The sequence below is a fragment of the Streptomyces sp. NPDC044002 genome (assembly GCF_056434525.1).
In genome coordinates, this window is record NZ_JBWKEZ010000049.1 from 1 (window position 1) to 44657 (window position 44657).

A 44657-nucleotide genomic window follows, 5' to 3' on the forward strand; every position below is an offset into this window, starting at 1 on the left:
GCGAAAGACCGAGTACGTCCAGTACGAGGTCTTCCGCCCGGCACGCCGAGAGCACGCACCTGGGGGCACCTCCCAGCGGTAGCTGGGGGAGCCGCAGGGCCCGCCCTCCGGGCGGACGGCGCCACTTTGCGGACACCCCCTAGCCCCTATAGCCCCCGCTCGATCATGGCGATCACGTCCTGGCCCGCGTCGTGGGCCTGCTCCGGGGTGATGCCGCGCAGGGGGCCGTCGATGATCAGGGAGGCCAGGCCGTGCACCGCCGACCAGGCGAGGAACTCCGCGCCCGGGCGGCGGGCCTCGGGGAGGACGCCGGTCTCCACGAGCCCGTCCAGCGAGGCACCGAGCAGCTCGAACGGCGTGAGCCCGCCCGCCCCGGCGGCGGTGGCGTCGGCCGCGTACGTCATGTCGGCCGGCACGTGGAAGGCGGTCCGGAACCAGCCCGGCTCGGTCACGGCGAAGCGGATGTAGCCCGTCCCCACCGCCCGGAAGCGGGCGCGGGCGGCTTCGGCCGGGTCCTGGGCGGCGGGCAGGCCGTCGATCTCCGCCTCCATCGCCAGGGCCACCCGGGCCATCGCTGCCTGCGAGACCCCGTGCACGAGCGCCCCCCGGTCGGCGAAGTGCCGGTAGGCGGCGTTGGGTGACACCCCGGCCCGGCGGGTGACCTCGCGGAGCGAGACGGCGTCCGGTCCGCCCTCGCGCGCCAGCTCCAGGGCGGCTTCGAGCAGCGCGCTGCGCAGGTTCCCGTGGCGGTAGGTGCTGCGCTTGGGCGGGGGCGGCGGTTCGGTTTCCGACGGCATGGGACTCGATTCCTCGCTAAATGTGGACGGCGTGAACTTCCAGGTATAGCCTACGAGGGAGATGTGGACGCCGTCCACATGGCTTCAGGGGGAGCAGACCGTGCAGAAGGCCATTTCCCGCGACGGGACCGCCATCGCCTACGACCGCACCGGCGAGGGTCCCGCCCTCGTCCTCGTGGGCGGCGCCTACCAGGTCCGCGAGGACCCGAGGTGGGCCGTGCTCGCCCGGCTCCTCGGCGAGCGCTTCACCGTCGTGACGTACGACCGCCGCGGCCGGGGCGACAGCGGCGACACCGCCCCCTACGCGGTGGAACGGGAGGTCGAGGACCTGGCCGCCGTCATCGCCGAACTCGGCGGACCCGTCCGCGTGATGGGTATGTCCTCGGGCGCCGTCCTGGCCCTGGAGGCCGCCGCCCACGGCGTCCCGATGGAGGAACTCGCCCTGTACGAGCCCCCCTTCGTCATCGACGACAGCCGCCCCCCGGTCCCCGCCGACTACGTGGAGCAGCTGGACACCGCCATCGCCGAGGACCGGCGCGACGACGCCGTCACCCTCATGCTGACCGCCGCCGTCCTCGTCCCGGCCGAGTTCGTCGGCCAGATGCGGGCGAGCGGCATCTGGAGCCACTTCGCGGCGCTGGCCCACACCCTCCCGTACGACGCCCGGGTCATGGGCGACACCATGTCCGGCAACCCCCTGCCGACCGACCGCTGGGCGGCCGTACGGATCCCCGTGCTCGCCATCGGCGGCGGCGCGAGCGACCCCTGGCTCCAGTCCGGCGCCCGCGCCCTCGCCGGCCTGCTGCCGACGGGCCTCCACCGCACCCTGGACGGCCAGACCCACGACGTGGACCCGGCCGTCCTGGCCCCCGCCCTGGCGGAGTTCTTCGGCGGCGACCGGCCGTCAGCCTGACAGCTGACGCCGGGGCCCGGGCAGCAGCTCGGTGGTGATCATGGCTGCGACGGCGGCCAGGATCACCACCGGCGTCATCCCCGGGATGCCGACCAGCAGGATCGCCATCACCGCGCTGCTGACCGGCAGCCGCAGCACGCTCGCCCCCGCCGCGGCCAGCCCCGCCGCCACCGCGGGCACCACTCCCAGTCCCGGCAGCGGCGCCGCCAGCACCCCGGCCGCCGCCCCGAGGAACAGCGCGGGGAAGATCGGGCCGCCGCGCATGCTGCCGAGGCAGAGCGCGTACGCGACGGTCTTGCACAGCAGCACGGCCACCAGCGCACCCACCCCCCAGGCGCGCGGATCACCGGCCAGCGAGGCCATCAGGGCCTGCCCGGACGAGGCCACGTCCGCCGGGGAACGGTCCGTGACCAGCGCGTACGCGGCCGCGCAGACCCCGGCGCCGAGCGCGCACAGCGCCGTACGGGCGACCGGGCCCTTCGCCACGAACACCGCCACCACCTGGCCCACCCCCACCGCCTCGCGCAGGACGGCCGCCAGCACCACGGCCAGCAGCAGCGCCCAGCCCACGTCGGCCGCGTCCAGCCGGGGCACGGGCCCGGGGAGTTCGACGGTCAGCCCGCCGGTCTGCAGGCCGGTCCAGCGCCCGAACCCGGTGAACACCAGGGCACCCACCCCGCTCGACAGCAGCGCGGGCAGCATGACGGCGACCAGCTGCGGCCCGCCCACACCCACCACCTCGATCAGCAGCACGGCCGCGATCAGCGGGCTCCCGAAGATGGCGGCGATGGCCGCGGCCGCCCCCGCCACCCCCAGCAGCGCCGTGGCCTGCGGGGTGGCCGGCCCGCGCGCGAGGTCCCTCAGCAGCAGGGCGAACCCGCCGCCCAGGGCGATCAGCGGCGCCTCCGGGCCCAGCACCGCACCGAACGGCAGGCTCGCCGCCGCCGCGAGCACCACACCCGGCAGCACCTTGGTGGACGCCCCGCCCATGGCCAGCCCGGCGGCGGGGACGTGCCCGCCGGCCCCGGGCATCCGGGCCACGACCAGGCCCACGAGGAGGCCGCCGGCCAGCAGCAGCGGCAGCGGCCACCACCACGGCGGCCCGTCCCAGCCGAGCGCTTCCGGCAGGCTCTCCCACAACAGCCGCTGCAACTCGTGCAGCCCCGCGAGGAACCAGAAGCAGACCAGGGACACCGGGATCCCGACCAGTGCGCAGAGCAGCAGGATCCTGCGGTACGAAGGCGTCTTCAGCAGCCCCCGCAACACCACCGGCTCAGCCGGCCGGCCCGGTTCCGCAGCCGTCATGGATCGCTCCTTCTTCCAGGCCGTCGGGACAGCCCGGTCTCCACGGCTCCGAAGAGCACTTTGACGACGAGCCCCACCACGATCAGATCGGCCGCCATCTGCACGGTGACCAGCGCCCGCCCGGTCCCGTCGGAGGGCGCGATGTCACCGAAGCCCACGGTCGCGAACACCGTCATCGCGAAGTACAGGGCGTCGGTCCGGCTCAGCGGCTCGGAGAACGACCCTGGCCGGTCACGCGAGAGCAGGAAGTACGTCGCCGAGAACAGCACCAGGAACAGCGGCACCGCGGTGCCCATGGCCTCCAGGGCCCGCAGCCTCGGCCGGGCCGAACGGGCGATGGCCTTGACCTGCCAGACGATCAGGCACCCGAAGAGCAGCAGCCCCCCGGCCAGCGCCGCGACGGCCGCGGCCCCGAAGCCGTAGTCCAGCGGGGCCACGTAGTACAGGCAGGTCACCAGCACCCCGGACCCGACCGCACGCAGCAGGTGCCCCAGCACCACCACGCGCCCGGAGCCGCCGCCCATGACCGCTCCTCACCGCAGCCTGTCCCTCCCCGCATTCCAGCACCCCCACCCCCACCCCGCACCCCACGCACACCCACCCGGATCGGCGGAGAAACGGCAGGGGCCCGATCCGGTTCCTCGGATCAGGCCCCTGACCTGGAGAAGGCGGCGGACGCTACTTCGCGCCGAGCGCGTACCAGTACGACTCCTGCACGATCCGCCAGGCGATCTCCAGCTCCGCCGAGTTCCGGGGCCCGTAGACGAGCGTCACGTCTTGGACGGGGTGGTGCACGCCCCAGCCCGCTTCGATGACCTCGGCCTCGATGTCCTTCGGCAGGGTGACGTGGAGCGAGCCGTCGTGGTGGGGGTGGATGTGGGCGAACTCCCGGCCCCCCTGGAACGCTTCGGCCGGACCCGTGCCGATGCCCTCGGGCAGGAAGAGCGAGCGGGCGTGCGGGACCGAGACGAGCGTGGGGGCCATGTAGACGAAGGGCAGCGCACGCATCCGCCCCCACAGCTCCTCCTGAACCATGATCGGGGAGATCTGGGAGCCCTGGCCGTGCGGGGCCGGACCGAAGACGCGCGGGGCCGCGCCGGGGCGCGGGGGCAGGGAAAGCACGATGGTGTTCCTTTCCGGCCGACGGAGAGCCGGCCGCGGCGTGAGCGCTCCAAGGAGCTGCGAAGCTGCTGCCTCCACCGTCCACGCATCCGCTCAGGCCCCGCTGGCGAGCCGGTCGAGCACGCATGACGGTGCGCAAACGGCTTGGGGCCCGTCCTGCGGGCTGGTCGGGCGGGCAGCAGCCGCTCCGCCGCTGCGTCAGTGAGGCGTCAGCGTGACGGGTGAGAATCACGCGTCCGGCACTGCTCATCTGACTGTGGCCGACCGAACGGCCGAGTACCCAACGCCGAGGAGACTGCGTTGTCCGCAACTGTGCGAAAAACAGGCTCTCCCTCCACCGGTGCGGAACGCGCCGCGGCCCCTGGGGCCGGGCAAGGCGCCCGACGGATTCCGAGTCTGGGATTACGGGAGAAGCTGACCGCGCTGCCCGAGATGCGACGTGACCAGGTGGCGTTTCTCAGCAAGGCCATCGACAAGTACGGCGATGTGTTCCAAATGCGGTTGCTCGGCAACCCCATGGTGATGATCAACCACCCCGAACACGTCCACCGCGTGCTGGTTACGAACAGGGAGAACTACGACAAGGAGAACTTCCTGTACCGGACGGTCCGTCCGGTGCTGCGCAACGGCCTGATCGGCGCGATCGGGGGTGAATCCTGGCACCGCCAACGGCGGCTGATGCAGCCGTCGTTCCACCGCCCGAAGATCTCCGTCTTCGCCGACACCATGACGGAGGAAACCACCGCCATGCTCCGCCGGTGGGAGCAGCGCTACCAGAACGGCGAGGTGGCGGCCGTGGTGCCGGACGTCGGCCACCTCGCGCTGCGCATCGTGACGAGGAACCTCTTCGGCGCCGATGTCGGTCCCACCACGGAGGCCATCGAGAGCGACTTCACCGATGCCAACAACATCATGGGGGAGTACTTCCGCTTCCCGTTCCCGCCGCTGCACTGGCCCACGCCCAGCCACCGCCGACTGCACAAGCTGATCGCGAACCTGGACGCGTTCGTCGGCGCGATGATCGAGCAGCGCAACACCCGGAGCGACGGCAGCCCCACCCTGCTGAGCATCCTGGCCGATGCGGTGGATGAGGACACCGGTCACCAGATGGACGCCGTCCAGCTCCAGCAGGAGGTGGTCAACATCATGGTCGGCGGCTATGAGACCACCACCGGCGCCGCGTCCTTCATGCTCTACCTGCTCGCCAAGCACCCGGACATCCAGGAGCGGATGCACGCCGAACTGGTGGAGGTCCTGGACGGGCGGGTCCCCGACTTCGACGACGTCGGCAAACTGAAGTACACGCGCATGGTCGTCGACGAAACGTTGCGGCTGCGTGGCCCGGCATGGCAGACCATGCGGCGCGCCGTGGGGCCCGACGAGGTCGGCGGCTTCCGGATCGATGCTGACGCCGGTATCTACATCAACTTCTTCACCCTCCACCGCCACCGGGAATTCTGGCCCGATCCGGAACGGTTCGACCCGGAACGGTTCGCTCCGGAGGCTGTGGCCGAACGGCCGAGGAACACCTACATTCCGTTCGGAGCGGGACTGAGGGTCTGTATCGGCAAACACTTCGCGCTGACAGAACTCATCGTGATCGCCGCCATGATCGTCCAGCGCTACCGGCTGGGCCTGCCGGACGGGCACCCCCCGGTCGGCCTGGACCAGCTGGTGACCCTGCGCCCCAAGCACGAGGTGCTGCTGCGGCTGGAGCGCCGATGAGCGCCGGGACCGAGGAACACCCGCAGACATGGCTCTCCGAGGCGTTCGAGGTCTTCCCGCCCCAGCTCAATCCGCACGCGGACGCCGCCATCGCGCATCTGGACCGGTGGACCGAGCAGTACGGCCTCGTGGGCACGGCCGCCGCCCGGGAGCGGTTCGCACGCGCCGACTTCGGCTGGTTCGCCGCCGTCACCTACCCCACCGCCGACGAAGACGGGCTGTGCCTGATCGCCGACTGGTTCGGCTGGCTCTTCCTGCTCGACGACCAGCTCGACGACGGTCTGCTCGGCAAGGACCCCGCCCGCACCGGCGACCTGATGACCCAGATCTTCGATGTCCTCGGCGGAGACGCCGGTGCGTTGCCCGAGGGCGCCCCGGCCCTCGTCACCTCGCTCGCCGACCTGTGGCGGCGCAGCACCGCGACCTCCGTCTGGCGGGAGCGCTTCGTCGAGCACGTGATCGCCGGCGGCCTCGCGGCCCGCTGGGAGGCGGACAACCGGGTCCGTGGCACGGTCCCCGACGTCGCGTCGTACGTGGAGAACCGGAGGCACACCGGCGCCATCTACGTCTGCATGGACCTGGTCGAAGTCGTCGAACGACTTGACGTGCCGGACCCGGTGTACCGGAGCGAGTCGTTCCAAAGGGCCCTGCGCAGCGCCTGCGACGTGGTGTGCTGGACCAACGACCTGTACTCGCTGGACAAGGAGACCGCACTCGGCGAGTACCACAACCTCGTCACCGTCATCCAGCACGCGGACGGGCTGACCGCCGGCCAGGCGGCCGACCGGGTAGGGGACCGCATCGCCCGGGAGATCGAGGCGTTCGCCGGGTACGAGGCCGAGGCACTGCGAGCCTGGCCCGAACACGGCGGTACGCTGCGGACGTACTTCGCGGGAATGCGGTCCTGGATGCGCGGCAACCTGGACTGGTCGGCGAGCACCAGGCGTTACCGGGACGCCCACGGCACACCGGCCGACCCGGCCGGCTACCTCGAAGAGGTACTGATCGGCACGGCCGACGGCGGACCGGAGCGCAGCCGATGACGACAGCCGAGGCCCCGGCTCCGCTTCCCGGCCCGGACCTCGCCCACCCCGGCATCGCGCAGGCCCAGGAACTGCTGCCACCGCTCTTGCGGGACTGGATCGCCCGGCTCGGCAGCGAGCTCGGCCGGATCTGCGGGTATCAGCTCGGTCTGTGCGATGCGCAGGGCAATCCGGCCCAGGGCCACGGCGGAAAACTGATTCGACCGGCGTTCACCCTGCTCTGTTCCGCCGCGACGGGCGGCACGGCCGCCGAGGCACTGCCCGCCGCGGCCGCCATCGAGCTGCTGCACAACGCCTCGCTCATCCACGACGACATCATGGACGGCGACCGCTCGCGACGGCACCGCCCGACCGCTTGGGTCCGCTTCGGGGTGCCGCGGGCGCTGCTCGCCGGTGACGCGCTGATCGCCCTGGGGTTCGAGGTGCTCGCGGACCAACGCCAGCCGACGACCGCGACGGCGGTGGCGGACCTGGCCGGGACGCTGCGCCGACTGGCCATCGGCCAGGACGGCGACCTCCGCTTCGAGCGTGAACGGGAGCGGGAGATCAGCATCGAAGAGTGCCTGGCCATGCTCGGCGGAAAGACCGGGGCGCTGCTCGGCTGCGCCTGCCGTCTGGGCGCCCGCCATGCGGCGGCCCCGCCCGGCTGGGCGGACGCATTCGACCGGTTCGGCAGCCATCTCGGAATCGCCTTTCAGATCGTGGACGACGTACTGGGCATCTGGGGCGACCCCGCGGTGACCGGCAAGCCGGTCGGCTCCGACATACGCGCCCGCAAGAAGAGCGCGCCGGTGGTCGCGGCGCTGAGGGCGGGCACGCCCGCGTCCGCCCACCTGTCCCGCTGGTACGCCTCGACCGACCACCTGACGGACGACCAGGTCGGCGCGGTGACCACGCTCGTCGAAGAGGCCGGAGGCCGGTACTGGGCGCTGGCTGAGGCCGACCGCCAGCTGGCCGCCGCCTGGGACATCCTCGACCGGCTCGACCTCGACCCCGCCGCACGCCGCGGCCTCGTCGACCTCACCACCACGCTGACGACCCGCCGGCACTGACCTTCGCCGGGCCGGCCGGACACCACCGGACGGCCCGGCGTTCGGCCGCGCCGGGACCGGGCAGCGGCGAGAAGCTGTCACCGCCGTGTCAGCGCGTGGTGACAAGGTCCCGGCATGACCGAGACAGCGAAGAGCGGACACGCGCCGGCCGCGACCGAGGTGCCCGCGACGAACCTCCCCCAGCAGTGGGCGGCGGCCGTCGACCGGGACGCGCCTCCCCTCGCCGGCGACGAGCGGACGATACTGACCGGATTCCTGGACTGGCACCGCACGACCTTCGAGCTCAAGTGCTCCGGCGTCCCCGCCGAGCGGCTCTCCGACCGGGGCGTCCCGCCGTCCGAGCTGAGCCTGCACGGCCTGCTGCGCCACCTGGCCGAAGTGGAACGCTTCTGGTTCCGGATGCAGTTCGCCGGCGAGGAAATCCCCTTCCTCTACTACGAGACCGACAATCCCGGGCAGGACTTCCGCGCCCTGGACGGCGACGTCGAGGCGGCCTCGGGGGTCTGGCGGGCGGAGTGTGCCCGCTCCCGGGAGATCGTGGCTGCCGCCCCGTCCTTGGAGGAGACCCGCATCCACGTGCTCACCGGGGAGCCCGTGTCGCTGCGCGGGATCCTCGTCCACATGATCGCCGAGTACGCCCGCCACAACGGCCACACCGACCTGCTCCGCGAACGCATCGACGGCGCAGCGGGTTACTAGGGCGTGGGTGGACGCGGGCGGGCGTGCGGAGCACCCGGCACCGTTCCGGCAGTCCGGTCACGGTACGTCAGCGACCTGTCAGTGCGCCTCGACAGCATGGCGACGTTGGATGCCGGACAACACATTCCTCCGTAGGTTGGCGGTCACGTGTCGAAGACTTTGGGCCGCTCGATCGCGGCCGGAATGGCAGGCGAGAGGGCTTCGGGGGAGGACGGGGAAGGTTCGGCCGTAGTCGTTCCGCGGTGGACCACGCTCGGGACCGGCTCCGGGACACCGGTGACGGCGGAGCTCGTCCTGCCGCCCCGGCTGACCGATGACCTGCGCGCGGTGGCCGAGGACGGCGCGGCCCCGTTGGACGCCGTGTTCCTGGCGGCACACCTGCGCGTGGTGTCGGCGCTCACCTCTCAGCAGGGTTCGCACACCGGGTACGTGCCCGTCGGCGGCGACCCGGCCGCCCCTCGTACGGTGGGCGCGGCCGGGGTGCTCGACGGGAGCTGGCGTGACCTCGTCGCCCGGGTGGCGCGGCCGGGCAGATGGCCGGAAGGTCCGGGTACCGCGGCCGGGACGCCGCATGACTGCGTGCTGGACCTGTCCGCCGCAGGCTCGGCACAGCACCAGGACGCCTCGCCGCTGTGGGTGGGCATCGACGTTCGTGCGGGCCGCGTCACGATCCGTGCCCGGTCCCGTTCGGACGTGATGACCGGCGAACACCTGACCAGGATCACCGGCTACCACGGTCGGGCCCTGGAACTGCTCGCGGCCGATCAGGACGCCCCGGCGGGCGACGGGGAGCTGCTCTCCGAGGACGAGCGGCGCTTTCAGCTGGAAGGGCTAGCGGGTCAGCAGGAGCCCGGGGACGGGCGGCTGTGCATCGAGCGGTTCGAGGACCGGGTGAGGCGGCACCCGGACGCGGTCGCCGCGTCGCACCGGGGCCGGTCGTGGACCTACGGCAGGCTCAACGCATGCGCCAACCGGATCGCCCACGCGCTGTTGTCGGACGGGCTCACTCCTGAGGACGTGGTGGCCGTCGTCATGGAGCGCGGTCTCGAGTGGGCGGCGGCCACGCTCGGTGTGCTCAAGGCGGGCGGGTGCTTTCTGCCCGTGCAGCCGGACTTCCCGGCGGCCAGGATCTCCGCCCAGCTCGACGCGGCCGACTGCCGCTTCGTCCTCGGTGCCGGTGAGCAGCCGGACACCGCCGCGTCCCGCGTGGACGCGCGCCGGACGCTGGACGCCGCCGCGCTGTGCCGGGGGGACGCGACGGATGACGCCGTCGGCAACCCGGGCCTGGCCCTGGCATCCGGTCAGCTCGCCTACATCTACTTCACCTCGGGTTCCACCGGCACTCCCAAGGGCGTCATGTGCGAGCACGCGGGACTGCTGAACCACCTGCTGATGAAGGTGGAGGACCTGGAGATCGGCGCTGGGGCAGTGGTGGCGCAGACAGCCGCGCAGTCCCTGGACATCTCGTTGTGGCAGCTGGTCGCGCCGCTGCTGACAGGCGGCAGCACGCGCATCGTGGACACCGAGGTGCTCCTGGACGTGGACCGCTTCGTGGCCGAAGTGACCGCATCCCGGGTCACTGTCGCGCAACTCGTCCCCTCCTACTTCGACGCGCTGGTCGCCGCGCTGGAGCGGCACCCCCGCGACCTGGGTGCGCTGCGCGTCCTCTCGGTTACGGGCGAAGAGCTCAAACTGGATCCGGTGCGGAGATGGTTCGCGTGCCAGCCGCACATCAGGCTGGTCAACGCCTACGGTGCGACCGAGCTCTGTGACGACACCATGCACGAGATCCTGGACCGGGCCCCTGACCGCGGGTTCGTCACCCTCGGACGGATGCGGCGCAACATTCGAGGCTACGTCCTGGACGAGCGGGGCCGACTGGCCCCGCTCGGCGCCACCGGAGAGATCGCCTTCTCCGGCGTGGCCGTGGGACGCGGCTACGTCAGCGACCCCGAACGGACCCGGGAGGCCTTCGTGCCCGATCCGTTCCGGCCGGGCCAGCGGATGTACCGGACCGGTGATTTCGGGCGCTGGCTGCCCGGGAACCGGTTGCAGTTCCTCGGCCGCCGCGACCAGCAGGTCAAGATCCGCGGCTTCCGCATCGAGACCGGGGAGATCGAGAACCGGCTCCTGGCCGTGGACGGGGTGAAGGACGCGGCGGTCGTCGCCACGGCGGGCAACGGCCGGAACAAGGTCCTGGCCGCCTTCCTCGTCGGCACCGGGCGGGTGGCCGATCGCAGCATGCGCAACGTCCTGGCCGGCCATCTTCCGGACTACATGATCCCGACGTACTGCCATTGGCTGGAAGCGCTGCCGCTCACCGAGAGCGGCAAGGTGGACCGGAAGGCGCTCACCGAGCTGGCCGGCACGCTCGGACACGCCGACGGGCCCAGTACGGCTCCCACGACCCTCACGGAACAGCGCCTGGCAGTGGCCTGGGCCGAGGCGCTGAACGCACCGCTGCAGTGCATCGGGCGGGCGGACGACTTCTTCGCGCTCGGTGGCACCTCGCTCTCGGCGGCCTGGCTCGTGGTCAAGCTGGACCGGCTCGTCTCGCTGGCCCAGATCATCGCCCACCCCGTGCTGTCCGACCTGGCCGCCGCCGTCGATGCCGGTCAGGGCGCCGCATCGGACACCGGCAGCACCCTGCTCCGGCCGCTGGCGGCAGCGCCGGCCCGCCGCGGTGCACCTGCGGGTGTGCTGCTCTGCTTCCCCGGTGCCGGCGGCAACGCGGTCAACTTCCTCGCGCTCGCCCGGGAACTGGCCTCCGCCGGAATCGACGTACACGGTGTCGAGCTGCCCGGCCACGACTTCGTGCCCGGCCCGCAAGACCTGGTGGAGGTGGGGGAGGTGGCGCGCCGGGTCGAGCACGAGCTGCGACGGCTGGTCGCCGCACCGATCCTGCTGTGGGGGCAGGACGAGGGGGCGGCCCACGCCCTCGCCCTGGCCCGGCGGCTCCAGGACGGCCCGTTCGCGCCGCGCCGGGTCTTCGTCGGCGGCTCCGCACCGGGAGGGCTCGCCGGACTGCGGGAACGAATGGAACGGGCCCACGCGATGAGCGACCAGGAGGTCACCGCGACGCTGCTCCGCGAGGGCGCCTATGTGGAGTTCGACGGCCTCAAGCCGGAGCGCGCCCGGCTGCTGGGCCCTGCCTACCGGCATGACATCCGCTCGGCGGGGGACTTCCTGCTCGCCGCCCGGCAGAGGCCGACGGCCCACCGGATCGCGGTGGGCATCGACGTCGTCGTCACCGCGGACGGTCCGGACACCCCGGACGGTACCCGGGGCGACCGCGCCGGGGACTGGCGGCTCTTCTCCGACGACGTGGTGCTGCGCGAACTCCCCGTCTCCGGAACGCACTTCCTTCGCACTCGGGCGGCCGCCGCCGCCGAGATCGTGGTCGCCGCTCTGTTGCGACCCGCTCCTTCGCACCCGTGAGGAAACGATGCTCAACGATGATGTGCCGGAGCCCCGCTCCGGCGATGCAGGCGGGCTGACCGGACGGATCGCGTCCGGCCCGGACCCGCTGCTGCGCGCCGAGGTGCTCGAACCGCAGCTCCGCTTCGAGATCGAGGCCCTGCTGCCCGGGTACGTCCAGCTGGAGAAGGTACTGCTGCTGGAGTACCGGAGGCTCGGGCTGCTCGACGGTGCCCAGGTGGGCGCCATCGCCACGCTGCTCGACCAGGTCACCCCCGCCGCCATCGCCGAGGAGGCGAGGGAGAGCATGAGCGACATCGCCTTCACCCTGGAGCGCTACGTCTCCCGGCGGCTGGCCGAGGTACCGCCCGCCTGGCACGTGGACCGCAGCCGCAACGACCTGCAGGCCACGGCCCAGCTGATGTACGGCCGCGCCCGGCTTCTGGACAGTGCCGAGGCTCTGCTGGCCTTCGGCCGCACCGCCCACCGGCTGGCCGCCCGCAGCACCGACTCGGCGATGCCCGGCTACACCCATATGCAACCGGCCCAGGTGATCAGCCCCGGGTTCTACTTCGCCGGAGTGTGCGACCAGGTGCTGCACACCCTGGAGCGGATGGAAGCGGTGTACCGGACCGCCGGTGCCTCGCCGATGGGCGCGGGGGCGATGGCGGGACAGGAACTCTCCTGGGACCGCGCGCGGATGGCCGGCCTGCTGGGCTTCCCCCACGTCCGCACCCACGCCCTGCGGGCAGTGGCGCAGCGCGACTGGGCACTGGAGGCGTGCGCGGAATTCTCGATGCTGGGCGTCGCGCTCAGCCGGTTCGTCACCGACCTGATGACCTGGGGCGGCGCCGGGTACGGCTTCATCGACCTGCCGGACCACTGGTCCGGCATCTCCTCGGCCATGCCGCAGAAGAAGAACTTCCCCGTGCTGGAACGCATTCGGGCCCGCACGGCACACCTGAGCGCGGCCTACACCGACATCGCCACCGCCCAGCGGAACACCCCCTACAGCAACTCCGTAGAGGTGTCCAAGGAGGCGAACGCCGGGGTTCCCGCGGCCTTCGACACCCTGGCCTCGGTGCTGAGGCTGTTCGGTGCGGTGCTGGAGAACCTCCGCTTCCGGGAGGACCGGATGCGCGACGCCTGCTCCGCCGAGTACCTGGGCGGGTTCACCCTCGCCAATCTGCTGACGCTGCGGGCCGGTGTGCCCTGGCGCACGGCCCAGGTCGTCGCCGGCCGCTACATCGTGCGTGCCGTCGAACGCGGACTGTCGCCCGCCGAGCCGGACGGCCCGCTGCTGGAGGCGCTGCTGGCCGAGGAGGGCCACCGGACGGGTGACGCCGTCGCGTTGCTCACCGAGGCGATGGGCTTGCCGGGCGGGCTCACCGCCAAACGCTCGGACGGCTCGGCCCATCCGGACGCCGTGCGGGCCCTGCTCGCCGAACAGGGGTACGCGTTCGACGAGGTGGCGGAGCGCTGGCAGACCCGGCGTACGGGCATGGCCGAGGCGGCGGCGGGCGTCGACCGGCTGCTGGCCGGGCCGGAAGGGCGGCAGTAGTGGCGAGGGTTCCCGAAGGGGCGCTGCGGCAGCCCGGTACGGAGCGCCGCGTCGCCCCGTACGCGGCGGTGACCGGGGTGAGCACCGCGTCCGGCACGTTCGGCGAGCTGCTCCAGGGCGTGCTGCCCGAGGAGGACAGCGACTTCCTGGTCACGCTGCCGATCGCCCGCTGGGCCCGGGCCACCTTCCACGGCACGCCCGGCACGGACGGGGTGGAGGTGTACCCCGCGCACAAGCGCAAGGCGCTCCGCCTCGCCGAGATGATCACGGGTTCCTCGGCGACGCCGATGGGAGGCGTACTGACGGTCGAGAGCACCCTGCCCGAGGGCAAGGGCCTGGCCAGTTCGTCCGCCGACCTGGTGGCCACGGCACGTGCCGTCGCCAACGCGCTGGGGGAGCCGATGCCGCCGCGGCGGATCGAAACGCTGCTCGCGCGGATCGAGCCCACCGATGGGGTCCTCTATCCGGGCATCGTGGCCTTCTACCACCGGCGGGTGGCGCTGCACTCCAAGCTGGGCGCGCTGCCGCCGATGACCGTGGTGGGCGTCGACGAGGGCGGAGAGATCGACACCGTCGCCTTCAACCGCATCCCCAAGCCGTTCTCCGCCGCGGACCGCGTGGAGTACGCCCGGCTGCTGGAGCGGATGACGGACGCGGTGGCCCGCGCCGACCTCGCCGAGGTGGGCGCGGTGGCCACCCGCAGCGCCCTGATGAACCAAGTGCTGCGCCCGAAGCGGATGTTGTCGCCCGTGATCGAAATATGCCGACAGGTCGGCGGGCTCGGCGTGGTGGTCGGTCACAGCGGTACGAGCCTGGGTGTGCTGCTGGACACCGCCGATCCCGCCTACCCGCAGCGGGTGGTGGACGCCGCGAGCGCGTGCTCCGAACTCGCCGGAAACGTGACGGTCTACCGGACCTTGAGCTTCGACCGATGACGTCCGGTGCAGGGCCGGCCGGGCGCAGGCACGGGAAGAGAGAGCCCACATGCTGAGCCAGAACGTGATCGACGCCATCGGCCACACGCCGCTGGTACGCCTCCGGCTGGGAGCCGAGCGGGGCGTTGCGGTCTACGCAAAACTGGAGATGAACAACCTGTTCGCGATGAAGGACAGGGTGGCCAAACAGATCATCACCGAAGCGCGCAGCACCGGCGCTCTGGCCGAGGGCGCGCCCATAGTGGAGAGCTCCTCGGGCACGATGGCCCTCGGGGTCGCCCTGGTGGGTACCGCGCTCGGCCACCCGGTGCACATCGTCACCGACCCGCGGATCGACCGGACGACGCTGGCCAAGCTGGAGGCGCTGGGCTGCGAGGTACACGTGGTGTCCGCCATGGACGCCCAGGGATGGCAGGGCGCCCGGCTGACCCGGCTGCGGGAGATCATGGCGCAGCACCCCGGGGCGTTCTGGCCCCGGCAGTACGAGAACCCGCAGAACCCCGCCGCCTACCGGCACCTGGCCGCTGAAATCCTCGCCGACCTGGACACCGTGGACGTGGTGGTCGGAGCGGTGGGCAGCGGCGGGTCGCTGTGCGGTACCTCGCGGGTGCTGCGGGAGTCGGTGCCGGATCTGTACGTGGTCGGAGTGGACTGCGTCGGCAGCGTGCTGTTCGGCCAGCCCGACCGGCCCAAGCGGTTGCAGAGCGGCCTGGGCAACAGCCTGCACCCGAAGAACCTCGACCACGCCCTGATCGACGAGGTGCACTGGCTCAACGACCGCGAGGCGTTCGCCGCGACCCGGGACCTGGCCCGTGAGGAGAAGCTGTTCGCCGGCAACACATCCGGGTCGGTGTACCGGGTGCTGGGCGCCATGGCCGACCGGGCCACCCCGGGGACGACCCTCGTAGGCATCTTCCCGGACCGCGGCGACCGCTACGCGGACACGGTGCACAGCGATGCGCACTGGGCCGAGCAGAACGTGGACCGGCTGCCGCTCGCCACGGTGCCGCGCCAGGTGCTCGACGGCACCGAGGTGCACAGTTGGTCCTTCCGCCGCAACCGCGCCGACGCCCCGCGCCCGGCGTTCGTCTTCGTGGAGTCCAACACCACGGGGACCGGCATGTCCGCACTGCGGATCGCGGCGGAGGCCGGCTACGAGCCGGTGCTCGCGACGGGGGACTCCGCTCGGTACGCGGGCCTGGAGGAGACCGGCGCCACGCTCGTGGACTGCGACACCAACGACACCGATGCGCTGATCCGGGCGGTGACCAAGGCGTTCGAGCCCGGGTGCATCGCCGGGGTGTCCACCACCAGCGAGTTCTATCTGGTGGCAGCCGCCGCGCTGGCCACCGCGGTGGGCCTGCCCGCGCAGAGCGAGGCGGCGATAGCCGGCTGCCGGGACAAGGGAGAGCTGCGCCGGACCCTTGCGCGGGCCGGCGTGGGCCAGCCGGGATTCGAGGTGGTGCGGGACGGTGCGGCCGCCGCCGCGGCTGCGGCTCGGCTCGGCACGCCCTGTGTGGTCAAGCCCGTCGACGACTCCGGTTCCACGCGGGTCCGGCGCTGCGACTCCCCGGAACAGGCGGCCGCCCTCGCCGAGGAGATCGTGGCGGTACGGACCAACGGGCGCGGCCAGGCCACGGCCGGCCGGGCACTGGTCGAGGAGTACCTCGACGCCCCGGAGTACAGCGTGGAGACATTCGGACTCGACGGCGACCACCGGCTGATCGGCATCACGGAGAAGACGGTGACCGGCGCACCGAACTTCGTGGAGTCCCGGCACATCGTGCCCGCCGATCTGCCGGACGACGTCGTGCGGGAGATGGGGCGGACCGTGGTGGCCGCGCTGACCGCCACCGGCCTCGGCCGCGGCCCGGCGCACACCGAGGTCAGGTTCACGGGGTCCGGGAGCGCGGTCATCGAGATCAACCCGCGGCTCGCGGGCGGCCTGATCCCCGAGCTCTACCGTCTCGCCACCGGGGTGGACCTGCTCACGGCCCAGGTGCGCCACGCCACCGGGGCGGACCCGGTACTGCCCGGGGGCTTCGCGCGGTACGCGGGCATCCAGTTCCTCCTGCCCCCCGAGGCGGGGGTGCTGGAGCGCGTCACCGGTGTGGAACGGGCCCGCGCCGTCGCGGGGGTCGAGCGGGTGACGGTCACCGCCACCGCCGGCCGCCCGGTCGCGCCGCCGACGGATGCCTACGGGCGGATCGGACACATCATCGCGGTCGGGGAGAGCCGGGCAGCGGTCGCCGAGGCTCTGGACCGTGCCGCTGCGCTGATCGCCTTCGAGCTGCGCGCCGGCTGAGGGCCGCACGGCCGGCGGAGCTCCCGCACGCCGCACCCTGGGACTCTCCTCATCCGTGCGACCTCCGCATGCGCACCCCGGGACCGCGGGTGCGCATGCGGAAGCGCGATCTGGCTGGAGGCTTCCCACCAGGACGCGGCCCAGCAGACCACTTCCTTCTTCGACCGGCTCCCCGCCGCCAGCTGAGCTGGTCTTACGCGCATCACGGCGACCCCGCCCCCGGATCGACGGGGCGGGGTCCCTTCCTTTCCGGGTGGCCGGATCTCGACCACCCGGGACGTCGAACGGCGGCGGTTGCCGGAAGGCCCGATTGACGCTAGGACCTTCACCTGTAATGTATTGCTGACAGGTCAAAGCTGGGGATGACGCGAGTAAGGGGTTGTAGTCAGTGAAGAAGCAGTCGGTCACCGTCAAGGTGGCGAGCTGGAGCGCGGCTCACCCCTGGCGGGCCATCGTGGGATGGTTCGTCTTCGTCGTGCTGTGCCTCGGCGCGTCAGCCGCCGTCGGTACCAACAGCGCCACCACCGAGGACTACCGGGTGGGCAAGGCCGGACGGGCTGAGGCGCTGGCCGCCGAAGGCGGCCTCCAGCGCCGGCCGGTCGAGCAGGTCGTCATCGACTCCCCGTCCGGCTCGCTGGACCTGGCGGCGGCCCGGGCGGCCGCCGCCGACGTCACCGCCCGGATGGGGAACCTCGCCGAGGTCGACCGGGTCGAGGAGCCGGTCGTCTCGAAGGACGGCAAGGTCCTCATGGTCCAGGTGGTCATGAAGGGTGAGGAGCTCGGCGCCCGCAAGCACGTCGACCCGCTGGTCGCGCAGACCGCCGAAGTCCAGAAGAACCACCCCGGGGTACGGGTGCAGGAGACCGGCGGCCCGTCCATGAGCAAGGGCCTCGACCAGCAGCGCGGTGACGACCTCGCCTTCTCGGAGATGCTCACCCTGCCGGTCACGGTCATCACTCTGATGATCGCCTTCGGGTCGGTGATCGCGGCCGGTGTTCCCGTCCTGCTGGCGCTGTCCTCGATCGCCGCGGCGATGGGCCTGTCGGCCCTGGCGTCGCACGTCCTGCCGGACGCCGGTGTCGGCAACAACATCATCCTGCTGATCGGCATGGCCGTCGGCGTCGACTACTCGCTCTTCTACCTCAAGCGGGACCGCGAGGAGCGGGCCCGCGCGGGTGGCAAACTCGCTTCGCAGGCCATCGTCGAACTCGCCGCGGCGACCGCCGGCCGGGCCATCGTCGTCTCGGGCCTCGCGGTGATCGTCTCGACCGCGACCCTCTACCTGGCCACCGACGTCATCTTCTCCTCGCTGGCCACCGGCACCATCATCGTCGTGCTCGTCGCCATGGCGAGCTCCCTGACCGTGCTCCCCGCCCTGCTCGCCAAGCTGGGGGCGCGCTCGGAGCGCCGTGCGGCCCACCGCGTCCAGGAGGGCAAGCGCAACCGCGACCACGGCGGGACCAGCAAGGTCTGGCAGACGCTGCTGCGGCCCGCGACTCGGCGTCCGGGGGTCACCCTGCTGGTCTCCACGCTCGTCATGCTGGCCCTGTCCGCACCCGCCCTCGGCCTGAAGCTGAGCGTGCTGGGCAAGGACACCTTCTCCCGCAAGATCCCCGCTGTGCAGACCTATGACCGGCTGACCGCCGCCTTCCCGGACATGCTGGTACAGCACCAGGTCGTGGTGCGGGCGGAGGCGTCCAGCGCACCGCAGGTGGCACAGGCGCTGGAGGGCCTGCGCCGGCGGGCCCAGGCCGACCCGATGTTCGCCAAGGACGCGGACTTCAAGCCGCGCGCCTCCGCCGACGGCCGGATCAGCAGCCTGACGCTGTCCGTCCCGTTCAAGCCGAGCTCCTCCCAGGCGCTCGACTCGCTCGACCGCATCCGTGACGACTACCTGCCCGCCACGGTCGGCAAGGTCGCCGGCGCCGAGGCCTATGTCACCGGTGACATAGCCCGTGATGTCGACTACCTCGACCACCAGAACTCGAAGCTCCCGCTCATCGTCGGCTTCCTGCTGCTGGTGACCTTCGCGGTGACGGTCGTGACCTTCCGCTCGGTGGTGATCGGCCTGATCGGCATCGCGCTGAACCTGCTCTCCGCGGCGGCCGCGTTCGGTCTGCTGGTCGTGGTCTTCCAGGGCGACTGGGCGCAGAACATGCTGGACTTCCACTCCACCGGTGCGATCGGGGCCCGGGTACCGCTGTTCCTGTTCGTCATCCTCTTCGGACTGTCGATGGACTACCAGGTCTTCGTGGTCAGCCGGATCCGGGAGGCGGCCCTGCGGGGACTGGACACCCGCAAGGCGGTGCTGGAAGGCATCGGCAGCTCCGCGGGCGTGGTGACCAGCGCCGCGATCGTCATGGTCACCGTCTTCTCCAGCTTCATCTTCCTCAGCCTCGTCGAGATGAAGCAGATGGGCTTCAGCCTCGCCGTCGCGGTCCTGCTGGACGCCTTCATCGTGCGCATCATGATCCTGCCCTCAGCCCTGATCCTGCTGGGCAACCGGAGCTGGTGGCCGTCCCGCGGCATGCGGCGGGCCCAGTCGCAGCCGGCCGGTGCCGCGGTGCGCGACCTCCGCCAGGCCCAGGCGACCGGGCGGTTCTGAACCCCACGGCTGCCGATCCCGGCAGCTTGCGAACGGCCTTCCACCCCCGGGAAGGCCGGCCTGCTGGGCCGCTCACCGCGAGCGGCCCAGCAGGCGTTGTGTCGCGGCCGGCACCGCCCGTACCGCCTGTACCACCGGGCCATACCGGTCCGGTTATGGCCGAGTCGGCCAGATGATATTTCCCAGCGATCCTCAAGCGGGTCAGGATTTGAGTGAGACATACACGGGGGTACGAAACGGTGGAAATCCACATACTCGGTTCACTTTCCTTGACCCAGGGGCCCCAGCAGTGGGGCGTGGCGTCGAAACGGGTAAGCGCGGTGCTCGCACTGCTCGCTCTCTCTCCCGGGCAGCCCGTTCCGTTCGACCAGCTCGTCGACGAGCTGTGGAGCGACGGACGCATAGCCAACGCCAAGAACGCACTGCAGGCGACTGTCACCCGGCTGCGGAAACTGCTGGTCTCCGTCACGGGAAGACAGGGGAGCGACCTGATCCAAACGGTCGGCGGGGGCTATGTCCTCCACGTTCCGAAGGAGTCGGTGGACGCCCACCGCTTCCTGGCGCTGGCCGACCGCGGCGCGGCGCTCGTGGGCGCGGACGCGCCGCGAGCGGTGGAGGTGCTGGAGCAGGGCCTGGGCATGTGGCGGGGCGCGGCCCTGATGGACGTGTCCGAGGGGTTCCGCTGCCGGACCGAGGCTGCGCACCTGGACGAACGCAGGCTCACCGCTTACGAGGACCTGGTCACCGCGAAGTTGGCGGTCGGACTGGAACGCGTATCCGTCCCGGAACTCCGTCAGTTGGCAGCCGAGCACCCGGGCCGGGAACGGCTCAGCGAGCTGCTGATGCTTGCCCTGTACAGGGACGGCAGGCAGACCGAGGCGCTGGAGGTCTTCCACGACGCGCGCCGGCGGCTGGCCGACGACTTGGGTCTGGAGCCCGGGCGTTCCCTTCACGAGATCTATCAGGCGATCCTGAAGCAGGACGACGCCCTGGGGCGGCCCCGTCGATTTCTGGCCCCTGCTGCTTGATCTTTACCGTGGACGGCTGCTCAGAGCCATGTCTAAGATGCGTCGTACGGGGCGTTACCGGCACGTTATGTGCGCCCCGCTGTAGGGCACGTGCGGGAGAACGGTGTGCCCCGGAGCCAGGGGGCCGTGCTTGAGATGGATGTCGAGTTAAGGCATGCACGACTCGTTGCAGCCATCGCGACTGCCCGGAGTATATCCAAGGCCGCTGCCCGGCTCAACCTTCCGCAACCCGGTCTCTCCACCCAACTGCGACGTATCGAAAAAGAGTTAGGCGGGGACATTTTCGTCCGCTCGCACCTCGGAGTGGTACCCACTCCGCTCGGCGAACGGCTGATCCCGATGCTCGTCGATCTCGCCCAGCGGGGTGACGCGATCCTCGCCGAGGTGGCCTCACAGGCCACGGACACCCTGCGCATCGGGAATGTCGAGTGGACGACGCCGGCCCTGCGGGAGGCGATCGCGGAATCGCTGCCGAACACCGACGTGCAGACCGAGACGGTGGACCCGGCCGACGCGATGGACGCGGTCAGGGAGGGGCGGCTCGCCCTGGCGCTCGTGCCCAACGTGCTGGCCGGACCGGAGAGCGAGGCCGGAAGGGGGCAGCTCAGCACGGCCGTCGTGGTGCGAGAGCCGGTATGGATCGCGCTGCCCAAGGACCACTGGCTGGCCGGGGAGGAACCGGTCGGCTCCGAGCAGGCCCGGGCCCTGGACTGGGTCCGCTACGCGCGCGGCCACTGGTTCCACGACACGGAGGAGACGGCGTTCGCCGACCTCTTCGACGATCCTCCCGCTTCGGTGCACCTGGTGCGCGGGCACCACGAGGCGATGAGCTGGGTCCGGGACGCCGGGATGGCCGCGCTGACCACCCCCACTGGAGCCACCGAGCACGTGCGCCTGGTGCCGGTCGCCGACGCCCGTACCTGTGAACTGCTGTTGGTGTGGCGGTCCGAGGCGATCAGCCCGAAGGTCCTGCGGAAGCTGCTGGACAGCGTGCGCCGCTACTACTGCGTGTACGCGCGCACCATCCCGCGCTACTGGTCCTGGATGGTCGACCACCCCGAGCAATTCCGCGAGCTGGGACAGTTCCTGCCGAGGGCCCCCCAGCCGTCACCCCCGCCGACGACGGCTCCCCAGTCGGTGCCGACTCCGCCCGAAGGCACCCCCGCACCCCGTCAGCTGGCGGTCAGCCAGCTGTCAGGCCGATGTCTGAGCATCGTGCGCATGACTACTGCAGCCACGAGCGCCGAGCGCCGCGCCCAGATCAAGGACATCATCTGCGACATCCTCGAGATCGAGCCTGCCGAGATGACTGACACCAGTCGGTTCAAGGAGGACCACGAGGCTGACTCGATGGGGGCCATCGAAATCCTCTCCACCCTCGAACGCACCTTCGGCGTCGACATCGACCAGAGCGAACTGGCCCGCATGGTCAACCTCGACGCCGTGCTCGCCGTCGTCAACGAGGCCGTGGCCGCCAAGTAGCCCGCGCTGTCCGGACCGGGTGTACCCGGCCGGGCGTGGAGGACTGGAGCACAGGGTGTACGACAACGAACAGCGGCCGCGCCAGGTGGTCATCACGGGGCTGGGCCTGGTCACCAGCATCGGGCTCGGGGTCGAGGAGTTCCTGGCCGGCCTGCGCGCCGGCCGCAGCGGGGCCAAGCCCATCACGGCCTTTGACACCACCGGCTTCGCGCACTCCCAGGGGTGCGAGGTGACCGATTTCCGGCCCGCGGACTGGATTCGCGCCATCGACCCGGACGAACTCGGCCGGGCCACACAGTTCTCCGTGGCGGCGGCCAACATGGCGGTCGCCGACGCGGGTTTCGGCTTGGAGGAGCTGCGGGGCCGACGGTCCATGGTGTCGGTCGGCACCACCGACGCGGAGTCGCGGGACCTCGACGTACTCGCCGGCGAGCAGCTCGACCGGGGGCCCGAACAGCTCTCCCGGCAGATCGTCCGCCGGGCGCACGCCAGCCGGCTGTCCTCCAGCATCGTCCGCGAGCTCGGGCTGGTCGACGTGGAGGCTCTGACCATCCCCACCGCATGCGCGGCCGGCAACTACGCGATCGGCAGCGGCTACGACGCGATCCGCTCCGGTGACGTCGACGTGGCGCTGTGCGGCGGGGCCGACGCGGTGTGCCACAAGACCTTCGCCGGCTTCTACCGGCTGGGCACCATCGCACCGGAGGTGTGCCAGCCCTTCGACCGGGACCGCAAGGGCATCCTCACCGGTGAGGGCGCCGGCATCCTGATGATGGAGAGCCTGGAGTCCGCCCGCGCCCGCGGCGCCCGCATCTACGCCGAGGTCCTGGGGTACGGGCTCAACTGCGATGCCCACCACCCCGTCGCCCCGGACCAGGACAGTCTCGCCCGGTGCATGGCGCTGGCCCACCGCAACGCCGGGATCACGGCCCGGGACGTCGACTTCATTTCGGCACACGGCACCGGCACCCAGGCGAACGACGTGACGGAGGCCGGCGCCATCCGGCAGGTCTTCGACGTGCCGCCGCCCACCGTCTCCATCAAGTCCATGGTCGGGCACAGCATGGGGGCGGCGAGCGCCCTGGGTTCGGCCGCCTGTGCGCTGGCCATCGCCGAGGGGTTCATCCCGCCCACGATCAACCACCGCGAGACCGACCCGGACTGCGGGCTGGACTGCGTACCCAACGAGGCGCGGCCGGCCCAGCTCTCCGTGGTGCAGAACAACGCGCTCGCCTTCGCGGGCAACAACGCCGTGCTCGTCCTGGGACGGCACCGGGAGGCTGCCTGATGTCCGCACTGGTCTTCTCCACCTGGTCAGCGGTGTCCCCGTTCGGCGTGGGCAGCGACCCGTTCCGCGAGGGAGTGCGCGCCGGCCGCAGCGCGATCGCCGGGCTGGACCGGGAGGTGTACCCCGGCCCGTTCGCCGAAGGGGCGCTCGTCCCGGACTTCAGCGCGGCCGAGCACTTGGGCAAGAAGGGCACCCGGACCATGGACCGGGTCACTGCCATCGCGGTGACGGCGGTCGGCCGGCTGCTGGCCGACGGGGGCCCCGGACTGACCGACCGGCCCGAGGAGACCGGGCTGGTACTGGGCACCGGCTCGGGCAGCGTCCAGAGCATCATGGACTTCACCCGTGACTCGCTCGCCGGAGAACGGCCCTACCACGTCGACCCGGCCCGCTTCCCCAACACGGTGATGAACCGGGCCGCCGGGCAGAGCGCCATCTGGCACGGCATCAAGGGCCCCAACACCACCATCGCCGGCGGTCGCCTCACGGGCCTGACCGCGCTGAGCTACGCCGCCCGGCTGCACCGGGGCGGGCACTGCGCCAGGGTCCTGTGCGGGGCGGCCGAGGAGTACTCCGTCCAGCGGGCCTGGCTGGAATGGCACGGCCGGGACGGGGCGGACCGGGAGTCCCCGCTCGGCGAGGGCGGCGCGGTCTTCCTGCTGGAGACCGCCGAGGACGCGCGGGACGCCGGACGCCGGGCCCGGGCCCGGCTGCTGACCACCCGCTTCCGTGCGTTCGGCGCCCCGGACCAGGCCCCCGGGGCGCTGGCCGAGTGCGTGCGCGACGCCCTGAAGCAGGTGGGCGCCCGGGTCGAGGACATCCGGCTGGTGGCCCCGGTGGAGACCGGCGGGGTGCTGGCCGGCGTCGAGGAGCAGGCGGTCGGCGAGGTGCTGGGACCGGTCCGGCCCCGGTGGCTGGGCACCCGGGCGCTGCTGGGGGACACCTCGGCGGCCGCGTCGAGCTTCCAGCTCGCGGCGGTACTGGCGGCACTCGAGGACGAGGAGACCGCATCCGGAGGGCTTGCGCTGGTCACGGCGGTCGACCGGGACGGAACAGCGGGGTGCGCGCTGCTCGCCGCCCCCGCGGGCGAGGAGGGATGAGCGTGGAGACGACCGCACGCAGGGTTGCACTGGTGACCGGGGGCTCCCGCGGCATCGGGCGGCACGTGGTGACCCGGCTCGCGCGGGACGGCTTCGACGTCGCGTTCTGCTACCGGTCCGACAAGGACGCCGCGCTGCTGGCCGCCGAAGAGGCGCGCAAGGAGGGCGCCGAGGTCTTCACCGCCTGCACCGACGTCGCCGACGCGGGAGCGGTACGGGACTTCGTCCGGGCCACCGAGAAGGAGCTCGGCCCGCTGCACGCCGTGGTCTCCTGCGCGGGCATCGTCCGCGACAACCCGCTGGTGATGCTGTCCGAGGGCGACTGGGACGCGGTGCTGCGCACCAACCTGGACGGCACCTACCACCTGTGCAAGGCCGCCGTCTTCTCGATGATGAAGCGCCGGGCGGGCACTGTGGTGACGATGTCGTCCGTCGCGGGGGTGTACGGCAACGCGACGCAGACCAACTACTCGGCCTCCAAGGCCGGGATCATCGGCTTCACCAAGGCGCTGGCCAAGGAGGCCGGGAAGTACGGCGTGCGCGCCAACGCCGTGGCCCCCGGGTTCGTCGACACCGACATGCTCTCCGGGCTCGCGGACGACCACGTGCGGAAGATGACCGAGCGGATCCCGCTCGGCCGCTTCGGTCGGCCCGAGGAGGTGGCCGACCTCGTGTCCTTCCTGGTCTCCGACCGCGCCGCCTACATCACCGGCCAGGTCGTCGGCGTCGACGGCGGCCTCGTCGTGTGAGCCGGGGCGGCCCCGGAGGCACGCCCCGCAGTATCCGTGAATCGGAGGGGAAGGGCAGCATGCCCAAGAACAAGACGCCGCGGTTCTACTTCTCACTGCGCAGCCCGTACTCGTGGCTCGCCTACCGGGAACTGATGGACCGCCATCCCGATCTGGTGGAGCGATTGGAGTGGCTGCCGTTCTTCGAACCGGACGAGGAGAGCTCCCGGATGCTCCAGGAGCGCGGTGGCCGGTTCCCGTACTCGGAGATGTCACGGGAGAAGAACAGGTACGTGCTCCAGGACATCGGCCGGATCACCAAGGCCCGCGGGATCACAGTCAACTGGCCGGTGGACAAGGACCCGGTGTGGGAGGTCCCGCACCTGGGGTACTTGGTGGCGGCACGTGAGGGGCGAGGCCACGACTACATCGCCGCCGTCTACCGGGCCAGGTTCGGCGAAGGCCGCAACATCTGCGACCCCGGGACCATCGCGGACATCGGCCTCGCACTGGGCATCGCCCCGCAGACGCTCTCCACGGCCGAGTCCGACCCGGAACTGCGGGCCCAGGGCGTGGACGTGCTGATGGACGTCTGCAAGGACGGGGTCTTCGGGGTGCCCTTCTTCGTCCGGGGCTACACCCGTTACTGGGGCCTGGACCGCCTCGACGCCTTCGTGGAGCACCTGCGCGCCGAAGCGCCGGCGTCCGTTCCACCCCCCGTCGCGTCGGCCGGCGCCGTGGGCATCGGCCGATCCGCGGACGACGGGCACGCGGGCGGCTGCGGCTGACCAGGCCGCCCTCGGCGACCGTCAGTTCTCGGTCAGTGCGCTGTCAGCGCACCCGGACAGCATGAAGCACGACGCTGCCCCTGCCGCCCCGGACAGCCGGCGAGGGGCAGTGCGTGTGAGCGGCCCCCATGCCCGTGGACTTCGAGCGGTGCTCACGCGATGAGGCCGGCCTGGCGGCATGTACCTGGTGACTTTTCCGAGGGGATTGCAATGACTCGTGTTCCGACGGCTGGCTTGCCGCTCACCGCTGGCCAGAAGGACATCTGGTTCGACGAGAAGCTCACCGGTGGCGGAGCCACGTACAACACCGCCATTTACTGGGACATCAAGGGCCCGTTGGACCCGGAGAGGTTCGCGGCGGCCCTGGCCCGGCTCGCCGAGGAGTCGGAGTGTCTGCGGCTCCGCTTCTTCGAAGTGGACGGCGAGCCCCGCCAGGTCGTCGAGGAACTGGCCGAGCTGCCGCTGACGACGACCGACGTGCGCGGTGCGCACGACCCGGTGGCGGCGGCCCGCGAGGCCATCGCGGCCGACCTGAAGGTGGCGTTCACGGTGGGTGGGCGGGCACCCCTGTTCCGGCTGAGCGTGTTCACGCTCGCCGAAGACCGCACTGTGTTCTGCCTCCTCAACCACCACCTGGTCTCCGACGGCTTCAGCTACGTCATCTACTGGCAGCGGCTGGCTGCGATCTATGAGGCGATGAGCGCCGGCACCCCGCTCGACGAGGGCCGGTTCGCCCCGCTGAGCACGCTGATCGAGGCCGAGGCGGCCTACGCCGCCTCGCCGCGCCACGAGCGGGACCGGGCCTACTGGCAGGAGCACTTCGCCGACTCCCCGGAGCTGGTGACCCTGGCCCGCCGCGACGCCGAGCCGGCCCAGTCCTTCCTGCGCGAGGAGACCGTCCTCACCGACGAGCTCGCCGAGCGGCTGCGCGCGGTGGCCTGGGACGCCCGGGTGACCTGGCAGACCGTGCTGACGGCCGCGCTCGGCGCGTACACGCAGCGGATGACCGGCGCGGAGGACGTCCTGCTGTCGCTGCCCGTCACCGCACGGGTCGGCGGCACCATGCAGAACATCCCCGGCATGGTCGTCAACTACGTGCCGCTGCGGCTGCGGATCCGCCCGGAGACGACCCGCGGCGGGCTGTTGTCCGCCGCGTACAAGGAAATATCCGGAGCACTCAAGCACCAGCGCTTCCGGGTCAGCAGGATCCGCCGCGGCATGGGCCTGGCCAGCGACGACCGGCGCCCGTTCGGGCCGTTCCTCAACATGATGCCGCAGATCGAGAAGCTGTCGATCGGGCCGTGCGAGGCGGTTCTGCACAGCCCGTCCACCGGGCTCGTGGACGATCTGGAGTTCACCGTCGCCGACAAGGGCGCGGCCGGGATCGGTGTCGACCTCAGCGCCAACGAAAGCCGCTACCACCGCGCGGAGGTCCGCGGACACCTCGAGCGTTTCATCACCTATCTCGGCCGCTTCGTGGCGGCCGGCGCCGAGGACCGGCTCGGTGCGGTGGAGCTGCTGACGTCCGAAGAGGGCGAGCGGCTCGCACAGGTGCTCACCGGTCCGGAGCGGGCCGAACCGTACCTCGGCGTGGTGGAGCGGGTGCGGGCCCGGGCGGCCGAGCGGCCCGACGCGGTCGCGGTGACCGACGACGCCGGCAGTCTGACGTACGCCCAGCTGACCGGCCGCGCGAGCGCGCTCTCCCGGCGGCTGGAAGGGGCGGGCCTGGTGGCCGTCCTGGCCGAGCCCGGGCGGGACTTCGTCGTCACGGAGCTGGGTGTGCTCGGCGCCGGGCGCGCCTTCCTGCCCCTCGACCCCCGGTCCCCGGACGCCCGGCTGTCCGCGCTGCTGTCCGACAGTGGTGCGGCCTGCCTCGTGGCCGACGCCACCAGCCGCGAGCTGGCCGAACGGCTGGCCGCCGGGACCGGGCGGGAGATCCCCCTGCTGGTGCTGGACGACGCCGAGGACGCGCAGAGCGCCCTGGCGCCGGTAGCCGGCGGACCGAAGGACCTGGCGTACGTCATCTTCACCTCCGGCTCCACGGGCCGCCCCAAGGGTGCCATGGTGCAGCGCGGCGGGATGATCAACCACCTGCTGGCCAAGGTCGAGGAACTCGCGCTGACCAGGGCCGACAGCCTGGTGCACAACGCCCCCGTCACCTTCGATATCACCGTGTGGCAGACGCTGACCACGCTGCTGGTCGGCGGGCGCGTGCGCGTGGTGAGTCCGGACACGGCGGCCGACCCGGATGCACTGTTCGGGACCATCGGCGCCGAGGGGCTGACCGTGCTGGAGGTGGTCCCGTCCCTGCTGCGCGCCACCCTCGACGCCTGGGACACCACGGGCAGCGCGCCGCGGCTGCCCGCCTTGCGCTGGATGATCTCCAACGGCGAGGCACTCGCGCCCGAGCTGTGCGACCGCTGGTTCGCCCGCTACCCGGCGATCCCGCTGGTGAACATGTACGGGCCGACCGAGTGCTCGGACGACGTCACGCACGCCTACGTCCGTCACGGGGACGTCCTGGACGGCGTGTTCGTGCCCATCGGCCGGCCGCTGCGCAACACCCTGCTGTACGTCCTGGGCGACGAACTGCGGCCGGTGCCGCAGGGGGTGCCCGGCGAGCTCTTCATCGGCGGTGCCGGGGTCGGCCGCGGCTACCTCGCCGATCCGCGCCGTACGGCCACCACCTTCGTCCCGGACCCGTTCGTGGGCGGCGGTTCCCGCATGTACCGCACCGGCGACCGGGTGGTGCTGCGCGCCGACGGGCAGCTGGACTTCATCGAGCGCCGCGACCACCAGGTCAAGATCCGGGGGCACCGGATCGAGCTGGGCGAGATCGAGACGGCCCTGCGCGGCCTGCCGGGCGTCGGCGACGCCGTGGTGACCGCGAGCGCAGACCAGGCCGGGCACAAGCGCCTGATCGGCTACTTCGTCCCGGAACGGGGCCCGCTGGACCCCGCCGCGGTCCGTGAGGGGCTGGGCCGGGTACTGCCCGGGTACATGGTCCCCGCTGCCCTGACCCCCCTCGACCGGCTGCCGCTGACCGCGCACGGGAAGGTGGACCGCAAGGCCCTGCCCGTTCCCGACTTCGCGGTGGCGGCCGTCGAGTCCACGGCACCCCGCAGCCCCGCGGAGGAAATCATCAGCCGGGTGTTGGCCGAGGTGCTCGGGCTGGCCTCGGTCGGCCCGGACGACAGCTTCTTCGCCCTGGGCGGCGACAGCATCAGCTCCATCCAGGTGGTCAGCCGGGCCCGAAAGGCCGGACTGGTCATCACCTCGCGCGACGTCTTCCTGCACCGCACGCCCGCGGCCATCGCGGCGGCCGCGCAGCCGGCCGAGGACGCGGCGCCGGCGGCCGCGCGGGACGGGGTGGGGGAGGTCGAGCTCACGCCCGTCGTGGACCAGCTGCGCGAGGAACTCGGCCACCTGCCCGAGGCGGTACGCGAGTTCAGCCAGTACGTGACGGTCGCGGTGCCGGCGGGCACCGATCCTGAACGGCTCGGGACGGCCCTGCAGGCCCTGGTCGACACCCACGACACGCTGCGGATGCGCCTGGTGGCGCCCGCACCCGGACTGTGGTCCCTGGAAACGCTCCCCCCGGGAGCCGTGCGTGCGGCCGACATGGTCAGCCGGGTCGACGTCTCCGGGGCCGAAGACGACCGGCTGCCCGCCGAAGTGGCCGCTGCCCGCTCCCGGCTCCGGCCCGAGGACGGCCTGATGGTGCAGGCCGTGCTCCTCGACGAGGGCGCCGACCGGCCGGGCAGGCTGCTGATCGTCATCCACCACCTGGCCGTCGACGGGGTGTCCTGGCGCATCCTGCTGCCCGACCTCGAAGCCGCGTGGAGCGCGGTGGCCGCTGGTGGCGAGGTGCGCCTCGACCCCGTAGCCACGTCCTTCCGCGGCTGGGCCAAGGCGCTCTCGGAGCAGGCCCGGACCAGCCGCGTGGTGGGCGAGCTGCCCGTGTGGAACGACCGGCCGGCCGAGGCCGACCCCCTGCTCGGCGGACGGCCGCTGGACCCGGCCCGGGACACGCGTGCCGAGGCCGGCACGGTGCGGATCACCCTGTCGACCGAGCGGACCGCCGAGGTGCTCACCACGGTGCCGACCGCCTTCCACGCCGAGGTCAACGAGGTCCTGCTGACCGGCCTCGCCCTGGCCGTCACCGACTGGCGCCGCGCGCGGGGCGTCCCCGCCACCGCGACGCTGATCGAGCTGGAGGGCCACGGCCGCCAGGCCGTCACCGGGGAGCAGGACCTCTCGCGCACCGTCGGATGGTTCACGAGCGTCTTCCCCGTCTCCCTCGACCTCGGCGAACTCGACCGGAACCAGGTGCGGGACGGCGGACCGGGCTGCGGCACCGCCCTCAAGCGGATCAAGGAGCAGCTGCGCGCGGTGCCCGGCCACGGCATCGGCTACGGCCTGCTGCGCCACCTGAACCCGCAGTCCGCCCGGGTCCTCGCCCGGTATGACGTTCCGCAGATCGGCTTCAACTACCTGGGGCGGTTCCCCGCCGGCACGGGGGCCGACTGGGAGATGGACGCCGCGGCCTCCGGCGAGAGCGCGCACCCCGGCACCCCGCTGCGCTACCCGGTCGAGATCGTCGCGGTGACCGAGGACCGCCCCGAGGGGCCGGTGCTTTCGGCGACCTGGACGTACGCCGGCGGGCTCCTGGCGGAGGACGACGTCCGGGAGATCGCCGAGGGCTGGTTCCGGGCTCTGGGCGACCTGGCCGAGCACGCCCGCCGCCCCGGCGCGGGCGGCCGCACGCCGTCCGAGTTCCCCCTGGTCACCGTCGGCCAGCAGGAGATCGAGAGGTACGAGCGGGAGGTCGAAGGACTGACGGACATCCTGCCGCTGTCCCCGCTCCAGCGCGGCCTGCTGTTCCAGGCCGAGTTCGACCGGCACGGTATGGACGCCTACACCCTCCAGGTCCTCATGGACATCGCCGGACCGCTGGACAAGGCCGCGCTGCGCGCCGCGGTGGCCGCCCTGCTGGTTCGCAACGACGCCCTGCGGGCCGGCTTCCGGGACCGGGACGCCGGCGACCCCGTGCAGCTGATCCCGGGCGCCGTCGAACTGCCCTGGAACGACGTCGACCTGACCGGCTTCCCGGAGGACCGCCGGGAAGCCGAAGCGGTCCGGCTCACCGACGAGGAGTGGCTGCGCCGCTTTGACGTGGCCCAGCCGCCGCTGACCCGCTTCACCGTCTACGAACTGGGCCCGGAGCGCCACCGCGTGGTGTGGACCGCCCACCACATCCTCGTCGACGGCTGGTCCTTGTCCGCCGTGCTGGCGCAGGAGCTCGTCACCCTGTGGTCCAACGGCGCGGACGCTTCGGTGCTGCCGCCGGTGGCCTCCGTACGGGGCTACCTGGAGTGGTCCGGGGCGCAGGACAAGGAGGCCGCTCGGGCGGCCTGGCAGCGGGAACTGGCCGGTGTGGACGAGCCCACCCGCCTCGGCCCCGCCGACCGCCCCCGGGTCGAGACCCTGCCTCAGACCTGGGCGGTGGACCTGCCGGAGCAGCTGACCGGCGCGCTGACCGCCTGGGCCCACGCCCGGGGTCTGACGATGAACACCATCGCGCAGGGCGCCTGGGCGGTGGCCCTCGGCCGCCTGACCGGACGCCGGGACGTCACCTTCGGCGCGGTCGCCTCCGGGCGCCCCGCCGACCTGCCGGGCGTGGAGCAGATGGTCGGCTCGTTCATGCACACGCTGCCGGTGCGGGTGACCCTCGCTCCGGAGACGACCTTCGAGGAGATGCTGGTCGACCTCCAGTCCCGCTGGCTCGCCCTCGAACCGCACCAGCACCTGGGCCTGGCCGAGGTGCAGCAGGGCGCCGGCATCGGCGAGCTCTTCGACACGGTGGTGAGCTTCCACAACTACCCGACGGGCGTGCTGGACCGGATCGGCGAGCACATCCCCGGGCTGTCCATGCTGCACTGGCAGGCCCGGGTGATCGCCGAATACCCCTTGGCGCTCGGGGTGTTCCCTGGCGAGCGCATGCGTCTGGAGGCGCAGTACCGTCCCGATGTCTTCGACGCCCCGCAGGTCGAGGCTGTGGTCGGGCGCTTCGTACACGTCCTGGAAGCCCTGGTCGCCGCCCCGGGCGCGCGGCTGGCGACGGTGGACGCGCTGGGCGACGGTGAACGCCGGCGGATACTCGAGGACTGGGCCGGCAGCCCGGTGCCCGGCGCGCCGCGACCGGCCGTCGAGGTCTTCGAGGAGCACGCCGCGCGGACGCCCGAGCGGACCGCGGTCGTGGAGGGCGACGTCGAGGTCGGCTACGCGGACCTCAACGCCCGCGCCAACCGGCTGGCCCGGCTGCTGATCGACCGCGGGGTCGGCCCCGAGCACGTCGTCGCCGTGGCGCTGCCCCGCTCGGCCACGATGGTGGTGGCCGCCCTCGCGGTACTCAAGGCCGGTGCGGCCTACCTCCCGGTCGACTCCGCGTACCCCGAGGACCGGATCGGGTACATGCTGGACGATGCCCGCTCGGTGGCCCTGCTGACCAACGAAGAGGTCCTGGGGCGGCTGCCCGCCGGGGAGACGGCCGTCATCGCCGTCGACGCGGACGACACCGCCGCGACGCTGGCGCGGTACCCGGCACACGACGTCACCGACGCCGAACGCCACTCACCGCTGAGCGTCCACGACGCGGCCTACGTCATCTACACCTCCGGCTCCACCGGCCGGCCCAAGGGCGTCGTGGTGGAGCACACCGGGCTGCTGGCGATGGTCGCGAGCCTGGTGGAGCGCTTCGGCCTGGACAGCGACACCAGGGTGCTGCAGTTCGCCTCGTTCAGCTTCGACGCTTCGGTCTGGGAGATCATGCTGGCGCTCCTCACGGGCGGCACGCTGGTGATCGCCGATGAGGAGTGCCGCACGCCGGGCCGGCCGCTGGTCGACCTCATCAACAGCGCCCGGGTCAACCTGGCCGGCCTGCCGCCGGTGGTGGTGAACGGCCTGCCCGAGGGCAGCACGCTCCCCGCCGACCTGCGCCTGGCGGTGGCCGGCGAGGCCGTGCCCGCCGAGACCGTCGAGCGCTGGGCCTCGCAGGTGCGGCTGTACAACGGGTACGGACCCACCGAGGCCGTGGTCAGCTCCACGGTCAGCGGCCCGCTGGCCAGGCCCGGCCGACCGCCCATCGGCCGCCCGACCTCCGCGCACCGGGTCTACGTACTGGACCGCGACCTGGCTCCTACCGGGGTCGGCGTCATCGGCGAGCTGTACGTGGCCGGCGGCCTGGCCCGGGGATACCTGGGCCGCCCGGATCTCACCGCCCAGCGGTTCGTGGCCGACCCGTACGGGACCCCCGGCACGCGGATGTACCGCACGGGCGACCTGGTGAGGTGGCTGGAGAACGGCGAGCTCGACTATCTCGGGCGCGCCGACGACCAGGTGCAGCTGCGCGGCTTCCGCATCGAGCTCGGTGAGATCGCCTCGGCGCTGCTGGCTCAGGAGGGCGTGGCCCAGGCCGCGGTCACCGTGCGAGAGGATGCCGGAGGGGACCGGCGGCTGGTGGCGTACGTGGTCCTGACGGACGAGAACGCCGTCGCCGACGGTCTGCGTGAGCAGATCGCCGAGGCGCTGCCCGACTACATGGTGCCTTCGGCGATCGTGGCGCTCCCGGAGCTGCCGCTCACGCCCCAGGGCAAACTGGACCGCAAGGCGCTGCCCGAGCCGGAGCTGCACGCCAGGCTCCAGGGGCGGGAGCCGCGCAACCCGGCGGAGGAGATCCTCTGCGGGCTGTTCGCGGACGTCCTCGGCTTGGACCGGGTCACGATCGACGACGACTTCTTCGACATCGGCGGACACTCCCTGCTGGCCACCCGCCTGGTCAGCCGGGCCCGCGCGGCGCTGGGCGTCGAACTGCCCATCCGGGCCCTGTTCGAGGCGCGGACGGTGGCGGCCCTGGCCGGACAGCTGGCCACCGCCGACGCGGCCCGGCCGGCGCTGGCCCCGGCGCCGGCCGACGCCGGCCGGCCGCTGTCCTTCGCCCAGCAGCGGCTGTGGTTCCTCAACCGTCGCGAGGGCAGGTCCACCGGTACCTACAACTCGCCGATGACCTTCCGGCTCTCCGGGCGGTTGAACCCCGACGCCCTCCAGGCCGCGCTCCGCGATCTGGTGGAGCGGCACGAGGTACTGCGCACGGTGATCCCGGAGACCGCCGGCCGGCCCTCGCTGCGGGTCCTGGACACGGCCGCCGCGGGCGTGGTGCTGAAGGTCCGGTCACTGGAGGAGGACGCCCTGGGCGCGGCCCTCGCGGACGAGTACGACCTGGGCTTCGACCTGACGACCGAGGCGCCCCTGCGCGTACGGCTCTTCAACCTCGGCAAGGACCGGCACGTCCTGCTGCTGGTCCTCCACCACATCGCCTTCGACGGCTGGTCGATGGCGCCGCTGCTGGGCGACCTGTCCACCGCCTACCGCGCGCGGTGCGCGGGGCGGGCGCCCGACTGGGCGCCGCTTCCGGTGCAGTACGCGGACTACGCGGTGTGGGAACGGGAGCTGCTGGGCTCCCCGGACGATCCCGACAGCCCCGGATCGCGCCAACTGGACTACTGGAAGCGGGCGCTGGCCGGTGTTCCCGAAGAGCTCGCCCTGCCGGCCGACTTCCCGCGGCCGCCGGTCGCGGGAGACTCCGGCGGCGAGATCCTGTTCGAGCTGGGCGAAGAGCTCTACGGCACCCTGGTGGCGATCGCCCGCCGCGCCGGGGCCAGCGCGTTCATGATCTTCCAAGCCGCGTTCGCGGCGCTGCTCACCCGCCTCGGCGCCGGGACCGACATCCCGCTGGGCACCTCGGTGGCAGGGCGCACCGACGACGCGCTGGGCGACCTGGTCGGGTTCTTCGTCAACTCCCTGGTGCTGCGCACCGACACCACCGGCGACCCGGCGTTCACCGAGCTGCTGGCCCGGGTACGGGAGGCCGACCTGGCCGCGTACTCGCACCAGGACGTGCCGTTCGAGCAGGTGGTCGACGCCCTCAATCCGGCGCGCTCGCTGGCCCGGCACCCCCTGTTCCAGGTCATGCTGACGCTGCAGAACAACGGGGACGCGCCGCTGGTCCTGCCCGGCCTCACGGTGCGGCCCGAGTTCGTCGAGTCCGGCCGGATCAAGGTCGACCTGGCCCTCCAGCTGCTGGAATGGCCCGAAGACGGCTCGATGCGCGGCCTGCTCGGCTACCGCACCGACCTGTTCACCCGGGCGGGCGCCGAGCGCGTCGTGGAGTCCTTCCTGCGGCTGCTGCGTGCTGTGGCCGCGGACCCGGACATCCGCCTGAGCCGGCTGGACGTGCTGGGAGCGGACGACCGCGCCAAGGTGCTCACCTCTTGGAACGACACCGCAGGGGAGGTGCCGGCCGTCACCCTGCCCGAGCTGTTCTCGGCTCAGGCGGCCCGTACCCCGGACGCCACCGCCCTTCGGGACCGTGCCGGTTCGCTGACCTACGCGGAACTCGAAGCCCGCTCGAACCAGCTGGCCCGTCGGCTGGTCGAGGAGGGCGCCGGCCCCGAGACCTTCGTGGCGATAGCCGTACCCCGGTCCCCGGAGGCGGCGGTCGCGATACTCGGTGTGCTCAAGTCCGGTGCGGCCTACCTGCCGGTCGAGGCCGAGGAGCCGATCGAGCGGATCAAGCGGATGTTCGCCGAGACCGCACCGGTACGAGTGGTCACCACCGCGGCCCTGGCCCGGCGGATGCTGGCCGCCGGGACGCCCCCGGTCGTGCTGGACGGGCCCGCCGTGACGTCCGCGCCGACCGATCCGCTGACCGACGCCGACCGGACCGTCCCGCTGCTGCCGGGACACCCGGCGTACGTGATCTACACCTCCGGCACCGGCGGCCGCCCCAGGGGCACCGTCGTCGAACACCGGGCGGTGGTGAACTACCTGGCCTGGGCCCGTGAGGCCTACGCCGCTCCGGCCGCGGAAGCACTGCTGACCACCCCGCTGTCCTTCGACATCTCGGTGACCGGGATGTTCCTGCCGCTGATCACCGGCGGCACGGTGCTCCTGGGCGACCTGGCCGAGGACGACCCCGTCACCGGCGGGGGGGCCGCGTTCTTCAAGGGCACCCCGAGCCACCTGACACTGCTGGACGTGCTGCCCGACGGCTGCTCCCCGACAGGCGAACTGGTGCTGGCGGACGAGCCGGTGTCCGGCGAGCGGCTGGAGGCGTGGCGCAAGGCCCACCCCGGGGCGCGGGTGCTCACCGAGTTCGGCCCGACCGAGGCCACGGTCGGCGCTCTCGCCGCCGCCTTCGAGCCCGGACGGGCGACCGAGGCCGGCACGCTGCCGCTGGGCCGGCCGATCGCCAACGTAAGGGCGTACGTCCTCGACCCCTGGCTGGGACCGGTCGGCCCCGGTGTGGTCGGGGAGCTGTACCTGGCCGGTGACGGGCTGGCCCGGGGCTACGCGGGCAGTCCGGCGGCGACCGCCGAGCGCTTCGTGGCGGCGCCCCACGGGCCCGCCGGGTCGCGGATGTTCCGCACCGGTGACCTGGTGAAGTGGGACGCGGACGGCAGCCTGCGCCACGTGGGCCGGTCCGACGGCCAGGTGCGCGTCAGCGGGTTCCGCATCGCCCCGGGCGAGGTCGAGGCCGTTCTGGCGCGCGAGCCCTCGGTGGACCGGGCGGTGGTCGTGGCACGGGAGGACCGCCCGGGCGACGTCCGGCTGGTCGCCTACGTCGTACCCGCCGAAGGGGCGGCCGTCGACCCGGCCGCGCTGTCCAAGGCGGCGACGGCGGCGCTCGCCGCCTACATGGTGCCATCGGTGTTCGTGCCGCTCGCCGCGGTGCCGCTGACCGCCGACGGGCGGGTGGACCGCGGGGCACTGCCCGCGCCGGAGGCGGCGAAGACCACGGCGGGAACTCCACCGCGCGACGCGACCGAGAAGGCCCTGCACGACATCGTCGCCGAGGTGCTGGGACTGTCCCGGTTCGGTATCGAGCAGAACCTCTTCGACGTCGGCATGGACAGCATGAAGTCGCTGCGGCTGGTGAGCGGTGCCCGCGACGCCGGGTTCGAGATCACCATCGCCGACGTCTTCGTGCACCAGAGCGTGGCCGCGCTCGCCGGGGTCTGCCGCCCGGAGGGGGCCGACGCCGACGCGGCGGCGGACACCGCGCCGCGCAGCGGGGCGGAGGTGATGGCCGGAGTGCTCGGCTCCGCCGAGGAGCTGGACCTGACCGACCCCTTCGGCGCGATGCTCAGCATCAAGCCGACCGGCAGCCTGCCGCCCGTCTTCTGCGTGCACAGCGGCGTCGGGTTCAGCCTGCCGTACCTGCCGCTCGCCCGGTACCTGGGCGCGGGGCATCCGATCTACGGCATCCAGGCGCCCTGCGTGGTGGATTTCGCACCGCTGCCGGAGTCCATCGAGGAGATCGCCACCGAGTACGTGCAGATGATCAGGAAGGTTCGGCCGGAAGGCCCCTACCACCTGCTCGGCTGGTCGTTCGGCGGAACCATCGCCTACGAGATGGCGGTGCAGCTGCGGGCGGCCGGCGAGGAGGTCGGGGTGCTGTCCGTGCTGGACGCCTACCCGCGGACCGGGGTGCCCGACGACCGGGAGGAGCAGTCGCTGTTCGCCTGGCTGCTGGAGGGCATCGGCCACCACCGCTCCGAGTTCGGGGACCGGGACCTGACGGTCGGGGACATCTTCGAGACCCTGCGCCGGGACGGCAGTCCGCTGGCGGAGATGGGAGAGCGCAGGATGGCGCGGATGGTGGACCTGATGGCCCACCACCAGACGCTGAAGTCCCTTTACGCGCCCGGCCGCTACGACGGCCCGATGCAGCTCTTCGTCTCCGACTCCGCGCTGTCCGACGGGGAGCACGCGGACAAGGCCGCGCTGTGGAAGCCGGTCTTCGACGGGCCGATGGACATCCACCGCGTCGCCTGTACCCACGACGAGATGATGAGCCCCGGGCCGCTGTCCGAGATCGGCCCGGCCATCGCCGCAGAGCTGGACCGCTGGCATGCCGAGAACGAAGGCGGCCTGTCATGACGACGTCCGTCGTGGCCGCCCCACGTCCCGGCGTCGTGGCCGCGCTGTTCACGGAGGTCACCGCGGTGACCGGGCGCAGGCTGCGGCACCTGCGGAGGGCTCCCGCCCGGGTGCTGGGCGTGGCCCTGAGCCCGCTGGTGAGCATGATCATGCTCGGCTATCTGTTCCGGGACTCCATCGACCTGCCGGCCGGCGGCGCGTACGGGGAGTACGTGTTCGCCGGCGGTGCGGTCCAGGTCGCCCTCGCCTGTGTGGGGCCCACCGCGGTCTCCGTGGCGCTGGACCTCCAGGGGGGGATGACGGACCGGTTCCGCTCCCTGCCGATCAGCCGGCACGCGGTGCTGGTGGGGCACACGTTCGCCGATCTGCTGGTGGGGCTGCTGGGGCTGGCCATCGTCACCGGTTGCGGGTTGCTGCTCGGCTGGCGGCCGCACACCGGGCCGGCGGCGGTGGTGGGGGGCTTCGCGCTGATCGCCGTGTTCGTCTACGTCATGCTGTGGCTGGGCGTGCTGTTCGCCCTCACGCTGCGCAACGTGGAGACGATCAGCGTAATCACACCGTTCGTGGTGATCGTGCTGCCCTTCCTGTCGAACGCCTTCCTGGCCCCGCAGAACATCCCCTCGCTGATCCGGCCGGTGGCCGAGTGGAACCCGGTCAGCGCCGTGATCGCCTGCTGCCGCCGGCTGTGGGGGAACCCCGCCGCGACGGCCGGCGGCAGCTTCCCGGCCGACCACCCCTGGGTCGTGGTCTGGGTGTCGCTGGGCCTGCTCTTCGCCTTCTGCTCACTGGTGAGTTTCCGCCGCTACCGCACCGCGGCCCCCTGACCCGCGGTCCTGGAGGAAGACAGCACATGAATCCCCAACTACGGTCGCCCGCGAGCGATCTGGAGACGGTGGACCTCACCGATCCGCAGACGTTCCTCGATGTCGACCTCGCGGAGATGTGGCGCAGGTTCCGCTCGGAGGACCCCGTGTTCTGGCACCGTGCCACCGAACGCGGTCCCGGATTCTGGGTGATTTCCTCGTACGAGGACGTGGTCGCCCTCTACCGCGACAACAAGCGGTTCACCTCCGAGCGGGGCAACGTCCTGGCGACCCTGCTCCAGGGGGAGGACTCCGCCTCGCGCAAGATGCTGGCCGTCACCGACGGCGCCCGGCACCGCGAGATCCGCAACCTGATGCTGAAGTCCTTCTCACCGCGCGTGCTGGAGCCCGTCGTGGCCGGCGTGCACGAGCGGACCCGGGCGCTGGTCGCCGAGGCCGTCGGCCGCGGCGAGCTGGACTTCGTCACCGACGTGGCGGACCACATCCCCATCAACACCATCGGCGACCTCATGGACGTCCCGCGCGAGGACCGCGAGCAGCTCGTCGCGTGGAACACCCAGACCCTCTCCCGGCACAGCGCCGACGACAGTGAGATGGAGGAGTGGATGGCCCGCAACGAGATCCTCCTGTACTTCTCCGACCTGGCCGCCAGGCGCCGCCGCCACCCCGGCGACGACGTGATCAGCGCGCTGGCCACGGCCACCGTCGACGGCGAGCTGCTGACCGAGGACGAGATCGTCTTCAACTGCTACAGCCTGATCCTGGGTGGCGACGAGTCCAGCCGGATGTCCTCGGTGGGCGGCCTCATCGCGCTGGCGGAGAACCCCGCCCAGTGGCAGGCTCTGAAGTCCGGCGAGGCGGGCCTGGACAGCGCCACCGAAGAGGTACTGCGCTGGACCACCCCCGCCATGCACTTCGGGCGCCGGGCTCTGGTGGACGTACCGCTGCGGGACCGGACCATCAAGGCAGGCGACGTGGTCAGCCTGTGGAACAGCTCCGCGAACTTCGACGAGAGCGTCTTCGAGGACCCGTACGCCTTCGACCTGGCCCGTACGCCCAACAAGCACGTCTCCTTCGGGCACGGGCCGCACTTCTGCCTCGGCGCCTTCCTCGGCCGCGTCCACGTGAACGCCATGCTCGCCGCGCTGCGCACGCAGGTGTCGGGCATCCGGCTGACGGGCCCGCCCACACGGCTGTTCTCGAACTTCGTCAACGGATACAGCGGTCTGCCGGTCGCCCTCACCGCGGAACCGGCCGCCGAAGGGAGTGCCGCATGAGCATCGGCATCGGAGCGATCCACTGCCTCCTGCCCACCACCAAGGTGGCGGTCGAGGACCTTCCCGAGTTCGGCATGCTGGAGCCGGCCGTCGCCGACTTCGCGCGCGACAGCGGTGTGCGGACCGTCGGCGTCTTCGAAGACGCCCAGCAGGCCTCGCTCGCCGCCCGCGCCTGCCAGGAACTCTTCGCCGCCCACCCAGGGGAGCCCGACTCCCTGCTGCTGGTGGGGCCGCGGGCGCCGGACGTACTGCTCGGTTCGGACGTCGCCCGAGTGCAGTCCGAGGCCAAACTGACCTCCGCGTTCGCCTTCACCGTCGATGGCCTGGGCTGTACCGGCTCCAGCGCCGCCTGGGCCCTGGCCCGGGACCTGCTGGCCGCGGACCCCTCGCGGGAACAGGTCGTGATCACCCACGCCAGCCGGCCGACCGGGGTGGACCGCATCCGCTTCCCGGTCACCGTCGTCGGCGACGCCGCGTACGCCATGACCATGGTCCGCGGCGGCCGGCCGGTTCTGCGGGCCCACCGCCAGCAGACCGACGGCAGCTTCCACGACCTCTTCCGCGTCGACTACAAGGAAGCACCCTGGTACGAGTGGCGCGAGGTGTGCCAGGACACGTCGCGCTACCGCTTCGAGCTCGCCACCATCAGCTCGCGCAAGCTCGGCGCGATGGTGGATCAGGTGCTGGCGGACGCCGGAGTGGCCAGGGACCGGGTCAAGACCACGCTGATGCAGAACGTCACCGCGGCCGCCTACAGCTTCTACACCACGCTGCTCGGCCTTCCCATACACCCCGTCTGCGGAGAGCACCTCGCCGAGTACGGCCACTTGGGAGCCATGGACGTGGTGCTCAACCTGGACGCCCTGCTCGCGAGCGGCGAACTGGGACAGGGCGACCTGGTGCTCGTGCTCAACAACAGCCCGGTGGCCGCCTGGGCGGTGACCTTGTGGGAGGTATGAGCCCCGCTGTGAAGACCCGTACCGCGACCCCCGACCACGGAGAAGACTGATGGATTTCGCCCCCACGCCGCAGCAGCAGGCGTTGCGTGAGAAAGTCGTACGGTTCGCCCGGGACGAACTCGGCGGCCAGGCGGCCGAACACGACCGCAACGCCACCTTCGACGAGAGCGGCTGGAAGGCGTGCGCCGACTTCGGCGTGCTGGGCTGGCCGATCGCCGAGGAGTACGGCGGCGCCGGGCTGGACCCGCTGACCGCGATCATGGCCTACGAGGCGCTCGGCGAAGGCTGCGCCGACAACGGCCTGGTCTTCGCGATCAACAACCACCTCTTCGCCTGCGCCGTCTACATTGCCGACCACGGCACCGAGGAGCAGCGCAGGCGCTGGCTGCCCCGGCTGTGTGACGGCTCGCTCGTGGGCGCGCACGCCCTGTCCGAGCCGGAGACCGGATCGGACATGCTCTCGCTCACCACCACCGCGGTACGTGACGGAGACACCTATCTGCTGAACGGCACCAAGAAGTTCATCAGCAACGGGCCGCGCGCCGACCTGTTCATCGTCTTCGCCCGCACCGGCGGGACCGACGTCCGCCAGCGCGCCGTCTCCGCCTTCATCGTGCCGGCCGACACCCCGGGGCTCAGCGTCCGGGACATCCCCAAGGCGGGCCTGCGCGGCACCCCGATGGGCGAGATCACCTTCGAGGACTGCGTGCTCGGCGAGGACCAGCGGCTCGGTGCCGAAGGAGCCGGCTACCAGCTGTTCACCGCCACCATGGAGTGGGAGCGCGGGTTCATGTTCGCCAGCCAGGTCGGCGTGATGAGCCGGCTGCTGGACCGCTGCGTCGACTACGCCGCCACCCGCCGCCAGTTCGGTCGCGCCATCGGCTCGTTCCAGTCCGTCTCGAACAAGATCGCCGACATGCGGGTCCGGCTGGAACTGGCCCGGCTGATGCTCTACAAGGTCGGCTGGCTGCGCTCCGAGGGCCGGCTCGCGATGCACGAGGCCTCCATGCTGAAGCTCTACGTCAGCGAGAGCCTGAAGACCACCGCGCTGGACGCCATGCAGATCCACGGCGCCCGCGGCTACACCGAAGAGCTCGGCATCGAGCGCGAGGTGCGCGACGTACTCGCCGGGACCATCTACGGCGGTACCTCGGACATCCAGCGGGCCATAATCGCCGGCCTGCTGGGCCTGCCCACGGCAGCCTAGGGACGAGAGCCGATATGCACTCCTACCAACTCGACCTCGACGAACCGGTCTCGGGCGCACACCGTGACGAGCTGCACCGTCGGGTCTACTACCTCTCCGAATCCATCACCGGCTTCCGGCTGGTCCCCGGCGGCCCCGGCGACGACGCGGTCGGCGCCGTCGTGGTGACCACGGACCGGCCGGTCGACGCCGAAGCCCTGGGCAAGAAGCTCCGCTACGTCGTGGACACCGAGGTCCTGCCCCAGCTGCGCACACAGCCGAAGGTGCTGTGGCGCTCGCCGTCGTCCCGCACCCCGCGCACCGACACCTTCGCCGGGCTGCTGGCCGACGGTGTGGTGCACGAGTCCGGCCCGGGGCAGGTGGCGCTCGGCGCGCCCGCGCTGGCCGCGCTCGAAGCCCTCGACGGGCTGCTGCGGGAGATCATCCAGGAGGAGTTCGGGGCGCGCGAGTACCGCTACCCGACGCTGCTGCCGGTCAGCGCGCTGCACCGCAGCGGCTACCTCTCGTCGTTCCCGCAGCACCTGATGTTCGCCGCGCGGCTCGAAGGGGACGTCGACACCTACCGGGCGTTCGCCGAGGAGGCCGGGGCCCGGGAGGGCGGCATCGGCGAACGGGTGCTGCACCGCTGCGCTCCGGTGGACCGGGCCCTGCCGCCCACGATGTGCTACCACACCTTCGACCAGTTCGCCGGGGACACGCTGCCGGACGAGAACACGGTGGTGACCGCCAAGGGCGGCTCCTTCCGTCACGAGTCCCGCTACCACCAGACCATGGAGCGGCTCGCGGACTTCACCATCCGCGAGACGGTCTTCCTCGGCACCGCGGAATTCGTCCGCGGGGCGCGGGACCGGTTCCGCCTACGGGCCACCGAACTCGTCGAGCGGCTGGACCTGGCGGGCCGCTGCGAGGTGGCGAGCGATCCGTTCTTCGCCGGGGCGGCGACGGCGGCGCAGGTCTCCTCGCAGCGCCTGCTGGAGCTCAAGCACGAACTCCACCTGGACGTGGGCCCCGGGGAGAGCATCTCGGTCGGTTCCTTCAACCTGCACGAGAAGCACTTCGGAGAGGCCTTCGGGATCAAGGGCCCCGACGGCGGGACGGTGTACTCCGCCTGCGTCGGATTCGGCCTGGAGCGGCTCACCTACGCCCTGCTGTGCCAGTACGGCTGGGACGTAGACGACTGGCCGGCGCCGCTGAAGGAGCGGTGCCGGGACACACCACGAGCAAGCAGGGGAACGCGATGACCGAGACCACCCAGATCCGGCGCGTAGGGGTACTGGGCGCCGGCACGATGGGCATCGGCGGTGCCCACGCCTTCGCGGCGGCCGGGCTGGAGGTCGTCCTCGTGGACACCACCGACGCGGCTCTGGACCGCGCCCGCGGCCTGATCGCGCAGAACGCCAGGCTGTACGGGATGATCGACCGCAAGCTGAGCACCAGCACCCCGGACGAGATCCTCTCCCGCATCGAGTTCCGCACCGGTCTCGACGGCCTCGCCGACGCCGACTTCGTCGTCGAGAACGTGACCGAGAACTGGGACGTCAAGGAGAAGCTCTACCGGGAGATGGACGCCGTGGCACCGGATCACTGCGTCTTCGGCGTGAACACCTCCGCCATCCCCATCACCAGGATGGCATCGGTCACCGGCCGCCAGGACCGGGTCGTCGGCACCCACCTGATGAACCCGGTGCCGCTGAAGAAGCTGGTCGAGGTGATCCGGGGGTTCCACACCTCCTCGGAGACGATCGAGCTGACCCGCGGACTGTTCCGGGCCATCGGACAGGACATCGTGGTGGTCGAGGACTCGTCCGGCTTCGTCACCAATCGCGTCGCCATGCTCAGCGTGAACGAGGCGATCCTCCTGCTCCAGGACAACGTCGCGCAGGCCGGCGACATCGACCGGCTCTTCCGGCAGTGCCTGGGCCACCAGATGGGGCCGCTGGAGACGGCGGATCTGATCGGCCTCGACACCGTCATGTACTCGTTGGAGGTCCTCCTGGACAACTTCAACGACCCCAAGTTCGCCCCGGCGCCGCTGTTGCGCAAGCTGGTCGCCGCCGGCCGGCTCGGCCGCAAGAGCGGCCACGGGTTCTACCCCTACGAACCGGCCAGCGCCGGGAACAAGGCAGGTGCCTGATGTCAGACGACCTCATCAAGACCGTCCGCGGCTTCATCGCCGAGCACGTGCGGGACACCGAACTCACCGACGACCATGACATCTTCGCGACCGGCAGCGTCAGCTCGCTGTTCGCGGTGCAGCTCGTGATGTGGGTGGAGCGCACCTTCGGGATCTCGGTGCAGCCCGCCGACCTCGACATCGAGAACTTCCGCACGGTGAACGACGTGGTGCGTTTCGTCGAGGACCGCCGGACGACGGCCCCCGTGTAACACCCCGTTTCAGGCAGCGGTCAGGGCTGTGTCAGCGGGGGGGGGGGGGGGGGGGGGGGTGGGGGGGGGGGGGGGGGGTGTGGGGGGGGGGGGGGGGGAGAAGGGGAGGAAA

General features: G+C 71.9%; 28 protein-coding genes. 24 read left to right on the forward strand and 4 right to left on the reverse strand.

The annotated features are described in order from the left end of the window. Positions 1–146: 146 nt before the first annotated feature. Positions 147–797, reverse strand: a complete 651-nt coding sequence (locus tag AC07A6_RS29480) for a TetR/AcrR family transcriptional regulator (RefSeq protein WP_478779163.1) — start codon at positions 795–797, stop codon at positions 147–149. A 100-nt stretch (positions 798–897) separates the two neighbouring features. Between AC07A6_RS29480 and AC07A6_RS29485 the strand changes: the two genes are divergently transcribed. After that, a complete protein-coding gene (locus tag AC07A6_RS29485; protein WP_478779164.1) occupies positions 898–1710 on the forward strand; it encodes an alpha/beta fold hydrolase in 813 nt (270 codons plus the stop codon). On the opposite strand, the gene AC07A6_RS29490 is transcribed toward AC07A6_RS29485, so the two are convergent. The 3 genes from AC07A6_RS29490 to AC07A6_RS29500 all read right to left on the reverse strand — a co-directional run bounded on the left by AC07A6_RS29490 (position 1702) and on the right by AC07A6_RS29500 (position 4137). Then, entirely contained in the window at positions 1702–3015 is a 1314-nt protein-coding gene (locus tag AC07A6_RS29490; RefSeq protein ID WP_478779165.1) for a chloride channel protein, read from the reverse strand. The genes AC07A6_RS29485 and AC07A6_RS29490 overlap by 9 nt on opposite strands. After that, positions 3012–3539, reverse strand: coding sequence for a potassium channel family protein (locus AC07A6_RS29495; RefSeq protein WP_362458922.1), 528 nt, complete (start codon positions 3537–3539; stop codon positions 3012–3014). Before AC07A6_RS29495 ends, AC07A6_RS29490 begins: the two co-directional genes overlap by 4 nt. Before the next feature lie 154 nt (positions 3540–3693). Then, the gene (locus AC07A6_RS29500; RefSeq protein WP_362458925.1) at positions 3694–4137 is read right to left on the reverse strand and encodes a luciferase domain-containing protein; all 444 of its coding nucleotides are present in this window, start codon (positions 4135–4137) and stop codon (positions 3694–3696) included. Between the two features lie 432 nt (positions 4138–4569). On the opposite strand from AC07A6_RS29500, the gene AC07A6_RS29505 reads away from it, so the two are divergent. From AC07A6_RS29505 to AC07A6_RS29615, 23 genes are all read left to right on the forward strand, one after another. Further along, complete coding sequence (locus AC07A6_RS29505) at positions 4570–5862, forward strand: cytochrome P450 (RefSeq protein WP_478779166.1); 1293 nt, start codon at positions 4570–4572, stop codon at positions 5860–5862. Next, positions 5859–6905, forward strand: coding sequence for a terpene synthase family protein (locus tag AC07A6_RS29510; protein ID WP_478779167.1), 1047 nt, complete (start codon positions 5859–5861; stop codon positions 6903–6905). Before AC07A6_RS29505 ends, AC07A6_RS29510 begins: the two co-directional genes overlap by 4 nt. Continuing rightward, a complete protein-coding gene (locus AC07A6_RS29515) occupies positions 6902–7957 on the forward strand; it encodes a polyprenyl synthetase family protein (RefSeq protein WP_478779168.1) in 1056 nt (351 codons plus the stop codon). Before AC07A6_RS29510 ends, AC07A6_RS29515 begins: the two co-directional genes overlap by 4 nt. 114 nt (positions 7958–8071) lie before the next feature. After that, entirely contained in the window at positions 8072–8656 is a 585-nt protein-coding gene (locus AC07A6_RS29520) for a DinB family protein (protein ID WP_362458937.1), read from the forward strand. A gap of 276 nt (positions 8657–8932) precedes the next feature. Next, the gene (locus AC07A6_RS29525) at positions 8933–12094 is read left to right on the forward strand and encodes a non-ribosomal peptide synthetase family protein (protein ID WP_478779169.1); all 3162 of its coding nucleotides are present in this window, start codon (positions 8933–8935) and stop codon (positions 12092–12094) included. Between the two features lie 7 nt (positions 12095–12101). After that, entirely contained in the window at positions 12102–13634 is a 1533-nt protein-coding gene (locus AC07A6_RS29530) for a lyase family protein (RefSeq protein WP_478779170.1), read from the forward strand. Positions 13635–13711: 77 nt separating this feature from the next. Next, complete coding sequence (locus AC07A6_RS29535) at positions 13712–14569, forward strand: GHMP family kinase ATP-binding protein (RefSeq protein WP_478779188.1); 858 nt, start codon at positions 13712–13714, stop codon at positions 14567–14569. 49 nt (positions 14570–14618) lie between these two features. Beyond that, positions 14619–16874, forward strand: a complete 2256-nt coding sequence (locus AC07A6_RS29540) for a pyridoxal-phosphate dependent enzyme (protein WP_478779171.1) — start codon at positions 14619–14621, stop codon at positions 16872–16874. Between the two features lie 388 nt (positions 16875–17262). After that, the gene (locus AC07A6_RS29545) at positions 17263–19479 is read left to right on the forward strand and encodes an MMPL family transporter (RefSeq protein ID WP_362458951.1); all 2217 of its coding nucleotides are present in this window, start codon (positions 17263–17265) and stop codon (positions 19477–19479) included. Between the two features lie 296 nt (positions 19480–19775). After that, the gene (locus tag AC07A6_RS29550) at positions 19776–20507 is read left to right on the forward strand and encodes an AfsR/SARP family transcriptional regulator (RefSeq protein ID WP_478779189.1); all 732 of its coding nucleotides are present in this window, start codon (positions 19776–19778) and stop codon (positions 20505–20507) included. A 135-nt stretch (positions 20508–20642) separates the two neighbouring features. After that, positions 20643–21989, forward strand: a complete 1347-nt coding sequence (locus AC07A6_RS29555) for a LysR family transcriptional regulator (protein ID WP_478779190.1) — start codon at positions 20643–20645, stop codon at positions 21987–21989. Positions 21990–22044: 55 nt separating this feature from the next. Then, entirely contained in the window at positions 22045–23277 is a 1233-nt protein-coding gene (locus AC07A6_RS29560) for a beta-ketoacyl-[acyl-carrier-protein] synthase family protein (RefSeq protein WP_362458957.1), read from the forward strand. Beyond that, the gene (locus tag AC07A6_RS29565) at positions 23277–24377 is read left to right on the forward strand and encodes a beta-ketoacyl synthase N-terminal-like domain-containing protein (protein WP_478779172.1); all 1101 of its coding nucleotides are present in this window, start codon (positions 23277–23279) and stop codon (positions 24375–24377) included. Before AC07A6_RS29560 ends, AC07A6_RS29565 begins: the two co-directional genes overlap by 1 nt. A 2-nt stretch (positions 24378–24379) precedes the next feature. Further along, positions 24380–25126 (forward strand): 3-oxoacyl-ACP reductase FabG, encoded by a 747-nt coding sequence (gene fabG / locus AC07A6_RS29570; protein WP_386270971.1) that lies wholly within the window; start codon positions 24380–24382, stop codon positions 25124–25126. Positions 25127–25185: 59 nt separating this feature from the next. After that, on the forward strand, positions 25186–25893 hold the full coding sequence (locus AC07A6_RS29575) for a DsbA family protein (protein WP_478779173.1): 708 nt from the start codon (positions 25186–25188) through the stop codon (positions 25891–25893). A 234-nt stretch (positions 25894–26127) separates the two neighbouring features. Continuing rightward, a complete protein-coding gene (locus tag AC07A6_RS29580) occupies positions 26128–37893 on the forward strand; it encodes an amino acid adenylation domain-containing protein (protein ID WP_478779174.1) in 11766 nt (3921 codons plus the stop codon). Then, the gene (locus tag AC07A6_RS29585; RefSeq protein WP_362458972.1) at positions 37890–38717 is read left to right on the forward strand and encodes an ABC transporter permease; all 828 of its coding nucleotides are present in this window, start codon (positions 37890–37892) and stop codon (positions 38715–38717) included. Before AC07A6_RS29580 ends, AC07A6_RS29585 begins: the two co-directional genes overlap by 4 nt. A gap of 26 nt (positions 38718–38743) precedes the next feature. Next, a complete protein-coding gene (locus AC07A6_RS29590) occupies positions 38744–39994 on the forward strand; it encodes a cytochrome P450 (protein WP_478779175.1) in 1251 nt (416 codons plus the stop codon). Further along, positions 39991–40953: a 3-oxoacyl-[acyl-carrier-protein] synthase III C-terminal domain-containing protein gene (locus AC07A6_RS29595; RefSeq protein ID WP_478779176.1), complete on the forward strand. Its 963-nt coding sequence runs from the start codon at positions 39991–39993 to the stop codon at positions 40951–40953. Before AC07A6_RS29590 ends, AC07A6_RS29595 begins: the two co-directional genes overlap by 4 nt. A 49-nt stretch (positions 40954–41002) precedes the next feature. Beyond that, positions 41003–42160 (forward strand): acyl-CoA dehydrogenase family protein, encoded by a 1158-nt coding sequence (locus AC07A6_RS29600; RefSeq protein ID WP_362458981.1) that lies wholly within the window; start codon positions 41003–41005, stop codon positions 42158–42160. A 14-nt stretch (positions 42161–42174) separates the two neighbouring features. Further along, entirely contained in the window at positions 42175–43401 is a 1227-nt protein-coding gene (locus AC07A6_RS29605; protein WP_478779177.1) for a class-II aminoacyl-tRNA synthetase family protein, read from the forward strand. Beyond that, entirely contained in the window at positions 43398–44294 is an 897-nt protein-coding gene (locus AC07A6_RS29610) for a 3-hydroxyacyl-CoA dehydrogenase family protein (RefSeq protein WP_362458987.1), read from the forward strand. Before AC07A6_RS29605 ends, AC07A6_RS29610 begins: the two co-directional genes overlap by 4 nt. Then, a complete protein-coding gene (locus tag AC07A6_RS29615; protein ID WP_362458990.1) occupies positions 44294–44545 on the forward strand; it encodes an acyl carrier protein in 252 nt (83 codons plus the stop codon). Before AC07A6_RS29610 ends, AC07A6_RS29615 begins: the two co-directional genes overlap by 1 nt. Positions 44546–44657 lie beyond the last annotated feature (112 nt).

Coding starts and splice junctions, on each gene's coding strand:
- AC07A6_RS29480 (WP_478779163.1), bottom strand. CDS start 797: ATGCCGTCGGAAACCGAACCGCCGCCCCCGCCCAAGCGCAGCACCTAC.
- AC07A6_RS29490 (WP_478779165.1), bottom strand. CDS start 3,015: ATGACGGCTGCGGAACCGGGCCGGCCGGCTGAGCCGGTGGTGTTGCGG.
- AC07A6_RS29495 (WP_362458922.1), bottom strand. CDS start 3,539: ATGGGCGGCGGCTCCGGGCGCGTGGTGGTGCTGGGGCACCTGCTGCGT.
- AC07A6_RS29505 (WP_478779166.1), top strand. CDS start 4,570: ATGCGACGTGACCAGGTGGCGTTTCTCAGCAAGGCCATCGACAAGTAC.
- AC07A6_RS29510 (WP_478779167.1), top strand. CDS start 5,859: ATGAGCGCCGGGACCGAGGAACACCCGCAGACATGGCTCTCCGAGGCG.
- AC07A6_RS29515 (WP_478779168.1), top strand. CDS start 6,902: ATGACGACAGCCGAGGCCCCGGCTCCGCTTCCCGGCCCGGACCTCGCC.
- AC07A6_RS29520 (WP_362458937.1), top strand. CDS start 8,072: ATGACCGAGACAGCGAAGAGCGGACACGCGCCGGCCGCGACCGAGGTG.
- AC07A6_RS29530 (WP_478779170.1), top strand. CDS start 12,102: ATGCTCAACGATGATGTGCCGGAGCCCCGCTCCGGCGATGCAGGCGGG.
- AC07A6_RS29540 (WP_478779171.1), top strand. CDS start 14,619: ATGCTGAGCCAGAACGTGATCGACGCCATCGGCCACACGCCGCTGGTA.
- AC07A6_RS29555 (WP_478779190.1), top strand. CDS start 20,643: ATGGATGTCGAGTTAAGGCATGCACGACTCGTTGCAGCCATCGCGACT.
- AC07A6_RS29565 (WP_478779172.1), top strand. CDS start 23,277: ATGTCCGCACTGGTCTTCTCCACCTGGTCAGCGGTGTCCCCGTTCGGC.
- AC07A6_RS29575 (WP_478779173.1), top strand. CDS start 25,186: ATGCCCAAGAACAAGACGCCGCGGTTCTACTTCTCACTGCGCAGCCCG.
- AC07A6_RS29585 (WP_362458972.1), top strand. CDS start 37,890: ATGACGACGTCCGTCGTGGCCGCCCCACGTCCCGGCGTCGTGGCCGCG.
- AC07A6_RS29590 (WP_478779175.1), top strand. CDS start 38,744: ATGAATCCCCAACTACGGTCGCCCGCGAGCGATCTGGAGACGGTGGAC.
- AC07A6_RS29595 (WP_478779176.1), top strand. CDS start 39,991: ATGAGCATCGGCATCGGAGCGATCCACTGCCTCCTGCCCACCACCAAG.
- AC07A6_RS29600 (WP_362458981.1), top strand. CDS start 41,003: ATGGATTTCGCCCCCACGCCGCAGCAGCAGGCGTTGCGTGAGAAAGTC.
- AC07A6_RS29605 (WP_478779177.1), top strand. CDS start 42,175: ATGCACTCCTACCAACTCGACCTCGACGAACCGGTCTCGGGCGCACAC.
- AC07A6_RS29610 (WP_362458987.1), top strand. CDS start 43,398: ATGACCGAGACCACCCAGATCCGGCGCGTAGGGGTACTGGGCGCCGGC.
- AC07A6_RS29615 (WP_362458990.1), top strand. CDS start 44,294: ATGTCAGACGACCTCATCAAGACCGTCCGCGGCTTCATCGCCGAGCAC.